59 protein-coding genes and 1 pseudogene are annotated in these 55,109 nt (G+C 65.8%); 25 read left to right on the top strand and 35 right to left on the bottom strand.

Annotation, left to right across the window (positions count from 1 at the left end; all coding sequences use genetic code 11):
- Positions 1-36 precede the first annotated feature (36 nt).
- Both sigB and AC5Y21_RS21815 read right to left on the bottom strand, forming a co-directional pair.
- Positions 37-1,038: a sigma-70 family RNA polymerase sigma factor SigB gene (gene sigB / locus AC5Y21_RS21820; RefSeq protein ID WP_499915357.1), complete on the bottom strand. Its 1,002-nt coding sequence runs from the start codon at positions 1,036-1,038 to the stop codon at positions 37-39.
- Between the two features lie 172 nt (positions 1,039-1,210).
- Positions 1,211-1,621 (bottom strand): DUF3099 domain-containing protein, encoded by a 411-nt coding sequence (locus AC5Y21_RS21815; RefSeq protein WP_499915356.1) that lies wholly within the window; start codon positions 1,619-1,621, stop codon positions 1,211-1,213.
- Between the two features lie 56 nt (positions 1,622-1,677).
- Between AC5Y21_RS21815 and AC5Y21_RS21810 the strand changes: the two genes are divergently transcribed.
- Positions 1,678-1,917 (top strand): DUF3039 domain-containing protein, encoded by a 240-nt coding sequence (locus tag AC5Y21_RS21810; protein WP_499915354.1) that lies wholly within the window; start codon positions 1,678-1,680, stop codon positions 1,915-1,917.
- Here AC5Y21_RS21810 and AC5Y21_RS21805 read toward each other — a convergent pair whose 3' ends face one another.
- Positions 1,918-2,901, bottom strand: coding sequence for a YihY/virulence factor BrkB family protein (locus tag AC5Y21_RS21805; RefSeq protein ID WP_499915352.1), 984 nt, complete (start codon positions 2,899-2,901; stop codon positions 1,918-1,920).
- A gap of 66 nt (positions 2,902-2,967) precedes the next feature.
- Positions 2,968-3,153, bottom strand: a complete 186-nt coding sequence (locus AC5Y21_RS21800; RefSeq protein ID WP_499915349.1) for a DUF7455 domain-containing protein — start codon at positions 3,151-3,153, stop codon at positions 2,968-2,970.
- 129 nt (positions 3,154-3,282) lie between these two features.
- On the opposite strand from AC5Y21_RS21800, the gene AC5Y21_RS21795 reads away from it, so the two are divergent.
- Positions 3,283-3,654 (top strand): DUF952 domain-containing protein, encoded by a 372-nt coding sequence (locus AC5Y21_RS21795; protein ID WP_499915347.1) that lies wholly within the window; start codon positions 3,283-3,285, stop codon positions 3,652-3,654.
- Here AC5Y21_RS21795 and AC5Y21_RS21790 read toward each other — a convergent pair.
- A complete protein-coding gene (locus AC5Y21_RS21790) occupies positions 3,627-4,010 on the bottom strand; it encodes a RidA family protein (protein ID WP_499915345.1) in 384 nt (127 codons plus the stop codon). The two genes, AC5Y21_RS21795 and AC5Y21_RS21790, sit on opposite strands and share 28 nt — an antisense overlap.
- 181 nt (positions 4,011-4,191) lie before the next feature.
- Here AC5Y21_RS21790 and AC5Y21_RS21785 point away from each other — a divergent pair, with 181 nt between their 5' ends.
- Positions 4,192-4,572, top strand: coding sequence for a hypothetical protein (locus AC5Y21_RS21785; protein ID WP_499915343.1), 381 nt, complete (start codon positions 4,192-4,194; stop codon positions 4,570-4,572).
- 50 nt (positions 4,573-4,622) lie between these two features.
- Here the strand turns inward: AC5Y21_RS21785 and AC5Y21_RS21780 are convergent, their stop codons facing one another.
- Positions 4,623-5,912 carry a hypothetical protein gene (locus AC5Y21_RS21780; protein WP_499915341.1) on the bottom strand — a complete coding sequence of 430 codons (1,290 nt, stop codon included), beginning with the start codon at positions 5,910-5,912 and terminating at the stop codon, positions 4,623-4,625.
- 434 nt (positions 5,913-6,346) lie between these two features.
- Here AC5Y21_RS21780 and AC5Y21_RS21775 point away from each other — a divergent pair, with 434 nt between their 5' ends.
- Positions 6,347-6,718, top strand: a complete 372-nt coding sequence (locus AC5Y21_RS21775; RefSeq protein WP_499915339.1) for a hypothetical protein — start codon at positions 6,347-6,349, stop codon at positions 6,716-6,718.
- A 110-nt stretch (positions 6,719-6,828) separates the two neighbouring features.
- Here the strand turns inward: AC5Y21_RS21775 and AC5Y21_RS21770 are convergent, their stop codons facing one another.
- The gene (locus AC5Y21_RS21770; RefSeq protein ID WP_499915367.1) at positions 6,829-8,430 is read right to left on the bottom strand and encodes an RNA polymerase sigma factor; all 1,602 of its coding nucleotides are present in this window, start codon (positions 8,428-8,430) and stop codon (positions 6,829-6,831) included.
- A gap of 199 nt (positions 8,431-8,629) precedes the next feature.
- Positions 8,630-9,424, bottom strand: coding sequence for a polyphosphate--glucose phosphotransferase (gene ppgK, locus AC5Y21_RS21765; protein ID WP_499915337.1), 795 nt, complete (start codon positions 9,422-9,424; stop codon positions 8,630-8,632).
- A 156-nt stretch (positions 9,425-9,580) separates the two neighbouring features.
- Between ppgK and AC5Y21_RS21760 the strand changes: the two genes are divergently transcribed.
- A complete protein-coding gene (locus AC5Y21_RS21760; protein ID WP_499915335.1) occupies positions 9,581-10,444 on the top strand; it encodes an inositol monophosphatase family protein in 864 nt (287 codons plus the stop codon).
- A gap of 4 nt (positions 10,445-10,448) precedes the next feature.
- Here AC5Y21_RS21760 and cei read toward each other — a convergent pair whose 3' ends face one another.
- Positions 10,449-11,099, bottom strand: a complete 651-nt coding sequence (cei, locus tag AC5Y21_RS21755) for an envelope integrity protein Cei (RefSeq protein ID WP_499915333.1) — start codon at positions 11,097-11,099, stop codon at positions 10,449-10,451.
- A gap of 194 nt (positions 11,100-11,293) precedes the next feature.
- On the opposite strand from cei, the gene AC5Y21_RS21750 reads away from it, so the two are divergent.
- Positions 11,294-11,596, top strand: coding sequence for a DUF4193 domain-containing protein (locus AC5Y21_RS21750; protein WP_007774871.1), 303 nt, complete (start codon positions 11,294-11,296; stop codon positions 11,594-11,596).
- Between the two features lie 11 nt (positions 11,597-11,607).
- Here AC5Y21_RS21750 and AC5Y21_RS21745 read toward each other — a convergent pair whose 3' ends face one another.
- Entirely contained in the window at positions 11,608-12,090 is a 483-nt protein-coding gene (locus tag AC5Y21_RS21745; RefSeq protein WP_499915331.1) for a DUF3093 domain-containing protein, read from the bottom strand.
- A gap of 25 nt (positions 12,091-12,115) precedes the next feature.
- Between AC5Y21_RS21745 and dut the strand changes: the two genes are divergently transcribed.
- Complete coding sequence (gene dut / locus AC5Y21_RS21740; protein WP_499915329.1) at positions 12,116-12,580, top strand: dUTP diphosphatase; 465 nt, start codon at positions 12,116-12,118, stop codon at positions 12,578-12,580.
- Positions 12,580-13,359, top strand: coding sequence for a DUF3710 domain-containing protein (locus tag AC5Y21_RS21735; RefSeq protein WP_499915327.1), 780 nt, complete (start codon positions 12,580-12,582; stop codon positions 13,357-13,359). Before dut ends, AC5Y21_RS21735 begins: the two co-directional genes overlap by 1 nt.
- Before the next feature lie 98 nt (positions 13,360-13,457).
- On the opposite strand, the gene AC5Y21_RS21730 is transcribed toward AC5Y21_RS21735, so the two are convergent.
- Entirely contained in the window at positions 13,458-14,156 is a 699-nt protein-coding gene (locus AC5Y21_RS21730) for an alpha/beta hydrolase (protein ID WP_499915325.1), read from the bottom strand.
- Between the two features lie 146 nt (positions 14,157-14,302).
- Here AC5Y21_RS21730 and AC5Y21_RS21725 point away from each other — a divergent pair, with 146 nt between their 5' ends.
- Positions 14,303-14,671 carry an OB-fold nucleic acid binding domain-containing protein gene (locus tag AC5Y21_RS21725; RefSeq protein WP_499915322.1) on the top strand — a complete coding sequence of 123 codons (369 nt, stop codon included), beginning with the start codon at positions 14,303-14,305 and terminating at the stop codon, positions 14,669-14,671.
- Between the two features lie 68 nt (positions 14,672-14,739).
- A complete protein-coding gene (locus AC5Y21_RS21720) occupies positions 14,740-15,393 on the top strand; it encodes a DUF3159 domain-containing protein (RefSeq protein ID WP_499915365.1) in 654 nt (217 codons plus the stop codon).
- Between the two features lie 16 nt (positions 15,394-15,409).
- Here the strand turns inward: AC5Y21_RS21720 and AC5Y21_RS21715 are convergent, their stop codons facing one another.
- The 4 genes from AC5Y21_RS21715 to AC5Y21_RS21700 all read right to left on the bottom strand — a co-directional run bounded on the left by AC5Y21_RS21715 (position 15,410) and on the right by AC5Y21_RS21700 (position 19,656).
- Entirely contained in the window at positions 15,410-16,882 is a 1,473-nt protein-coding gene (locus tag AC5Y21_RS21715) for a PPE family protein (RefSeq protein ID WP_499915320.1), read from the bottom strand.
- Between the two features lie 159 nt (positions 16,883-17,041).
- Positions 17,042-18,205 carry a cupin domain-containing protein gene (locus tag AC5Y21_RS21710; protein ID WP_499915318.1) on the bottom strand — a complete coding sequence of 388 codons (1,164 nt, stop codon included), beginning with the start codon at positions 18,203-18,205 and terminating at the stop codon, positions 17,042-17,044.
- Between the two features lie 64 nt (positions 18,206-18,269).
- A complete protein-coding gene (locus AC5Y21_RS21705) occupies positions 18,270-18,947 on the bottom strand; it encodes a potassium channel family protein (protein ID WP_499915316.1) in 678 nt (225 codons plus the stop codon).
- 25 nt (positions 18,948-18,972) lie between these two features.
- A complete protein-coding gene (locus tag AC5Y21_RS21700) occupies positions 18,973-19,656 on the bottom strand; it encodes a potassium channel family protein (RefSeq protein WP_499915314.1) in 684 nt (227 codons plus the stop codon).
- Positions 19,657-19,791: 135 nt separating this feature from the next.
- Here AC5Y21_RS21700 and AC5Y21_RS21695 point away from each other — a divergent pair, with 135 nt between their 5' ends.
- Together AC5Y21_RS21695 and AC5Y21_RS21690 are read left to right on the top strand one after the other, a co-directional pair.
- Positions 19,792-21,789, top strand: a complete 1,998-nt coding sequence (locus tag AC5Y21_RS21695; RefSeq protein ID WP_499915312.1) for an APC family permease — start codon at positions 19,792-19,794, stop codon at positions 21,787-21,789.
- A gap of 30 nt (positions 21,790-21,819) precedes the next feature.
- Entirely contained in the window at positions 21,820-23,058 is a 1,239-nt protein-coding gene (locus AC5Y21_RS21690) for a class I SAM-dependent RNA methyltransferase (protein WP_499915310.1), read from the top strand.
- A 6-nt stretch (positions 23,059-23,064) separates the two neighbouring features.
- Here AC5Y21_RS21690 and AC5Y21_RS21685 read toward each other — a convergent pair whose 3' ends face one another.
- The 3 genes from AC5Y21_RS21685 to AC5Y21_RS21675 are packed head-to-tail and all read right to left on the bottom strand — an operon-like array spanning position 23,065 to position 25,518.
- Positions 23,065-24,414 (bottom strand): sensor histidine kinase, encoded by a 1,350-nt coding sequence (locus tag AC5Y21_RS21685; protein ID WP_499915308.1) that lies wholly within the window; start codon positions 24,412-24,414, stop codon positions 23,065-23,067.
- Positions 24,396-24,806 carry a response regulator gene (locus AC5Y21_RS21680; protein WP_499915363.1) on the bottom strand — a complete coding sequence of 137 codons (411 nt, stop codon included), beginning with the start codon at positions 24,804-24,806 and terminating at the stop codon, positions 24,396-24,398. Before AC5Y21_RS21680 ends, AC5Y21_RS21685 begins: the two co-directional genes overlap by 19 nt.
- Before the next feature lie 43 nt (positions 24,807-24,849).
- Positions 24,850-25,518: a response regulator gene (locus AC5Y21_RS21675; protein WP_499915306.1), complete on the bottom strand. Its 669-nt coding sequence runs from the start codon at positions 25,516-25,518 to the stop codon at positions 24,850-24,852.
- Positions 25,519-26,155: 637 nt separating this feature from the next.
- Between AC5Y21_RS21675 and AC5Y21_RS21670 the strand changes: the two genes are divergently transcribed.
- Positions 26,156-26,449: a hypothetical protein gene (locus tag AC5Y21_RS21670; RefSeq protein ID WP_499915304.1), complete on the top strand. Its 294-nt coding sequence runs from the start codon at positions 26,156-26,158 to the stop codon at positions 26,447-26,449.
- A gap of 61 nt (positions 26,450-26,510) precedes the next feature.
- Here AC5Y21_RS21670 and AC5Y21_RS21665 read toward each other — a convergent pair whose 3' ends face one another.
- Entirely contained in the window at positions 26,511-27,800 is a 1,290-nt protein-coding gene (locus AC5Y21_RS21665; protein WP_499915302.1) for an ArsB/NhaD family transporter, read from the bottom strand.
- A gap of 21 nt (positions 27,801-27,821) precedes the next feature.
- On the bottom strand, positions 27,822-28,265 hold the full coding sequence (locus tag AC5Y21_RS21660; RefSeq protein ID WP_499915300.1) for a CBS domain-containing protein: 444 nt from the start codon (positions 28,263-28,265) through the stop codon (positions 27,822-27,824).
- A gap of 68 nt (positions 28,266-28,333) precedes the next feature.
- Here AC5Y21_RS21660 and dxs point away from each other — a divergent pair, with 68 nt between their 5' ends.
- A complete protein-coding gene (gene dxs / locus AC5Y21_RS21655; protein WP_499915297.1) occupies positions 28,334-30,250 on the top strand; it encodes a 1-deoxy-D-xylulose-5-phosphate synthase in 1,917 nt (638 codons plus the stop codon).
- Between the two features lie 202 nt (positions 30,251-30,452).
- Here dxs and AC5Y21_RS21650 read toward each other — a convergent pair whose 3' ends face one another.
- The 6 genes and pseudogenes from AC5Y21_RS21650 to AC5Y21_RS21625 form a co-directional block, all read right to left on the bottom strand.
- On the bottom strand, positions 30,453-31,820 hold the full coding sequence (locus AC5Y21_RS21650; RefSeq protein WP_499915361.1) for an HRDC domain-containing protein: 1,368 nt from the start codon (positions 31,818-31,820) through the stop codon (positions 30,453-30,455).
- 1 nt (position 31,821) lies between these two features.
- Positions 31,822-32,453: pseudogene (locus AC5Y21_RS21645) on the bottom strand (DUF3000 domain-containing protein).
- Between the two features lie 56 nt (positions 32,454-32,509).
- Positions 32,510-33,331: an enoyl-CoA hydratase/isomerase family protein gene (locus AC5Y21_RS21640; RefSeq protein ID WP_499915295.1), complete on the bottom strand. Its 822-nt coding sequence runs from the start codon at positions 33,329-33,331 to the stop codon at positions 32,510-32,512.
- Between the two features lie 9 nt (positions 33,332-33,340).
- Positions 33,341-35,029: a GMC family oxidoreductase gene (locus tag AC5Y21_RS21635; protein WP_499915293.1), complete on the bottom strand. Its 1,689-nt coding sequence runs from the start codon at positions 35,027-35,029 to the stop codon at positions 33,341-33,343.
- Positions 35,022-35,759: a gluconate 2-dehydrogenase subunit 3 family protein gene (locus tag AC5Y21_RS21630; protein ID WP_499915291.1), complete on the bottom strand. Its 738-nt coding sequence runs from the start codon at positions 35,757-35,759 to the stop codon at positions 35,022-35,024. Before AC5Y21_RS21630 ends, AC5Y21_RS21635 begins: the two co-directional genes overlap by 8 nt.
- A gap of 9 nt (positions 35,760-35,768) precedes the next feature.
- Positions 35,769-36,248 carry a hypothetical protein gene (locus AC5Y21_RS21625; RefSeq protein WP_499915289.1) on the bottom strand — a complete coding sequence of 160 codons (480 nt, stop codon included), beginning with the start codon at positions 36,246-36,248 and terminating at the stop codon, positions 35,769-35,771.
- A gap of 132 nt (positions 36,249-36,380) precedes the next feature.
- On the opposite strand from AC5Y21_RS21625, the gene hemE reads away from it, so the two are divergent.
- The 4 genes from hemE to AC5Y21_RS21605 are packed head-to-tail and all read left to right on the top strand — an operon-like array spanning position 36,381 to position 40,253.
- Positions 36,381-37,454: a uroporphyrinogen decarboxylase gene (gene hemE / locus AC5Y21_RS21620; RefSeq protein ID WP_499915287.1), complete on the top strand. Its 1,074-nt coding sequence runs from the start codon at positions 36,381-36,383 to the stop codon at positions 37,452-37,454.
- A complete protein-coding gene (locus tag AC5Y21_RS21615) occupies positions 37,451-38,797 on the top strand; it encodes a protoporphyrinogen oxidase (RefSeq protein ID WP_499915285.1) in 1,347 nt (448 codons plus the stop codon). Before hemE ends, AC5Y21_RS21615 begins: the two co-directional genes overlap by 4 nt.
- A gap of 5 nt (positions 38,798-38,802) precedes the next feature.
- Positions 38,803-39,507: a hydrogen peroxide-dependent heme synthase gene (gene hemQ / locus AC5Y21_RS21610; RefSeq protein ID WP_499915283.1), complete on the top strand. Its 705-nt coding sequence runs from the start codon at positions 38,803-38,805 to the stop codon at positions 39,505-39,507.
- Positions 39,504-40,253, top strand: coding sequence for a class I SAM-dependent methyltransferase (locus AC5Y21_RS21605; protein ID WP_499915281.1), 750 nt, complete (start codon positions 39,504-39,506; stop codon positions 40,251-40,253). Before hemQ ends, AC5Y21_RS21605 begins: the two co-directional genes overlap by 4 nt.
- A gap of 204 nt (positions 40,254-40,457) precedes the next feature.
- On the opposite strand, the gene msrB is transcribed toward AC5Y21_RS21605, so the two are convergent.
- Genes msrB through AC5Y21_RS21585 form a run of 4 tightly spaced genes read right to left on the bottom strand, consistent with a single transcriptional unit; the run spans position 40,458 to position 44,564 of the window.
- Complete coding sequence (gene msrB, locus AC5Y21_RS21600) at positions 40,458-40,868, bottom strand: peptide-methionine (R)-S-oxide reductase MsrB (RefSeq protein ID WP_499915279.1); 411 nt, start codon at positions 40,866-40,868, stop codon at positions 40,458-40,460.
- Complete coding sequence (gene aftC, locus AC5Y21_RS21595; RefSeq protein ID WP_499915277.1) at positions 40,865-42,169, bottom strand: arabinofuranan 3-O-arabinosyltransferase; 1,305 nt, start codon at positions 42,167-42,169, stop codon at positions 40,865-40,867. Before aftC ends, msrB begins: the two co-directional genes overlap by 4 nt.
- A gap of 22 nt (positions 42,170-42,191) precedes the next feature.
- On the bottom strand, positions 42,192-43,769 hold the full coding sequence (locus AC5Y21_RS21590) for an alpha/beta fold hydrolase (protein WP_499915275.1): 1,578 nt from the start codon (positions 43,767-43,769) through the stop codon (positions 42,192-42,194).
- Positions 43,770-43,811: 42 nt separating this feature from the next.
- A complete protein-coding gene (locus AC5Y21_RS21585) occupies positions 43,812-44,564 on the bottom strand; it encodes a pyrimidine reductase family protein (protein ID WP_499915273.1) in 753 nt (250 codons plus the stop codon).
- On the opposite strand from AC5Y21_RS21585, the gene zapE reads away from it, so the two are divergent.
- Positions 44,563-45,663 (top strand): cell division protein ZapE, encoded by a 1,101-nt coding sequence (zapE, locus tag AC5Y21_RS21580; protein ID WP_499915271.1) that lies wholly within the window; start codon positions 44,563-44,565, stop codon positions 45,661-45,663. The two genes, AC5Y21_RS21585 and zapE, sit on opposite strands and share 2 nt — an antisense overlap.
- 1 nt (position 45,664) lies before the next feature.
- Here the strand turns inward: zapE and AC5Y21_RS21575 are convergent, their stop codons facing one another.
- Both AC5Y21_RS21575 and AC5Y21_RS21570 read right to left on the bottom strand, forming a co-directional pair.
- Positions 45,665-46,204, bottom strand: a complete 540-nt coding sequence (locus AC5Y21_RS21575; protein WP_499915269.1) for a hypothetical protein — start codon at positions 46,202-46,204, stop codon at positions 45,665-45,667.
- An 82-nt stretch (positions 46,205-46,286) separates the two neighbouring features.
- Positions 46,287-47,045, bottom strand: coding sequence for a Clp protease N-terminal domain-containing protein (locus AC5Y21_RS21570; protein ID WP_499915267.1), 759 nt, complete (start codon positions 47,043-47,045; stop codon positions 46,287-46,289).
- Between the two features lie 266 nt (positions 47,046-47,311).
- Here AC5Y21_RS21570 and AC5Y21_RS21565 point away from each other — a divergent pair, with 266 nt between their 5' ends.
- From AC5Y21_RS21565 to AC5Y21_RS21540, 6 genes are all read left to right on the top strand, one after another.
- Positions 47,312-47,635 carry a DUF732 domain-containing protein gene (locus tag AC5Y21_RS21565; RefSeq protein WP_499915265.1) on the top strand — a complete coding sequence of 108 codons (324 nt, stop codon included), beginning with the start codon at positions 47,312-47,314 and terminating at the stop codon, positions 47,633-47,635.
- A gap of 119 nt (positions 47,636-47,754) precedes the next feature.
- Positions 47,755-49,266, top strand: coding sequence for an alanine/glycine:cation symporter family protein (locus tag AC5Y21_RS21560; protein WP_499915263.1), 1,512 nt, complete (start codon positions 47,755-47,757; stop codon positions 49,264-49,266).
- Between the two features lie 73 nt (positions 49,267-49,339).
- Positions 49,340-49,672, top strand: coding sequence for a DUF732 domain-containing protein (locus tag AC5Y21_RS21555; RefSeq protein ID WP_499915261.1), 333 nt, complete (start codon positions 49,340-49,342; stop codon positions 49,670-49,672).
- Between the two features lie 46 nt (positions 49,673-49,718).
- Positions 49,719-50,174 carry a DUF2834 domain-containing protein gene (locus AC5Y21_RS21550; protein ID WP_499915259.1) on the top strand — a complete coding sequence of 152 codons (456 nt, stop codon included), beginning with the start codon at positions 49,719-49,721 and terminating at the stop codon, positions 50,172-50,174.
- Positions 50,171-51,130 carry an alpha/beta fold hydrolase gene (locus tag AC5Y21_RS21545; RefSeq protein WP_499915257.1) on the top strand — a complete coding sequence of 320 codons (960 nt, stop codon included), beginning with the start codon at positions 50,171-50,173 and terminating at the stop codon, positions 51,128-51,130. Before AC5Y21_RS21550 ends, AC5Y21_RS21545 begins: the two co-directional genes overlap by 4 nt.
- 40 nt (positions 51,131-51,170) lie before the next feature.
- The gene (locus AC5Y21_RS21540) at positions 51,171-51,446 is read left to right on the top strand and encodes a three-helix bundle dimerization domain-containing protein (protein ID WP_499915254.1); all 276 of its coding nucleotides are present in this window, start codon (positions 51,171-51,173) and stop codon (positions 51,444-51,446) included.
- 231 nt (positions 51,447-51,677) lie between these two features.
- On the opposite strand, the gene AC5Y21_RS21535 is transcribed toward AC5Y21_RS21540, so the two are convergent.
- The 3 genes from AC5Y21_RS21535 to AC5Y21_RS21525 form a co-directional block, all read right to left on the bottom strand.
- The gene (locus AC5Y21_RS21535; protein ID WP_499915252.1) at positions 51,678-52,136 is read right to left on the bottom strand and encodes a universal stress protein; all 459 of its coding nucleotides are present in this window, start codon (positions 52,134-52,136) and stop codon (positions 51,678-51,680) included.
- Positions 52,137-52,441: 305 nt separating this feature from the next.
- A complete protein-coding gene (locus AC5Y21_RS21530) occupies positions 52,442-52,768 on the bottom strand; it encodes a DUF732 domain-containing protein (RefSeq protein ID WP_499915249.1) in 327 nt (108 codons plus the stop codon).
- 731 nt (positions 52,769-53,499) lie between these two features.
- A partial coding sequence (locus AC5Y21_RS21525; RefSeq protein ID WP_499915247.1) for a sensor domain-containing protein occupies positions 53,500-55,109 on the bottom strand: 1,610 nt, incomplete at its 5' end.

The following is a 55,109-nucleotide window of genomic DNA, read 5'->3' as shown; positions in this document are numbered from 1 at the left end:
GCGACGGGCATACTGTCTGCTACTTAGTCGGTGGCGTCAACTGGCATACGAGCGCAGCCGGTCGGCGCGTTCGCCGTGGCGCAGCTTGCACATCACATCGCGCTCGATCTGACGAACCCGCTCGCGGGACAAGCCGAACAGCTTGCCGATCTGATCCAGGGTGCGCGGTTGCCCGTCGTCCAAGCCGAAGCGCAACCGGATCACCTGGTGCTCACGCTCGTCGAGCGTGGACAGCACGCTGCGGATGTCGACGTGTAGCAACTCGGCGATCACCGCGTTCTCTGCGGACATCGCTTCGGCGTCCTCGATGAAATCGCCGAGCGGGGCTTCTTCCTCGGAACCGACCGGCATATCCAGGCTCACCGGGTCACGGCTGTGTTCCAGCAAGTCGTTGATCTTTTCGATCGGAATGCCAGATTCGGCCGCGAGTTCCTCGTCGCTGGCTTCGCGTCCCAGGTTCTGGTGCATCTCGCGCTTGATTCGCGCCAGCTTGTTGACCTGCTCGACCAGGTGGACCGGCAGCCGGATGGTGCGGCTCTGGTCGGCCATACCGCGGGTGATCGCCTGACGGATCCACCACGTGGCGTACGTCGAGAACTTGAATCCCTTTGAGTAGTCGAACTTTTCCATCGCGCGGATGAGGCCCAGATTGCCCTCCTGGATGAGGTCCAGCAACGGCATGCCCCGACCCGTGTAGCGCTTGGCCAGCGACACGACCAGGCGCAGGTTCGCTTCCAGCAGGTGGCGGCGCGCCGCCTCCCCGTCGCGCACCACGGCGGCCAGTTCGCGTTTGCGGTTCTCGCCGAGGCGCTTCCGGGTCTCGAGCAGGTGTTCGGCGTACAGGCCGGCCTCGATGCGCTTGGCCAGTTCGACTTCGTCGGCGGCGTTGAGCAACGCCGTCTTGCCGATGCCGTTCAGGTACACGCGTACCAAGTCTGCTGCGGGGCTTTGCGCATCCAGATCGCCGTCGATCCGGCCTGCGGTAGCCCTTCTGGTGGGTTCGGCCCCCCTTGGGGATGTTGTGGCTGCATTGGCCATGTGAGCCCTCCCGATTGGCTTGAGGTGTCATGTGGTCTAACGACAAACCTGTACTCAGAGTTCCCAGCCCGTTGTCATCTCACACGCCTTGACGTGCAGAAATGTGCCGTCGACCTGAGAATGTCCTGAGAAGTGTGACGAGCGGACGCTATTCGGAACTCTGACCGAATGACTAACCCAGGCCGTCCGGGTCCAGCGGATCGCGTTGCGGCTGCGGCCGGGCCTCGAGCGCCGGCCGCTCGGCCGTCGGGAACAGCGGGGTACGTCGGTGGGCCGGCTCGAACCGCCGAGGCTCGTCGGCGCGGCGGGGAGGACGGTCGTTGGCGATCAGCACGGCCATCCACGGCAACGGTACCGACACCGCCACGATCGCCAGCGAGATCAGTCCGTTGTGCCAGGCACCGTATGCGACGGCGGCCAGGATGAGGGCGGGAATGCGGAACGCCATGAGGGTCAGGTACTTACGCACCCGCGCGCGATGCTCTTCTTCGTACGAGGGCGCGGCGGCGGTGATGAGCACTGGCCTGCCGTCGTCGTCGAACCCCTGGTCGGAGCCGCGCTTCATCTCTCTACTCTCCCACACCAGATCGATTCGGGCTTATTCGGTTTCAGGGCCGGTTGCAAGGCACAATGTCAGGTATGCAGACCCAGACGATCGAACGCACCGAGACCGACGAACGCGTCGACGACGGGACCGGCAGCGACACGCCTAAGTACTTCCACTACGTCCGCAAGGACAAGATCGCTGAGAGCGCCGTCATGGGCAGCCATGTTGTCGCGTTGTGCGGTGAGGTATTTCCCGTCACCCGCGCGGCCAAACCGGGCTCACCGGTTTGCCCGGACTGCAAGCAGATCTACGAGCAGCTCAAGAAGGGCTGATCAGCCGGGCCGGTCAGCGGTATCGGCAGCGACGACGTTGTCCTGCGACGGCGGCGGCTCGTAATCCGTGCCGCGTCGCAGCCGCTCCATCAGCCAGGTGCGCAGCCGGTGGGTGTGGGTGGCCTGGGCGGGAAACTCCTCTTGGACCGCGGCGTTGAGTTCGGCGCCGATCATGATCGCGAAACCGCCGAAGAACGTGAACAACAGGAACGCGATCGGCGTCGACAGCGCGCCGTAGGTGTACCCGGTGCCGGTGATCCACCTCAGATAGAAGCGCAGACCCAGCGTCGTGACCACGAACACCGCCGTCGCCAGCATCGCCCCGAGGATCAGCCGATGCGACGGCAGGGGTACCGGCAGCGAAACGCGGTACAGGGCCATCACCCCGAGCATGAGGCCCAGAACCAGCGCCGGGTAGTAGCCGTAGTGCAGCAAATTGGCCCAGGTCGGTGGAATGTGCTCGCCGAGCTTGCGCGGACCGACAACGGCCAACGGCGCGACCGCCACCACGAACACCAGCCCCACCACGTAAAGGAACAGCGCGAAGAATCGCTGCCGCACCGGATGGCGCAGCGGAGTCTGGTCATGCGCCTCGACCACCGAGTCGACGAACGACGACATCGCCGACGATCCCGCCCACAGCGAGATCACAAAGCCCAGCGAGACCACGTCGCCGCGGGCGTTGAAAGCGACGTCGCGGATGGTGGGCTCGATGATCTCGTTGACCACGCTGGGGGAGAAGAAGCTGTGGGACGTGGTGACCAGACGCCGCTGAATGGTGGGTAACGTGTCCGGGCCGAACAGTGGCGCTACGTAGGCCAGCGTGCCAAGCAGTCCCAACAACAGCGGCGGCAGCGACAAGCAGGACCAAAAGCCGGCCTGCGCCGACTCCGAGAAGATCGAGTCATCCCAACTTTTGGATAGCGTCCTGATGCCTATTCGCCACACATGGTGGCGGGACGGCTTGGCGACTTGGTCACTCATACCAATCCAGCATTACCCGATGACTGCTGACGCAGCCATCATTCGTGGAAGGTGAGTCGGATGAACTTAGCTTCCGCTGACCTCGAGCACGGCGGCTTGCTCGGCGAGCTTGGTTTGGTGCTGGTTCGCGTGATGCATGCAGAAGAGCAACTCGGATCCAGAAGCGAGCTTCGCACGGACGCGGGCGGCTGCGCCGCAGCGGTCGCAGCGGTCGGCTCTAGTCAGTTCGGGACTGGTCAGAGTTGCGTTCATGGCGTCTCCGTTTCTGGACGTGTCTTCAACTGTGTCAGACGTTCGGGCTTTTCGCCTTGTTCCCCGGCCGGTATGAGGTGTGTCGTTTCTCACGGATTTAAACGCGCCCAATCGGGCAAGCTGGCGACCATGCCCGCCGCGCCCGCCGTACTGGTGCATCTGTGCGCGATCGAGGAGTGGACGCGCGCCCAGAACGACGGCAAGATTCGCCCCGATTCGGCCGGTGGCACGCCGTTTGTTCACCTCTCGACGCCTGAGCAGGTGCATCTGCCGGCCAACCGGATCTACCACGGCCGCACCGATCTGCTGTTGCTCTACATCGACCCGGCGGCACTCGACTCGCCGGTGCGTTGGGAGCCGGGAGTGGCGACGGACCCGGAGTCCATGCTGTTCCCGCATTTGTATGGTCCGCTGCCGGCTCGCGCTGTGATCAACGTCACCGCCTACCCGCCGGCGCCCGACGGCAGCTTTCCTCAGCTGGTTTCCGGCGACTCCACGTAGGCGTCGGCTTCGATTTCCACCAGCAGGTCGGGTGCGATCAGCGCCGAAACTTCGACCATGGTGGCCACCGGGCGTATCTCACCGAATACTTGCGCGTGTACTTCTCCGACCTCGCGCCATAGCGAAATGTCGGTTACGTACATGCGGGTACGGACCACGTCGGCAAGTGACGTACCCGCCTGCTGCAAGGCAATCTCGATGCGGCGCAATGCATCTCGGGTCTGCGCTGCGATATCGTCGCCGCTGCCGGTCGTTCCGGCGACGACCACGTGCGGACCGATGCGCACCGCACGCGAATAACCCACGGCCGCTTCGAAGTCGGATCCGGACGAGACGTTGTGGCGACTGGGTGGCATGCGGTCACGGTAGGGCAGCGGGGCGGTAAGCGCATCCGAATATCTGTAGCAATGTGTGTTCAGCTGTGGCACAACGGTATTCAGTCGACCAATGCACTGGCGACGCGCAGCCGGCGCAGGAAAGGGCCGTTTACTTCTCGATAATGCTCGCGACCCGAGATCCCCGAGTAGCGTCTGAGGAGTGATGGTCACGGGCGCGTTCTTGGCCGAGTCGGCGTCAGCCGTCGATCACAAGCTGGACGTGACAGGCGGCGTAATCGAGCACTGGACCGTCGATCGCTCGCGGCCAGATACCCGACTGACAGTGGTGGCTCTGACGCAGATTCAGCGGGGCGAGACCAAGCGGGAAATCGAGATCAAGATACGGCCGCCACAGGACGGCGCCGACCCGGTGGTTTACACGGGTCCGATACCGGACGGGGCAGCCCGCGGCGAACTGGGGTTTGCCTTTTTCGTGTTCCAGACCGACATTTTCGGGCGTTTCGAGGGCCGCTGGGTATTCGAGGTGGCTGCCGGCGGCAATACGGTGTCATTTCCGCTCAATGTCCGCCACGCCGGATGAACCCTCTTTCGTCGGATAGCCCGCACCCATCGCGGCACTTCCTGCAGCAGTTACCCGGCGGGGTACAGGATGGCGCGCTTCACGTCGGCAAGTAGCACGGTGGAGGTGTTGGCCGCCGGGTCGTAGATCATTAGCGACCGGGTGCGCGAGCCGCAGCCCTTGCTGGCTTCGAGCAGCAATTTGTTTGCGGTCTCGCCGATGGGAATTACGGGGTTTTCGCTATCCACGCCGGGAACCGTCACCTTCTGGGGCTGCATGTCCGTCGTCAACCGAAACAGTAATCCGTCGCCGCCGCAGCCTGGCACGTTCCGCAGAAACGTGCCGCTGGGCAGCTGCCAGGCATCCATGTAGCCCAGGCTCTGCCCGTCGACCGGTGTGAGCGCTGTTGGGGTCCCGCCGGCCAGGGGTACTTGCCAGAGCTGGGTTTCGTTGGCGGAGATCGGCGTTCCTGGCGGCGACGGCGGGTTGTCGCAGGCGGCGAGGACGACCGTTGAGGTCCACCACCGGACGGGTTTGCAGTAGCTGCGCGGGGCAGGCATCGGCAGCTGTCGAACGACCGCTCCGTCTTTGCCCATCACCACCATGCCCCGCTCGGCGCCCAGGATCAGTTGGCTGCCGTCGGGTGTCTGCAGGTAGGCGTTGTTGAACTTGCCCGCTGCCCCAAGTTGATCGGTGGGAAAGGTAAATTGCTCGGTACCGCTCAGATCGAGCCGTTCCAATTTGGATGTGTAGTTGCCGTCTGAGTTCGTGTCCAACAGGAGGAGGGCCTGACCGGTCGGCCGGCTGTAGGCGACGCTGCTGCTCTGGGAGCCCACTGTGAAGGTGCGCTTGGCGCCGGTCGCCAGGTCGACCTCCGTGACCGCGGTGTGCCCCCCGGCGGCGAACATATCCTCGAACAGGGCGCGTCTGCCGTCGCCCGACCAGTTGACCAGCGTGGGTGGATGTCCGGGATCATCAGACCCCTGCGGCGGTGAGAGCGGAAGGGTGGTGATCGGGTAGCGCCCGCCCGCGGGGTCGAGCAGGTACAGCGTCACCGGTGCCGAAGGGGGTTTGGCGTCGGGAGTGGTCGGCCCGGGACTCGGGGCGCTGCGGGTGGCCAGGATCCATCCCGGACCGACCTGTTTCCAGGGAATCTGGCTGGCCGGCACTTCCTGGCCCAACGTCGGCAGAGCCACGGGCGCGTTTTTGGGCGAACACGTCACTAGCGCGGCCGCCGAGGCGATCAGGAGGGCGTTGACGACCGCCCGCCGAGGGACGCGTCGGGGCTTTGTGGGCGGCTGGTCGGTCATGTCGGTGTCCTTCCCGACGAACGTCTCCGGGGTCTGGGATAGCCCCGTCACGGATCAAGTTGGTCGGTCGCGGCCGAACGCAAGCTCATCCACGGGCGTCTTGCCCTGCCATGGTCAGGATGTTAGTGATTCACACCGACCCGCACGGTCGATTCGCTTAGCCGATCAAGAGCGCACGCGTTGACATCGAGACCGTTGACTTGGGCGATGCATTACCCGCGGTTTTACGCCTGCGTTCGCTTTGCTCAGAGACGCTGCGCGGCCTTGCAATCTCACAACCTCAAACCGTCCGTCGCGTTCCGTGTGGTGCGGCAGTAGTCGTTCAAAACCTTTGTGTTGCTTGGTAATTCACACGTCGAAAAAGGCTTGATAAAGTGCCAGCAACATTCTGCTGCTCGCGAGCGACGGCCAGTGCGGCAGGTATGCCGACAGCACCGAATAGCCAGGGACGTCATCAGCGGTACCTGGCCAATAGCCCAGGAATAATGGATGATGCACCCGTGTCGTCATGGCGCCCGATCACCTGGTTCATCGTCGCGGTGCAGGCTGTGTTTCTTATATGGCTGATCGCGAATGTCATCTCAGGATTCAATGCCTGTTCGAACGACCACGCCGATGCCTGCAGAGCTGGCGAAACAATTGGCACGGGAATCGGTATGGGAATCTTCGTCCTTATCTGTGTCGACGTCCTTCTCGGCGTCCTATGGGTGGTGACGAACACGAGCGAACGGACATGCACTGCCTGCGGACGAAATGTGAAGAACGAACTTTTGGTCTGTCCTGGGTGCGGTTTCGACTTTGCGGCGGCCGCTCGCGAGGAAAGCCCTCCTGCGCCGCCTCCTGCATCAGTGAGTTGACGGGCGCCGAATGGGGCCGAGCAGTCGCTAACATGAAGCCCGGCAATCAGGCTCCGCCATTCTTGCTTATCGTCCGCCGCGGCGGGATGGCCGCGACGAGCCGTCCTCGCTCAGTCCAGGTAGTCGCGCAACACCTGAGAACGACTGGGGTGGCGCAACTTTGACATCGTCTTCGACTCGATCTGACGGATGCGCTCGCGGGTCACGCCGTAGACCTGACCGATCTCGTCGAGCGTGCGCGGCTGGCCGTCGGTGAGCCCGAACCGCAGCCGTACTACGCCGGCCTCGCGCTCAGACAGCGTCTCGAGCACCGACTGCAGCTGATCCTGCAGCAATGTAAACGACACCGCGTCGACGGCCACGACCGCTTCACTGTCCTCGATGAAGTCACCGAGCTGGCTGTCGCCCTCGTCGCCGATGGTCTGGTCCAGCGAGATCGGCTCGCGGGCGTACTGCTGGATCTCAAGCACCTTCTCGGGCGTGATGTCCATCTCCTTGGCCAGCTCCTCAGGAGTGGGCTCGCGGCCCAGATCCTGCAGCAGCTCGCGCTGGATGCGGCCCAGCTTGTTGATCACCTCGACCATGTGCACGGGGATGCGGATGGTGCGCGCCTGGTCGGCCATGGCGCGCGTGATTGCCTGGCGGATCCACCACGTCGCATAGGTCGAGAACTTGTATCCCTTTGTGTAGTCGAACTTTTCGACCGCGCGGATCAAACCCAGGTTACCTTCCTGGATCAGGTCGAGGAACGCCATACCGCGGCCCGTGTAGCGCTTGGCCAGCGAAACCACCAGCCGCAGGTTGGCTTCCAGCAGATGGTTTTTCGCACGGTCGCCGTCGCGACAGATCCACATCATGTCGCGGCGCTGAGCGGCGGGCAGCTTGTCGCCGCGCTCAACCATCTCGGCCATCAGCTGCGTGGCGTACAGACCGGCCTCGATCCGCTTGGCCAGCTCGACCTCTTCCTCCGCGTTAAGCAGCGCCACCTTGCCGATCTGCTTGAGGTAAGCGCGCACCGAGTCCGCTGATGCGGTGAGTTCGGCGTCCTTGCGGGCCTGTCGCAACGCCTCGGATTCGTCCTCATCCCAGACGAAATCACCGGAGGCCTTGTCCTTTTCGCTGGGTTCAGCGATCCCTTCGTCCTCATCGGCGACGGGCTCGGCGGGCGCGGCGGCCACGACGGGCTGGGCATCCTCGGTTTCGTCAGCCTCGCCTTCGAGATCGCCGTCAGCCTCGGCGGCGACTTCCTCCAGGTCTTCGAGGTTGAGGTCGGCGGCGTCGATCTCGAGGTCCTCGCCCGGCTCGACGTCGAGGTCGGCGTCGTCGAGGTCCTCGGTTACATCAGCGTCGTCGACGGCGACCAGGGTGGCGTCGGGATCCTGCGCCGCGGCATCCCCGGCCGCCTTGGATCCTGCTTTTGCCTTACCGGCGGATGTCGCCTTCGCGTCGGCGCCTTTTGCCGAAGCACGGGTTTTCTTCGGCGCTTCTCCTGTTTGGGAGCTTGCTTGGGGAGCCGACGTCGAGGCCGCCTTGGCGGGCTTGGATGCGGTCTTGGTGGCCCGTTTTGCGGGGGCGGCGGTGCCGTTGGCCTTGGCTGCCGATCGCTTCGTGACCGTCTTGGCCGGAGACCCGTGGGAGCCCGAAGACCCGGACGACTTTGCGGTGCGCTTCACCGCATCGTCAGTTGCTGGGCTCGTCTTGGTCGCTGCCACAAAGACCCCTTCGGTCGGACTCACTTCCGGTGGATCTGGGCATGCTTAACCGAAAGTGTCTGCTATGTCGAATGTCGGCGTTGATACCAGCGTGAGTACTCGCGCTTTATCGGTCGGGCGGCCGCCGTTGACCATTGTAACGACAGTCCACGCCCAAACCGGCCCGAGCGGGCAAAGTTCAACGGGTTTCAGCGCCTTTTCAATGCGTCACGTCCCTGGTCGAGGCCATCGCCGCACCGACAATCCCGGCGGTGTTCAGCAGGGCTGCGGGCACCACGGGTGTGCGATTTTCCAGCAAATGCACCCATTTTTCGGCTTTGCGGCTGATGCCGCCGCCGGCGATGAACAGGTCCGGCCACAGCGCGTTCTCGATGGCGATCAGCACCGTGGTCACCTCTTTGGCCCACTTTTTGAAGCTCCAGTCGTGGTTCTCCTTGACCGACGACGCCGCCCGGTGCTCGGCCTCCTTTCCGCCGACCTCGAGATGCCCGAATTCGGTGTTCGGTATCAACGTCCCGTTGTGAATGACCGCGGAACCGATTCCGGTGCCGAAGGTGAGCAGCACAACCAGTCCGGCGTGGCCTTTTCCCGCCCCGTAGCGTTCCTCGGCAAGCCCGGCCGCGTCCGCATCGTTGAGGACCGTGACGTCCTGGCCGTCCAATTCGGCGCTGATGATGTCGCGCGCGCTGGTTCCGATCCACGACTTGTGCACGTTGGCGGCGGTTTGGACGATGCCGTGGGTGACGACGCCGGGGTAGGTCACGCCCAGGGGACCGGTCCACCCGAACCCGTTGACGACCTCGGCGATGGTCTTGGCGACGGCCGACGGCGTGGCCGGTTGCGGAGTCAGCAGTTTGATGCGGTCGCCGATCAGCTGTCCCGTGTCCAGGTCGACGATTGCGCCTTTGATGCCGCTGCCGCCGACGTCGATGCCGAAGCCACGACGTTGCGGCGTGTCGCCGGCCGTTTCGGACGCAGGGTCGGTGCTGGTCATCGAATCTCCTCGGCGAGACATGCGAGACGTTTAGTCGTCCGCCCACCTTAGCCCGACGACGGCGAGCGCCGAGGCGGCGCGAGTAAGGAGTCGGGCGATCAGATCAAGCCCGGCGACGGCGAGCGTCGGGGCTGGCAACTGTGATGCGATAGACGAGTGACACCAGCTGACAACGACCCGGCAGTGCTCCGCTCAGCGGCCCAAACGCTGGCCGCCGAAGCCGCTGCGTTCGTGCGCAATCGGCGCGCCCAGGTGTTCGGCGCCGATTTCCCCGCTGACAGTCATGTGGTGAGGGCGAAGAGCACCCCGACCGATCCGGTCACCGTGGTCGACACCGAGACGGAACGCCTGTTGCGCGATCGGCTGGCGAAACTACGGCCCGGCGACCCGATTGTGGGGGAGGAAGGCGGCGGGCCGGCCGGCCGGACCGCCGACACCGTCACTTGGGTGGTGGACCCCATCGACGGCACGGTCAACTTCGTTTACGGCATCCCGGTGTACGCGGTGTCGGTCGCGGCGCAGATCAATGGCGTGTCGGTGGCCGGCGCGGTCGCCGACGTCGTCGCCGGTCGCGTGTACTCGGCGGCGAGCGGCTTGGGCGCCAATGTCGCCGACGAGCACGGGACGCACCGGCTGAGGTGCACCGCCGTCGAGGATTTGTCGATGGCGTTGGTGGGCACCGGTTTCGCGTACTCGCTGCGGCGGCGCACCGCCCAGGCGGCGCTGGTGGCGCGGATGCTGCCGATGGTTCGCGACGTGCGACGGATGGGTTCGGCGGCGCTGGACCTGTGCATGGTCGCAGAGGGTCGGCTGGATGCCTACTACGAGCACGGGCTGCAGCGTTGGGATTGCGCGGCGGGCGCCCTGATCGCTACCGAGGCGGGCGCACGCGTGGTGCTGCCCGACTACAACGCGCCGGATGGCAACGCGGGATTGGCGGTGGCGGCTGCGCCCGGAATCGCCGACGAGCTGTTGGCGGCCCTCAAGCGCTGCAACGGCCTGGAGCCGATTCCGGATTGACCGCTCAGCAGCTGCTGGCGTGGATCTTCGACAACAGGGCCGGATCTGCCGGCTCGGTGGCGCCCGGCCGCAGGCTGGCCAGGACGGCGTCGATGTTGTCGTTGTGCGCCAGCGAGGTGAAGTCGGTGCCCAGGGCCAGATCGACCGAGTCGTCGGCGCGGCTGTCGTGGAACAGTTCGGTGCACGGCGCCACCAGCCACACCGCGGCCGCCGTCGCCTGCCCGGCCGTCCCGAAGCGGATCTGGCCCTGGCAATTCAGTCGGGTGCCGGCGTAAAGCGGGTCGTTGGCGGCGGTCGGCTGGGTAAAGCCCAGATCCCGCAGCGCGCCTGCGACATCGGCGGCTTGACCGCCGCGGCCGCTGGCATTGAGGACATGGACCTTGGTGTCGCTGAGTTTGGCGGGCGCGACATCCGTCATGTCCGACCGCGACACCGGCTCACCGACCTTGACCGGCGTCGACTCGGCCGTCTGCGGAGGCGGGTTGCATGCCTCGGCCTCGCGGACCTTCGCCGGCCGCGTTAGCGCAATGGTCCATATGACGCCGGTCAGGATCGTCAGGAGGATGACCACGATGATCGCGGGCCGGGAGTTGCGTCGCCGAAAGGGCCGACCGTGCTTGTCGAAAGCGGTACCTTCGGTGATTTGTGCGACCACACGTGCACTCTAAACGCACTGTTCAAGGGCGAACTCAAGGGTCGATCCGGTGATGTGACGTAAATCACACTCTAATGGGCGGCGATCTGGGCACGAATCATTTGGTGGATGCGTTCGACGCTGGTACAAAGCGTTGCTTGGGATATTGCGGGCTTTGACGTTTAGGGCAGAGGGGATAGGACGGGGATAGGACGATGCCTACCGACTACGACGCTCCACGGCGCACCGAGACTGACGACGTCTCTGAGGACTCGCTGGAGGAGCTCAAAGCGCGACGGAACGAAGCGGCGTCGGCCGTGGTCGACGTGGACGAATCCGAAACCGCCGAGAATTTCGAGCTGCCCGGCGCCGACCTGTCTGGCGAAGAGCTGTCTGTCCGCGTCATTCCGAAGCAGGCTGACGAGTTCACCTGCTCGAGTTGCTTCCTGGTGCAACACCGCAGCCGACTGGCCAGCGAGAAGAACGGCGTCATGATCTGCACGGACTGCGCTGCCTGATTGCTGGAACTTTAGCTTCTCAGGGCCGACAGCACCCGCTCGGGGTGACGGCAGCTCACCAGCCAATACGGCGTGGGGTCATCCGGGTCGTCGAGGACGACCAGAATCATCGGGCCCACCCATGCCCGGTGCAGCACAAACGCCGCCGGGTCGAGCTGACGGCCCAGGGCCGCGGACTTTGCGGACGGAACGATTTCGGCGGATCGGGCGATCGCGGTGACGGGCAGATGCGCTTCGCCGGCCCACAGCTCGACTTCGCCGAGTTGTGAATCGCCGGTGACCCGGATCTCGATCCTGCCCAGCCACAGCAGTGCCCCGGCCGCGACAGTGAAGAGTACTGCGTACGGCAGCCAGTCGGGTAGCGCCGCGACACCGAGGTTGACTTCGAAAGCGATGAGCGCAGCTAATCCGAAGCCCAGCGGCCACCACCCCCAGGGCACCCACAGTCGTTCGCGATATCGCACGCTGTGCGGCGCTATACGCGTACCGGACACGCGGTCAAGGGTAGTCTGTGGCCCCGTGTCGACCAGTCTGGCCGTAGTCCGCCTCGACCCGGATCTGCCCCTGCCCAACCGCCCGCACGACGGCGACGCCGGGGTGGACCTGTACAGCGCCGAAGATGTCCGGCTGGCACCGGGGCATCGCGCGCTGGTGCGCACCGGCGTCGCGGTCGCGATCCCGTACGGGATGGTGGGCTTGGTTCACCCTCGCTCGGGATTGGCTTCCCGACTGGGACTTTCGATCGTCAACAGTCCGGGCACCATCGACGCGGGCTACCGTGGTGAGATCAAGGTTTCGCTGATCAACCTCGACCCGGACACGGCGATCGACGTGCACCGTGGGGACCGGATTGCCCAGCTGCTGGTGCAACGGGTCGAGCTGCTCGAGCTGGTTGAGGTCTCGTCCTTCGACGAAGCCGGGCTGGCTGAAACCTCCCGTGGCGACGGCGGTCACGGTTCCTCCGGCGGACATGCGAGTTTGTGATGGCATTCGGTAAACGCTCAGGCAAAGACGACAGCGCGACGGCTCCCGTCGAGTCAACGGACGAGACGCAAGACCCCCCGAAGGCCGAGGCCTCCGAAGCTTCAGGCGAAGCCGACGAGGAGCTGGAGGGCCCATTCGACATCGACGACTTCGACGACCCGGCGGACGCGGAGCTGGCCCGGCTCGATCTCGGCTCGGTGCTGATCCCCATGCCGTCGGACGGCCAGCTGCAGGTCGAGCTGACCGAGGGCGGGGTGCCCAGCGCGGTGTGGGTCGTCACCGCCAACGGTCGTTTCACTATCGCCGCCTACGCGGCACCCAAGACCGGCAGCCTCTGGCGTGAGGTGGCCGGCGAACTCGCCGACTCGCTGCGCAACGACTCGGCACAGGTCAGCATCAAAGACGGCCCATGGGGTCGAGAAGTGGTCGGGACCGCCTCGGGCGTCGTGCGTTTCATCGGGGTAGACGGCTACCGCTGGATGATCCGCTGCGTCGTCAACGGCCCGCACGAGACCATCGACGAGCTGGTCGGGGAAGCCCGTGCGGCGCTCGCCGACACCGTCGTCCGTCGTGGCGACACCCCGCTGCCGGTGCGAACACCGTTGCCCGTGCAGCTGCCCGAGCCGATGGTCGAGCAGTTGCGGGAGGCGGCCGCACAGCAGGCCGCGCAGGCGGCCTCCCAACAAGCCGATGCGCAACAGCCGTCCAGCCAGCCCACCGCACGCCGCAGTGCCGAGGGATCGGCCATGCAGCAGTTGCGCACCACCACCGGCGGCTGACGCCGCGTGGGTTTGAGCCTGCGAGCAGACGCAGAATCGCATCACAGCGTGCTGTTTCGTGCGATTCTGCGTCTGCTCGAGCCCGTGCTCGAACGCTGTCAAGCGTCGGCGAGGGCGGCCAGGCAGGCGGCGCCCAGCGCGGCGCTGTCCGAACCGATCTGGTCCAGCGTCACCGTGCGCAGCGCCGCACGCGGCGCAGCGCTCACCCAGTCCACACCGACCTGCAGCGGGTGGATGGGATCGTCCACCGCGGCGGCCACCCCCAGTGGCGCGGTCAGCCGCTGTAGGTCGGTGCGGCTGGGGGCGATGTAGGCCGCCGCTTCCTCCATGGCGTCGGGCAGTTGCGGCCACTGATTCCGCCACGACCGGGCCAGCTCGTCGGCCAGCCAGCGCGGGCTTGATGCCCGCATCTGCGTGGTGGTCGCTTCCAGGCCGTCGCGACGCAGCTGGGACGCCGAATGGCGCGCCGCCAAAGCGGCCGGCGCCGATCCCGGTTCCCCGCTCCAGGCCGGCAGTGCGGCCAGTACGGCCACCGCGTGCCCGGGATGGGACAGCGCCCAGGCGGCGGCGACCGCGGCACCGATCGAGACGCCCCCGACGCCGATCGGCCCCGAGCGGGCGGCGTCGTCCAAGGCGGACAGGTAGCCGTCGATCAAACCGCCCGGCTGTGGCGGCGGGGTCACAACCACCGCGCCGATGCCTTGCAGCGGGCCGGAAAACGCCCGATCGATGTAGTCGTCGTCGGACCCGGTTCCGGGCAACAACACGGTCGTTACACCCCGCAAATCGACAGCCACCCCTTGATAGTGCCCGGGCGTCGGCGGGTGCTCCAAGCTGGCCGGTTTAGGCAAGTGGCGTTGGGGAACCAACAGGTCTACGGTTGCCGTTGGCATAGATATATTGCGGTATGTTGCGCCATAGCTGAGCGCTGTCAGGAGTGGTCATGGGGGCCCAAGGTTTTCTGCGCCGGCTCTCCCGTCGGTTGACGGAAGACCCGGAGGAACGTGACTGCGAGGAGTTGTCCGACGAGGTGATCAACACCGGCGCGCAGCGCGTGATCGATTGCCATCGCGGCCAGGAAGTGACGATGGTGGGCACCTTGCGCAGTGTGGAAACCACCGGCAAGGGCGGCTCCGGCGGGGTGCGCGCGGAATTGTTCGACGGTAGCGACACCGTCACGCTCGTCTGGTTGGGTCAGCGCCGGATCCCCGGCATCGACTCGGGCCGCACGCTGCGAGTGCGCGGCCGGCTGGGCAAGCTGGAGAACGGGTCGAAGGCCATCTACAACCCGCATTACGAGATTCAGCGGTGACCGTCCCGAGTGATTCGGGAGATTCACCGGGGTCTTCCGGGACGGAAAAGCCCGCCCATCCCGATCGCCTGCTCGCGCAGCTGGGCGGGGTGACCGGCCTGATCTACTCGACCGTGCCGGTGGTGACCTTCGTGGCGGCTTCCAGCGTCGCCGGCCTGCTGCCCGCGATCGGGTTCGCACTTGGCACGGCCGCCCTGATCTTGGTGTGGCGGCTGATTCGGCGGGAATCCACGCAACCGGCGCTTTCCGGGTTCTTCGGGGTCGCCATCTGCGCGCTGATCGCCTACGTCATGGGGGAGTCGAAAGGCTACTTCCTGCTGGGCATCTGGATGGCATTGTTCTGGGCGGTGCTTTTCGCGGTGTCGATCGCGATCCGCAAGCCGGTGGTCGGCTACCTGTGGAGCTGGGCCACCGGGCGTGACCGCAGTTGGCGCGACGTGTCCCGGGCGGTATATGCGTTCGACGTCGCCACCCTGTGCTGGACTCTGGTCTTCGCCGCCCGATTCGTCGTGCAGGGACTGCTGTACCACGCCGACAAGACCGGCTGGCTCGGCGTTGCGCGGATCGCGATGGGCTGGCCGCTGACCGCGGTGGCCGCGCTGGGCACCTACGTGGCGCTCAAGGCCGCTCGTCGTGCCATGGCCACTACTGAGGAGGCGGCTGAGCACGCTCCTGCCACCGCCGGCAGCGCGCACGTCGACAGCGACGCCAACCGCGACTAGGGGGCGGACCGGGTCCTCATCGGTCGGGTTCGGTGTCGACTCCGTCGGGGCGCAGTTCCCAGCTACTGGGGAGCATCGGCACCGTCGGTCCATCCGACGACTCAGCGCCCAGCGTGGTAAGCCCCGCCGCTTGTACTGCCCGGTGACCGGTTCCGGCGAATCCCTGGGTTCCCGCGCCCTGATCCGAGGCCGCGACCGCGGCGGGTGTGTCGCCGCCCGCTGAAGCGTCTGCGTCCGGCTCCAGCTCCAAGTACTCGTAGCGGCGTCCGAGGTCGATCAGCCCGGATCCTCGGCGCCGGTCCCAGCGCGTCGGTTCCCGCGCGGCTTGCGCCGCCGGCGCCACGGCAATATCGGGCTGCGGCGCCTTGTTCGTGGCGCCGGCGCCGATCGCCATCGCCGACCCGGCCCCGATGCCGGGAGGACCGACCACGTAGGGGTAGCCAAAGCCCTCCCCGCCGCTGGGCGGCGGCACCGACGGCGTTGCCGCGCTGGCTGCCGGGGCCGCACTGGGGGTCGGCGTGGGTGCTGGAACCGTGGCGGCGGTGGTGGGTGCTGTCATCGAGGGGGCTACCCCGACGACCGGGCCGATGTTGGCGGGGGCCGGCGCGGGAACCGGCTGGGGAAGCTCCGGCGCCGACATGGGCGCGGATTGAGACAGGACAGCCAGCCCGCCCACTCCAGCGAAGCCCGCGATCGGCCACGCGGGTGCGAGCAGGCCGTGTGAGATCCCGGTCAACTGCGGGATTTGCGGCGCGAAGGTGAGGTACACCTCACCCATCCAGTGCGGAAGTTCGGTGGTGAGCACCGGATCGGTCGCCAGGGCTTGCATCGGATCTGGTGAGGCCAAATCCTGCTTGACCGCCTGGTCAATCCAGTCCATTCGTTGTTTCCACCAAATCGGCTGTTTGGGGCCTGGACCCGAGTCTTGGTTTCCAGAGTTGGTGTTTTCGGATTTCTGGATTTGCGGCGCGGGGGTGGTGGGCGGTGCTGCCGCCACCGCAGTGGTGGACACCGCTTGATAGGTCGTCATCGTGCCGGCCGCCTGTACCCACATCCGCATGTAGTCGGCCTCGTTGAGCGCGATCGGAATCGTGTTGATGCCAAAGAAATTCGTCGCCACCAACACCGCGTGGGTGGCATGATTGGCGGCCAACTCGGCCAGGGTCGGCATGGTCGCCAGCGCGACGGTGTAGGCGGTAGTCGCGGTTTCAAGCAGGGTGGCCATCGCGGTGCTGTCGGCGCTGCTCTGCATCAGCCACGCCAGGTACGGCACGTGTGCGGCCACGTAAGACTCCGCGCTGGGACCTTGCCACGCGCCGGCCTGTACCGAGGCCAGTATCGAGCTGAGTTCCGCAGCCGCCGAAGCGTATTCGGTGCTCAACGAGTTCCACAGCCCGGCCGCCGCGAGCAGTGGTCCTGGCCCCGGTCCGCTGGAGAGCGCGGCCGAATGTACCTCTGGCGGTGCAGCCATCCAGATCGGCGCCGTCATTATCGGCCGCCCACCATAAGATGCACCCTGAGGGCCACATTGTTAGCATTCTCCTTTGCAGCAATTTCTGGCTGAAAGTTTCCGCAATGTCAACGTAAAGCTGCCTGGGAATCCGCATATGCGGAACAGGCGCCAAATAGCGAAAAGTACCGCGACGAATCAGAGACGGACCAGAAAGCCCGTCACGATCAACGTCCTGGCTAGCTCCGTCTGCTGGGCGGCGGTTAGCCCGGGTAGATCGCTAACCTGAAATGGCTCAGCGCTTTTCGAGACGAACCGCATCGCCGCTTCGTGGTCCGGGCCGAAGCGCAGCAACAATTGCGCGAATTGCAGGGCAACACCGTCAGCAACCGCCGACACCCGCGAATAGAGCGGTTGGTACCTCACCACTCGGGTATACCCGTCGATTCCGACGGCGTTCGAAATTTGTCCGACTGGTGGGCAGCGGCCGCGCCCGGCCAGAACTTCTTCCATGCCGCCGAGGCCGCCGTCAATCAGGCTCGCGTCCGCCATGACGTCACGCACCAGATCACCCAGGCTCGCGCGTACACCGGCGTCGTCCAGATGTCGCGGTGGCAGGCGGGCGTGGACGCGGTCGTCCCGCAAGCTCAACGAATGCAGCGCATGCATCATCAGCGTGAGCACGGTGGGTGCGTGAAGTCCGACGGTCAGGTGGATGGACGGCTCCGAGCATGTTTCGGCCGCATGAACATGGCCGCGCGGAAGGTACAACACATCGCCGGCTTCCAGGCTCAGGTCGATCGACAATGGGAAGCCCTCGGCGACGCCTCCCTCATTGCGTTGAATCTCGTGCGGCGCTACCGGGGTGGCGTCGGACAAATGCCAGATCTTGGATCCCTGGACCTGCAGAACCAACACGTCGTGCGGGTCGTAGTGGGGGATGAAGCCGGTTGATTCGGGCGGGGTGATGTAGCCGTTGACCCGGGTCGGAAAGTTCAGCTCGACCTCGATGGAGTGGGACAGCGTGGCAAGCGTGCGCACGTAGCTCTCGAGCCCGTTCAGGACGATCGTATAGCCGTCGGACAGGGCGTTGCGGACGACGGCAAGGTCCAAACTTCCATCGGCAAGCCGGTAGGTGTCCGCCGCCATGCTCTCGCCGTCCTTCACCAATCGCACCCCCGATGGCTCCGGCCGAACATGTTGCAGGAGTTCATCAACCGGCGACGGCCCGGGCAGGAGGCGGTCGAAGTAGCCCGCACGGCACCGCTTCACGTGGTAGTGAGTCTTCCCCCATATTTCGGCGAGAAAGGTCTCCACCGTTAGGGGCTCGAGCAACCAGGCCAGCGAAGAGTCGACGGTCATCCCTCCCGAAGGTCGCAAAGTGGTTGGCAGGTCGGCGGATCGGCCAGACCGGCCGACCAGATGATTATTCGACGGGCGGCGGGGCGGCCGGCAGGAACAGCTTGCCCAGCTCCTCTTCGACCTCGGTGACCGCGACGAAGATCAACTCGTCCCCGCCTTCCAGCGGCTCGTCAGCCTCCGGCACGATGACCCGCGGGCCGCGCAGGATCGTCACCAGCGCAGCGTCTCGCGGCAGCTGCAGTTTGCGCACCGGCTTGCCGCCCCAGGGGGTGTCGTCGGGCAGGGTGATCTCGACCAGGTTGGCCTGGCCCTTGCGGAACTCGATCAGCCGCACCAGGTCGCCGACGGCGACGGCCTCCTCGATCAACGACGCCAGCATCCGCGGGGTCGACACCGCCACGTCCACCCCCCACGCGTCGGTGAACAGCCATTCGTTGCGGGGGTCGTTGACCCGGGCCACCACCCGAGGTACCGCGAATTCGGTCTTGGCCAGCAGGCTGAGCACCACATTGACCTTGTCGTCGCCGGTGGCGGCTACCACCACGTCGAACTCCTCGAGGTGCACCGACTCCAGCAGGCTCAGCTCGCAGGCGTCGCCCAGTCGCCAGTGCGCGGCCGGGATGGCGTCGACGTCGACGTGGTCGGGATTGCGCTCGATCAGGGTGATGTCGTGGCCGTTCTCCACGAGTTCGCGGGTGACCGAGCGGCCGACCGCACCCGCACCCGCGACAGCTACCTTCATTTGCGGCGCTCCTCAGTCGTGCGCGTCATCGGCCCGGCCCCGAGTCCAGGTCTTCGCTCGGCGGCAAGGCCGCGATGGCCACCGCCTCGGCGGCGCGGCCGGAGATCGCGGCGACATAGACCTGATCGCCGGCTTGGAGGACCGTCTTCGGCTCCGGCAAGATACCGGTTCCGAACCGAATCATAAACGCCACCCGCGCGCCGGTGGCCTGTTCCAGCTCGGTGGCGCGGTGTCCCACCCAGTCCTCGTGCAAGACGACCTCGGTGACGGTGACGGTCCCGGTCGGATCGCGCCACTTGGCGGTCTCGGTCTCCCGGGTCAGCGCGTTGAGCAGCCGATCGGTGGTCCAGGGCACCGTGGCGATGGTGGGGATGCCCAGACGCTCGTAGACCTCGGCGCGCTTGGCGTCGTAGATCCGCGCGACGACGCGCTGCACACCGAAGGTCTCCCGGGCCAGCCGTGCCGAGATGATGTTGGAGTTGTCGCCGGACGAGACCGCGGCGAAGGCGTCGGTTTCCTCGATGCCCGCCCTGATCAGTACATCCCGGTCGAACCCCTGGCCCAGCACCCGCTCGCCGGCGAACTCCGGGCTGAGCCGGTTGAAAGATGCGCTGTCGCGGTCGATCACGGCGACATCGTGACCGATTCGGGACAGCCCGTCGGCGACCGAAGACCCCACCCGGCCGCACCCCATCACAATCACCCGCACCTTGCGGCCCTCCCGGCTGAGTCCTGCACGTCCTCGTCCAATCGGTACGCCACGTTGGCCAGCCGATTTCGGTAGGGACGATTCTCGCCTAGGGAACGCTACCGCCAAACCCGGGTGGGCTTACCCTTGGCTCTCGTGTCCAAACTTTCCACCGCCGCGCGCCGGCTGCTGATCGGCCGGCCGTTTCGCAGCGACCGGCTGAGTCACACGCTGCTGCCCAAGCGGATCGCCTTGCCGGTCTTCGCCTCGGACGCGCTGTCGTCGGTGGCATACGCACCCGAAGAGGTCTTCCTGATGCTCTCGGTGGGCGGATTGGCGGCCTACTCGCTGTCGCCCTGGATCGGCCTGGCGGTGGCCGCGGTCATGCTGGTCGTGGTGGCCAGCTACCGGCAGAACGTGCATGCCTACCCGTCCGGCGGCGGCGACTACGAGGTGGTCACCACCAACCTCGGCGATACCGCGGGCCTCGTCGTGGCCAGCGCCTTGATGGTGGATTACGTTCTCACCGTTGCTGTTTCGACGGCTTCGGCCATGTCGAACATCGGCTCCGCGGTGCCGGTCGTGGCGCAGAACAAGGTGTGGTTCTGCGTGACGGCGATCCTGCTGGTGACCGCGATGAACCTGCGCGGGGTGCGCGAGTCCGGGGTGGCGTTCGCCATCCCGACCTACGCCTTCATCGTCGGCGTAGCCGGCATGATCGGCTGGGGCTTGATCCGCATCTTCGTGTTGGGAAATCCGTTGCGGGCCGAATCCGCCGGCTTCCAGATGCATTCCGAGCACGGAAAGCTCATGGGTTTCGCGCTGGCTTTCCTGATGGCCCGGGCGTTCTCGTCGGGCTGTGCGGCGCTGACCGGTGTCGAGGCGATCAGCAACGGGGTGCCGGCGTTTGAGAAGCCCAAGTCACGCAACGCCGCGACGACATTGCTGATGCTGGGCGCGATCGCGGTGAGCCTGCTGATGGGCATCATCGTGTTGGCCAAGAAGATCGGGGTTCAGCTCGTCGACGACCCCGCGACCCAGCTCTCCGGCACTCCGCCGAACTACTACCAGAAGACCCTGGTCACCCAGCTCGCGGAGACGGTTTTCGGCAGCTTTCACATTGGGTTCCTGCTGATCGCCGCGGTGACCGCGCTCATCTTGGTGCTGGCGGCCAACACGGCTTTCAACGGCTTTCCGGTACTGGGCTCGGTGCTGGCGCAGCACAGCTACCTGCCCCGCCAACTGCACACCCGCGGCGACCGATTGGCCTTCTCCAACGGGATCGTGTTCCTGTCCGGGGCGGCCCTGTTGGCGATCGTCGCGTTCCGGGCGGAGCTCAGCGCGCTGATCCAGCTGTACATCGTCGGCGTCTTCATCTCGTTCACGCTGAGCCAGATCGGCATGGTCCGGCACTGGACCCGGTTGCTGCGCACCGAGACCGAACCGGCGGCGCGGCGCAAGATGATGCGCTCCCGGGTGGTCAACACCATTGGTCTGGTGTCCACCGGCACGGTTCTGTTGGTCGTGCTGGCCACCAAGTTCGAGAAGGGCGCGTGGATCGCCATCGTCGCGATGAGTTTGCTCTTCCTGATGATGAAGATGATCCGCCGGCACTACGACGGCGTCAGCCGGGAACTGGAGCAGCAAGCCGACGGACACGACGACGAGGTCGTGCTGCCCAGCCGCAATCACGCCCTGGTGCTGGTGTCGAAGCTGCATCTGCCCACCCTGCGTGCCCTGGCCTACGCGCGAGCGACCCGTCCCGATGTGCTGGAGGCGGTCACCGTCAGCGTCGACGACGCGGAAACCCGTGAGCTGGTACACAAATGGCAGGACAGCGATATCAGCGTGCCGCTCAAGGTCATCGCCTCGCCCTATCGCGAAATCACCCGTCCGATACTCGATTACGTCAAACGCGTCAGCAAGGAGTCACCGCGCACGGTGGTGACGGTGTTCATCCCGGAGTACGTGGTGGGCCGCTGGTGGGAACAGCTGCTGCACAACCAAAGTGCGTTGCGGCTCAAAGGCCGCCTGCTGTTCATGCCCGGGGTGATGGTGACTTCGGTGCCGTGGCAGTTGACGTCGTCGGAGCGGATCAAAACCTTGCAGCCGCACGTTGCTCCGGGAGACGCCCGCCGGGGAATTTTCGATTGACCTGCGCCGGCGACGATGCAGAGCGAAGCGATGAGGAGGAGCGGCGCCATCGACCCCGAATCCGCTTGCGGAGAACTGACTTTGGTCGTAGGCGCACCGGCCAACGGCGGCAGCTGTGTGGCGCACCACGAAGGCCGGGTCGTGTTCGTCCGCTATGCGCTGCCCGGCGAACGGGTGCGGGTACGGGTCACTTCGGACCGCGGATCGTATTGGCACGCAGAGGTTATCGAGGTGATCGATCCGTCGGCCGACCGGACGGAGTCGCTGTGCCCGATCGCCGGAGTCGACGGCGCCGGCTGTTGCGACCTGGCATTCGCGAGCCCGGCTGCGGTGCGGCAGCTCAAGGCGCAAGTGGTGGCCAATCAGTTGCAACGGCTGGGCGGATTCGAATGGCATGGTCTCGATGCGGGGGCCCAACCGCTGTCTGATTTCGGCCCGACCGGCTGGCGAACCCGGGTCAGGCTCGATGTGGGGCCGGACGGTCGCCCCGGCTTTCACCGCTACCACAGCGACGAATTGGTGACCGACCTACGCTGCGCCCAGTTACCGGACGGAATGCTCGACGGGCTGGACGTGCCCGACTGGCCGCCCGGCGCCCAGTTGCACGTGGCCCTCGACGACGACGGTGAGCGCCACGTGGTGCGCACCCTGCGCAACGGCAAGAAGACCGCTACCAAGGTGATCGAAGGCGGCTATGAGGCCGCGCAGCGGGTGGGTCGGCGCAGCTGGCAGGTGCCGGTGACAGCCTTCTGGCAGGCGCATCGGGCCGCCGCGGACGTCTATAGCGGGCTCATCGTCGACTGGGCGCAGCCCGCCGCCGGCATGACCGCGTGGGACCTCTACGGCGGCGCGGGTGTTTTCGCCGCGGCGCTGGGCGAAGCGGTGGGGGAGTCGGGGCGGGTGCTGAGCGTGGACACCTCACGCGCGGCGACGCGGGCCGCCCGCGCCGCACTGGCTGACCTGCCGCAGGTGCAGGTCGTCACCGGTTCGGTGCGCCGTGCCCTGGCAGGCCAACCGGCGAGCGCTGACGTGGCGGTGCTGGATCCGCCGCGATCTGGCGCGGGGCGCGAGGTCGTCGACCTGCTGGCCTCGGCCGGGGTGCCGCGGGTGGTGCACATCGGCTGTGAGGCGGCGTCTTTCGCGCGCGATATCGGCCTGTATCGCGGTCACGGCTACGTCGTCGAGAAGCTGAAGGTGTTCGACGCGTTCCCGCTGACGCATCACGTGGAATGCGTAGCGCTGTTGACCTCCGCGCCGGGACCGCACTAGGCCGGGTCAGGTTAGGGCGAGGTCCGCCGCTTCCGAGTCGCCGGATTGCGCAGTGGTGGGTATGACGGCCGTGATGCGGGTGCCCCTTCCGGGCGCGGTGTCGATAGTGAGCTCTCCGCCGATGGCGGACACGCGGTCGGTCATATTTGTCAGCCCGGCGCCGATGGTAGCGGGGTCGAACCCTTGCCCGGTGTCGCTGATCGCGAGGGTCAGTGTGCGGTCGTCGGCGTGGGCCGTGATCGTGACCGCGGTGTCGGCGCCGCCGTGTTTGGTGGCATTCTGCAGTGCTTCGCTGCAGCAGAAATAGAGGGCGGCCTCGGTCGAAGCGTCATAGCGTCCGATGCCCTGCAGATTCAGTTCCACCGGGATCGGGGCATGGGCCGCGACCGCCGGCAAGGCCGCGGCCAGACCGCCGCTGACCAGTAGCGGGGGATAAATCCCGTGGGCGAGTCGGCGGATCTCGGCGATCGCTGTCTCAACCATTCCGGACGCCTCGGTGAGCATCGGTTGATATTTGTCGGGTCTGGCCGTGCGGGCGAGTTGGATCAGCACCGCCAGGGCAACGAGGTGTTGTTGGGCGCCGTCGTGCAAGTCTCGTTCCAGCCGGCGTCGTTCTTCGTCGGCGGCGGTGATCAGCCGGCCGCGGGAGGCCTCGAGTTGGGCGGCGCGCTCGGCGAGCAAGTTCTCCGAGACCCGTAGCGCCGCCGCGTTGTTCCACACGATCACCAGGATGTGAAAGGCATTGACCGGTAGTGCTGCGACGACGAATGCAGTCTCGATCCAGTGCGGCGCCAGCTCGGAGGCGTGGGAAACATTCTGAAAGCGTGCTGCCGTACCCAGCGCCAGGACACAGCCGGCGGTGATCAGGCCGAAAACCAGCCCTCGCCGCAATTGGATGTAGGGCTCCGCGAAAATGACGGGCACCAGAGCCGCGAGCACCATCACCGGCAATAGGGCCGGCGAGACGAAGGTAATGAACAACACGGCCGCCCAGTTACCGATGCACGCCAGCGTGATCGATTGCTGGTGTTTGCCGCGTCGCGCCAGGTGTAGCGCGACCCCCAGCACGACCGACTGCGTTGTGCAGATCGCCACGAGCGCCAGCAGCCAGGGGAATCGCCGCACGTACTGGTACTCCCACAGCGGCAGTAACACGCCCGCACCGAAGTACATGGCCAGATAACCACCGAGGAACAGCTGAAAGCGTTCCGCCATGAAGCGATGTATGAGGTCGTGGCCCAACAACGACGACGAAGACCGGATCGCGGCCAGCAAGAGAACCTTCGGCACCTGCCAATAGGGCACCGACGCGGCCGGGGTAGCCGGGACCGTGGGCCTCAGTGGGGTGCTTGCCATAGCCGGGTCAGCAGATCGGGACTCAGGTGTTCTTTGTGCAGGTAGGCCGTCGCGCCACAGTCGGTGGCGCCGGGGGGAAGGTCTTCGAGGTCGTAGGTCGACATCAGCAAAACCATCAACTCCGGGTGTGCGGCGCGGATGCGGCGCGCGGCTTCGATGCCACCCATTCCCGGCATGTGAATATCCATCAACACGATTCCAGCATCGCGGTCCCGAAGCAGTTCGATCGCGGATTCACCGGTCTCGCATTCCCCGGCCATGACGAAATCGTCGGTGGCAGCCACGGCGGCGGCAGTGGCGAGCCGGAAACTGGCCTGGTCATCGACGACCCAGACTGGCACCCGCTCGTCCCCCACCAGCGCATTATGCGAAGCGTGTTCGGCCCAGACCATGGTGTACACACCACACTTCGTGACGCAGTCGACGACCATCGTGCTACGTCGAGACGTCGTCGAGGAACATCAGGACAGCCTTGACCCGCCGATCAACCGAGTCGTCGACGGTCAGGCCCAGCTTGGCAAAGATGGAATTGATGTGCTTTTCCACCGCACGCTGAGACAACACCAGCCGTTGCGCCACCGTGCGATTGCTGAGTCCGGTTGCCAATTCGGCGAGCACTTCGCGTTCCCTGGGGGTTAATCGGCTGAGGGTCGCCGCGGAGCGCGGCTGGGCCAGCAGTGCCTCCACCACCAGCGGATCGAGCACCGTGCCACCGGCCGCGACTTGGTGCAACGCCTCGCTGAGCTGGTCGAAATGTGAAATGCGTTCCTTCAACAGATACCCGCGGGCCGCCGTACCGCCGTCCAGCAGCCCCGCTGCGTAGCTTGGATCCGCGTATTGCGATAACACGATCACCCCGGTGTCTGGATGCGCCGTCCGCATCCACCGCGCCAGTCGAATGCCCTCATCGGTCGACGTCGGTGGCATCCGCACGTCGGTGACCAGCATCGTCGGGTGATGCTTTTCGATCAGTTCGACCGTGGAGTCGTAATCCTCGGCAACGCCAACGACGGTCACATCGGGGTCGGTCGACAACGCCCGGGAAACGCTGTCCCGTACCAACAGTGAATCCTCGGCAATGAGGACCGAAATTGGACCACTCACTTTTGCTGCTGTCCTTCTCCCTGTCGCTCATGATCATTCACTCACGATTTGCTGCGAAGCCGTCAGGGTTGACCTTTGAAATTATCAACATTTCCTCCGGCCCACCGCCAGTCGACCAACTGGGCGGTGACGCCAGCCGATTCGGAGGGCATTGGCCTCGGCGACGGTGACCAATCGCTCGTCGCAGGCCTGCCAGCCGATATCTACCCACCGCCTGCGACCCGATGGGTCGGTTCTCAGCACCATGGTGGATTTAACGATCGTTTCTCTTCTGCGCGATGGTCGTATCGCCACCGGCGACACCCTCACCATCAGGTCGCGGAAAGTGTGCATTGCAGGTCGTCCTCGCGATCTAGCACTCGGTTTTGTGGCTGCGGTAGCTGCACAACGATCGTCGGCGCGCGCCGAGGTCCAGGCCAGCCTGCCGACACCACGATCGCTGTGGTGTGCGCACGGTGGTGTCTGCACCAATTTCGGGACGCGGTCCGCCGGCCGCTGATGTGCACACCAGGGGGTGCACATCACTGCCGAATGTGGTGTGTGCTCTCTGGCCCAGCAACGCGCGATCCGACGAGACTTCATGCGTATCAGAGCATGTCAGCAAGTCTGGCAAGCCGACACGATAAGGAGGCGCGAAATGCCCCAATCACCAACGACATCCGAAGTAACAGCCGATGTCATCAAAGTCAGTGAACCAATCTCGGTGCCGGACAACTCGTCCAACGCGACCGTTCTCATCACCGAGCAAGAGGTCGTGTTCAGCACCGCGGTGGCGCTGTCGCCGCAGCCGGCATCGAAATGTCGCAGGTTGGTCGACGCGATCCGGGCTGCTGGCGCCGCATTGCGCCTGCCCCCGCCCAAACCGCACCTGCCGCCGACCAGCAGGTACCTCGAGGACGCCCGCACGGCCCGCGAAATGGACCGGCTGTGACTGGTTGTATGGACGAGTCCAGCAGCAGCACAACGGGTTCAGGTGATGAGCGTCTGCGTCGTCAGCCCCATACGAAATAGCGCAGCCACAGGTAAATCGCGGCCAGCGCAATGGAGATCGCCGTGACAATGGCGCCCTTGCGGGTGAATTCCCAAAAGGAGATGGGGCTTTCGGCGCGGCGGGCGATTCCCAGGATGACCACGTTGGCGCTGGCGCCGACGGCGGTGAGGTTGCCACCGAGGTCGGTCCCGAGAACCAGCGCCCACCACAGCACCTGTGGGTGCGCGGTGCCGACCATAGAGGGCACCAACTGGGCGACGATCGGCGCCATGGTCGCCGCATACGGAACGTTGTTGATGACGCCGCTGAGCACGAAGGACACCGTCAGGATCAACATCGTCGTCAACAGGGCATGGCCGCCGGTGGCTTCGGTGGCCAATCGCGCCAGCTGATTGACGACGCCGGTCTTCACCAGAGCGCCCACCATGATGAACAGCCCGCTGAAGAACAGCAGCGTGTCCCATTCGACCTCGGACAGGTAATCGGAGTGCTCCAGCCCGGAGATCACCACGAGGATGCCGGCGCCCAGCAATGCCACGACGGATGGCTCCATGCGCAGCGACGAGTGAGCGACGAATCCGATCAGAACCGCCACCAGGACAGCGCCGGATTTGAAGAGCAGCCGCGGATCGCTGATGGCTTCGCGTTCTTCCAGCGACATCACGTCGGCGACCCGCTCAGGCTCGACGTGGAAAGCGCCGGGAAAAAGACGCGGCAACAGCACGATGAAGACGCCGAGGATGATGATCACCACCGGCGTCACGTGGATCAGGAAGTCGTTGAAGCTCAGACCGGCCCGGCTGGCGATGATGATGCTGGGCGGGTCGCCGATCAACGTCGCCGTGCCGCCGATGTTCGACGCGAACACCTCGGCCAGCAGAAACGGCGCCGGACCGATCGCCAGCCGGTCGCAGACCAGCAGCGTGACCGGGGCCACCAGCAGCACCGTGGTGACGTTGTCCAGCAACGCCGACGCGACGGCGGTGACCAGGACCAGCAGGATCATGATGCGCAGCGGCGAGCCCCTGGCGCGTTTGGCCGCCCAGATCGCGATGTACTCGAACACACCGGTCTTGCGCAGCACGCTGACGATGATCATCATGCCCAGCAGCAAAAAGATGACGTCCCAGTCGATTCCGGTGTCGTGGGAGTAGAAGACGTCGTCGGATCTGATCACCGGCAGGGCGACCACGATGGCGGCGCCGGTGAGCGCCACCAGCGTCTTGTTGACACGGTCGCCGGCGATCAACGCATAGGCGATCACGAAGACCGCGATCGCTATGTAGTTCATTGAGTTCAGTGTTTTCGTTGTTCAGTGTTTCAGCGCCGCTGCCAACAATTGCGATGCCGTGATGACGCCGAGCAGCCTGTCGTCCTTGACCACCGCGATGAGCGGGCTGCGCAGCTGGGCCATGATCGCGGCCACCTCGATGATGGTGTCGTCGGCGTGCGCGGACGGCAGTTTGACCAGCTTTTCGGGTAGCACGTCGCGGACCTTTTTGGAGCCCAGCTTGTCCGCGGCGCGGTCGGCCATGGATTCGTTGAGCACCCCGGCCAGCGAGGGATCGTCTTGCACATATCGGGGCACCAGGAACCGGACCACCTGAGAAGCCGGCAGTACCGCGAACGGTTTGCCCGAGCTGTCGGTCACCACGATTCCGGGCAGGCGGTGCTCGGCCAGGAGCCGGGCGGCGTCCAGCGCATCGGAGTCGACGGTCACCACCGGGAAGTCTTCGGCGAGTTCCGCGGCGCGCATACCGAGACAATACGTCGCGGGCGCGCTTTGCATATTCGGCATCCGCCGACGCTGCGTAGACTAGCGGGATGCTGGAACAGATCCGCGGACCCGCTGATCTGCAGCCCCTTTCCCAGCGGCAGTTGCGTGATCTGGCATCGGAGATTCGTGAATTCCTGATCCACAAGGTCGCCGCAACCGGTGGGCACCTGGGGCCGAACCTCGGTGTCGTCGAGCTGACGCTGGCGCTGCACCGGGTGTTCGACTCACCGCACGACCCGATCGTCTTCGACACGGGCCATCAGGCTTACGTGCACAAGATGCTGACCGGCCGCTGCCAGGACTTCGAGAGCCTGCGCAAAAAGGGCGGGCTGTCGGGGTATCCGTCCCGCGCCGAGAGCGACCACGACTGGGTGGAGTCCAGCCACGCCAGTGCGGCGTTGTCGTATGCCGACGGCCTGGCCAAGGCGTTCGAGCTGACCGGACACCGCAACCGGCACGTGGTCGCGGTGGTCGGCGACGGCGCGCTCACCGGCGGTATGTGCTGGGAGGCGCTCAACAACATCGCCGCGTCGCGCCGCCCGGTCATCATCGTCGTCAACGACAACGGCCGCAGCTACGCGCCCACGATCGGCGGCGTCGCCGACCACCTGGCCACGCTGCGGCTGCAGCCGGCCTACGAGCAGGCGCTGGAGAAGGGCCGCGACGCGGTCCGGGCGGTGCCACTCGTCGGCGAGGCCGTCTACCACTTGCTGCACAGCGTCAAAGCGGGGATCAAGGACTCGCTGTCGCCGCAATTGCTGTTCACCGATCTGGGGCTGAAGTACGTCGGCCCGGTGGACGGCCACGACGAACACGCGGTGGAGGTGGCTCTGCGCAGGGCCCGCGGCTTCGGCCGTCCGGTGATTGTGCACGTCGTCACCCGCAAGGGGATGGGGTACCCGCCGGCCGAGGACGACGAGGCCGAACAAATGCACTCCTGCGGCGTGATCGACCCGGCCACCGGCCTGGCCACCAAGGTCCCCGGCCCGAGCTGGACGGCGACGTTCTCCGAGGCGCTGATCGCCTACGGCAAGAAGCGCCGCGACGTCGTGGCCATCACCGCGGCCATGCCGGGCCCCACCGGGCTAACCGCGTTCGGGAGAAGGTTTCCGGACCGGTTGTTCGACGTCGGTATCGCCGAGCAGCATGCGATGACGTCGGCGGCCGGGCTGGCGATGGGCGGGCTCCACCCCGTGGTCGCGATCTACTCGACGTTCCTCAACCGGGCCTTCGACCAGATCATGATGGACGTGGCGTTGCACAAACTGCCCGTCACCATCGTGCTGGACCGGGCCGGCGTCACCGGTAACGACGGCCCCAGCCACAACGGCATGTGGGACCTGTCGATGCTGGGCATCGTGCCCGGTATGCGGGTAGCCGCACCACGCGACGCCACCCGGCTGCGCGAGGAACTCGGGGAAGCGCTGGACGTCAACGACGGTCCGACGACATTGCGGTTCCCCAAAGGCGACGTGGGCGAAGACATTCCGGCTATCGAACGGCGCTCGGGCGCGGATGTGCTGGCGGTGCCGGCCGGTGGCTTGAACCACGACGTGCTGCTGGTCGCGGTGGGTGCCTTCGCGCCGATGGCGCTGGCGGTGGCCAAACGGCTGCACAACCAGGGAATCGGCGTGACGGTGATCGACCCGCGCTGGGTCTTGCCGGTGTCCGACGCTGTTGCCGAACTGGCGGCGGAGCACAAACTGCTGGTCACCCTGGAGGACAACGGGGTCAATGGCGGCGTGGGTGCGGCGGTGTCTGCGGCCCTGCGACGCGTTGACATCGATGTGCCCTGTCGCGACGTCGGGCTGCCGCAGGAGTTCTTCGACCACGCGTCGCGACCGGAGGTGCTGTCCGATCTCGGGCTGACCGACCAGGACGTGGCCCGCCGGATCACCGGTTGGGTCGCCGCACTCGGCGCTCCGCTCGCGTCTGAAACCGAGGTCCGCGAACCTTTCGACTAGGGTCGGCCTTCGGGAAGGCTGGCTCCGGCGTGACGCGAGGGCTTTCGGCGTGAAGCCAAGGTTTTGGCAGTGAACCCAGGGATTTCAGGGTGAAGACAGGGTGGAATCTGGGCGATTTTTCCGGCCTGGTTTAACTCCCAGCGCCAACGTTTCACACCCAACGCCAACGCTTCACCCTCAACGAGGGCACACCAGCAACGTCCTAGCCGTCCTCGGCGCCGGCCGGCGGCGACAGCGCGGCGGCCAGCACCGGGACCACGAGTTCGCGTTGCCACGACCGCGCCTGACCCAGACGCAATTGCTCCTCTACGGCCTTGGCGGGGTTTTCGGCGTTCGCCGCGATGGCGTCCCAGTCCCAACACAACCGTCGTAGCAGGTCAGGCAATATCAGGTTCTCCGCAGGTACGTCGACCCGCTGCGACACTTTGGCCAGGGCCGCCCGGGCGGCTTCCAGCCGCGCCGCGGCCTCGGGCTTCCGTTTGCCCCACCGCGCCGGCGGCGGCGGGCCATTACTAGGTTCCACCTCGTCCGGCGAATTCGCGCTTTCGCGGGCCGCCTGCAGCGCCCCCAGCCACATCGCAGCGCTACGGCGCTGGTTGCGCCCGCCGAACACCGGCAGCGCGACCAGGTCCTGGACCGTCTTGGGGTCGGCGATGGCGGCGTCGATGATGGCCGAATCCGGCAGGATCCGGCGCGGCGCGATGTCGCGCCGCTGGGCGATACGGTCCCGCGCCGCCCACATCTCGCGAACCGCGGCCAAGCCTCGCGGGTCACGTATCTTGTGGATCCCGGACGTCCTACGCCAGCGCTCCCGCCGGGCGGCCGGCGCCGACTCCCTCTCGGCCTCCCTAACCTCAAAGTCGCGCAGGTAGTCGAATTCCTCTGCGGCCCAATCGGTTTTGCCTTGCTCGGCCAACACTTCCGCGATCGCCGCCCGCAGCTCGATGAGGAGTTCGACGTCCAGGGCCGCGTAGTTGAGCCACTCCATGGGCAGCGGGCGCTTGGACCAGTCGGCGGCGCCATGGCCCTTGGCCAGCCCTAAACCCAGCAACCTCTGGACCATGGTCGCCAGGTTCACCCGGTCGAATCCGGCCAGCCGCCCGGCGAGCTCGGTGTCGTACAGCGCCGGCGGCCGCAGTCCGACCTCGGCCAGACAGGGCAGGTCCTGATCGGCGGAGTGCAGAATCCACTCGTCGTGGCGCAGCACCTCGGCCACCGGCCGCAGCACGGTCTGCGGGTCTCCACCGTGGCTGACCGGGTCGATGAGCACGGTGCCGGCATTGGCCCGCCGGATCTGAATCAGGTAGGCCCGATTGGAGTAGCGGAAGCCCGAAGCGCGCTCGGCGTCCACCGCAAAGGGTCCGCTGCCGCGGTCCAGGAGCGCCGCGGCCGCCTCGATATCGCCGACGGTCACCGAAAGTGTCGGTATCCCCTCGGCGGGGTGCACTAGCGGGGTGGGTTCCGGCTCGTTGCTGCCCGGCGGGTCGGGGTCCGATGGTGGCGACCCGCTTCGCCCGGCTGCGCCGCGCTCGCGATCGCCACGCGCCAGCGGAGACTGCTCGGGGCACATGTCAGGCGCGTGACCGCGAGCCCAGGTCAGTGACCCCGGCCGGCGGTAGGCCCGCGGCGTGCTCCAGTACGTCGCAGAAAGCCTCGACATGGGCGCCGACCTCGGGGGTGGTCGCCGTCCATGACGCCCGCAGTTCCAGCTGATGGGCGCGCGGTGTCCCGGAGATGTCGCCGTAACGCACCGACGTGGTGGCGGTGACGGTGCCGCCCAGCGCGGTGAACTGTTCGGTGTGCGCCTCCAGCGCCTCGGCGAGCCAGCTCCACGCCACTTCCGGCAGCAGTGGGTCGATGGCCTCGTGCGAGTCCAGGTCAGCCTGAATGTAGGCGACCAGGCGGATGGTCCCGTCCCACGCATCGGAGCCGTCCGGGTCGTAGAGCAGGATCAGCCGGCCGAACGCGTCGCCTTCGGATCGCTCGGGGACGATCTCGACGTCGGGATGTTTGACTTCGGCACCCAGCGCGTAGCTGTACGGCGCCAGCCGCTGTGGCGGCCGGATGGGGCCGAGCTCGATTTCGGGCCGCACGGTCACAGCGTTCATGGCCGCCACCGCATCGCGGAAGGGCGCCGGTTCAGCTGATGTCATGCGCGCCGCTCCTCATCGCTGCGCTCTGCATCGTCGCGTGCGCGGGTCACCGTTCCGACGGTAGACCTATCGTCCGACACGCGAAATCAGGCGCGCCGAATAGTGCTCAGCTGTTGGAGCGGTCGCCAAAACGTGCGGGGCGTTTTTCGCGGTGGGCGGCGAGCCCTTCCCGGACATCGGGCCCGCCGAACCCGACGAATTCCAGCCCGAGAGACGTTTCGAAGGCAGGCCCGAACATGCGGTACCAGTGGTTGAGGCTGTGTTTGGTCCAGCGGATCGCGTGCTGGGCCCCGTTCGCGAGGTTCTCGGCCAGCCGAGTTGCGGTGGGAAGCACATCGTCGTCGTCGACGCAGGTCGAGACCAATCCGATGCGTTCGGCTTCTTCGCCGGACAGCGTCTCGCAGGTCAGCAGGTAGTACTTGGCCTTCGCCATGCCGACCAGCAGCGGCCAGCAGATCGCGGCATGATCACCGGCGGCCACCCCGAGCTTGGTGTGACCGTCGATGATCTTGGCGGTGCGGCCCGCCACCGAGATGTCGGCGAGCAGGGCTACCACCAGACCGGCGCCGACCGCGGGGCCCTTGATGGCCGACACCACCGGTTTGTCGAGGTTAACCAGGTTGAGCACCAGGTCGCGGGCTTCGCGCATGATGCGGATCCGGCCTTCGTAGTCACCGATGGTTTCTTCAATCAAGTCGAAGCTGCCGCCGGAGGAGAACGCTTTGCCTTCGCCGCGGACCAGGACAACCCTGACGTCGGGATCGCGACCGATCACCGGCCAGATGTCGGCGAGGTCGCGATGCATCTGCGGCCCGACCGAGTTCAACCCGGGCGCGTCGAGAACCAGCGTCAGCACCCCGTTGTCGCCGGGTTCGATTCGCAGACTGGGGAATTCGTCATAGCTGACCGGGAATTCGCGCACTGGCATACGTGGATGTTACGCATGCACCGATCGACCGGCCGCGCCCGCCTTGATATCGCCGCGAACAATGCGTTCGGCCAGGCGCGATGCCAGCGCCATGATGGTCAGCGCCGGATTGGCGCTGCCCTGCGTGGGACACACCGAGCCGTCGGCGAGGAACAGGTTGGGAACAGCCCAGGTCCGGTGGTCGGAGTTGACCACACTGGTCTGCGGGTCAGAACCCATCCGCGCGCCGCCGATGAGATGTGCGAATCGCTGAATGGTCAGCACGTCTTGCGCGTCGGCGGCGTGCAGGATGTTGGTGATCACCTTCTTCGAGTACTCCATGTTGGCCTTGTCGTTGTCCGACAGGGAGTAGTCGAAACGGGCAACCGGAATTCCGTACGGGTCGGTCTCGTCGGCCAGAGTGACCCGGTTCTCCGGATGCGGAAGCAGCTCGTTGAGCACCCCGATGGTGGCCCAGTGGTTGTAGTCACGCATGTATTCGCGCAGCGCCGCCCCCCAATGCCCGTCGGCCAGAACGTGTTCGGCCCAGCCGATGGGCAGCGGTGAGACGGTTTGGATAGAAAACCCACGGGCGAAGCCACGGTCGGGATCGGTTTCGTAGAACTGCTCCGACGAGACCTCCGGCGGCGGCGCTTTGTACATCCGCAATTCCTCCGGCCAGCGGCCCGCGGTCTGCGACGCGCCTTGCACTATCACGTATCGGCCGACCTGGTCGTCGTTGTTGCACAATCCGTTCGGGAATTTAGCGCTCGCCGAGTTGAGCAAAAGCCGTGGCGTCTCAATTGAATAGCCCGCTATCGCAACTACTTTGGCACGCTGGCGGTGCTCCTCGTCGCCGTTCTCTTTGAAATAGGTTACCCCGCAGGCATTTCCGGACTCGTCAAGTTCGACGCGGCTGGCCATGCAGTTTGCCCGGATCTCGACGCCGTGGGCCAACGCGTCGGGCAGGTGTGTGACGAACGGGCTGGCCTTGGCGTTGACCTTGCAGCCCTGTAGGCAGTAACCGCGGTAGATGCAGTGTGGCCGGTTGCCGAAGGTGCCGTTGACGATGCCGACCGGGCCGACCCGCATCTCGATGCCGAGTTTGATGGCGCCTTCCCAGAGCTTCAGGGCAGCTCCCGACACCGGATGCGGCGCGAAGGGGTAGCGGTGTGGATCGCCCCACGGCCAGTCCTGACCTGCCACCGGCAGCTCTTGCTCCATGCGCTGGTAGTGCGGACGCAGGTCGGCGTAGCTGATCGGCCAGTCGGCGCCCACCCGGTCCCGGGTGAAGGTTTCGAAGTCGCTGGGGTGAAACCGCGGGGTGTAGCCGGCGTAGTGCACCATCGATCCGCCCACGCCGCGGCCGGAGTTGTTCTTGCCCAGCTCGACCGGGTCGGAGCCGCCGATGATCCGCTTCTGCGTCCAGTACAGCTCGTGCGATCCGGCTTCGTCGGAAACCCAGTCCTCGTCGGGGTGCCAAAACGGCCCGGCTTCCAGGATCACGATCCGCCAGCCGGCCCGGGCCAGTCGTTGGGCCAGCACCGAACCGCCCGCTCCGGCGCCCACGATGACGAGGTCGACTTCCTCGTCGTCGGAGTAGCGCCGCATGGTGGCCTCGCCGGGCAGGTCGCGGGAGTGCACGTCGAGCAGGAAGCGGGAGTCGTTGTCCCGCGGGCCAACCGCGCCCTTAAGTAGGCCGCGCCAGAAGTCACCCATCGATGCGGTCCTCTTCGACGGTCTTGACGGGGTCCTCGTCGGTTGCGCCCGGCTTTTCAAACGGCTCACGGCTTCCGACGCCGCCGAGCCGCATGAAACCGCGGGGATAGGCGGGGCCGCCGAACCCGATCTCGTTCCATGCCCACGGATGGCTGTAGAAAGCGCTGAGCGCCATCCGCATCACCACCGACCAGGCCCGCGAGACGTTCAATCGCGCCCAGCTGCCGCCCGACAGCTTCGCGTCGGCGAACTGCCCGATGATCGATTCCCGGGTGTCCAGGTCGGCGGCCGCGAACGACTCCGCGCCGCAGCCTGCGGCCGCTTCATCCAACCCGGTCAGCACCAGCCGCCAGGTGTCACGGTCATCAGGCATGTCGGCGTACTGGAAGCCGTCCAGCTTGCCGTCGGCGAGCTTGGCGTCGACGAACTCGGCTACCGGAATGCGCGGGTCGGAATCCTGGGCGAGCACGGTGTCGCAGAACGCCCGCAGGGTCGGCTCCTCAGACGCGTCGAAAAACCGCAGCGGCCCGGGTTCGTCGAGCCGGGACAGCACCACCGACTTGGTGGCTTCGTCCCAGGTGTCGACGGGGGCCAGCACGTCGTATTCGGGGTAGCGGCCGATCATCTGCGGTGTGGTGCCGCGTCGCTGGCGGGGCAGCCACGACGGATGCAACGGCCGGCCCTCAGGCCGCAGGTTAGGCAAGTGCTCGCCACCTGGGATATCCGGCATCGCGGACGCTCACTTCTCGCGCCGCAGCACCGCGGCCAGCAAGCCCATCCCCCCGACAATGCTCATCAGCCCGGGTGCCGCGATGGGCGGGCCCATCGGCACGTTGTAGCTGGCCAGTCCCCAGCCGCCGGGGCGGCGCGACACCCCGCGCGCATGGAAGTACTGGCCCATCAGCCCGTTCGCCGCGTACACGGCTGCGGTGACCGGCAGCCAGCGCTTGGCCCACCGCTTGGAGAAGACGCCGCCCACCCCGGCCACCACCACCGGCGGAGTGACCACGATCGGGCTCCACATCCATTTGTTGCCGAAACTGGCCTTGTAATGCTCCAAGTACACCTCCGCCGTCGTGACCAGCGCCGCGAACGCGGTCAGCCCGGACAGTGACCGCTCGAAGCGACCATGGGCCACGTTGCGCAACACCCGATCGACGAGGTACTCCGTCTCTTCGACCAGTCCGGCCCCACTTCCCGGCTTGTCCATAAGCAACATCGGCCGTCTCCTTCCGCGCAGTCGAGGGGGCGGCGAGTAGATGTATCACCGCCGTATCGCGCATTACCCAAAACTGCCGTCCGCTAACGGTTCGGGGTCCGGTACTTCGGCGGCGTGGCAGCATTGAGGCCAATGAGTACCCGTCGCGAGCTCGTCCAATCGCCCTATCTGGCCGCGGTCGCCGGCCGCAAACCCAGCCGGGTGCCGGTCTGGTTCATGCGGCAGGCGGGCCGCTCGCTGCCCGAATACCGGGCGCTGCGAGAACGGCACAGCATGCTGGCGGCCTGCTTTGAGCCAGAACTGGCCTGCGAGATCACCCTGCAGCCGATACGCCGCTACGACGTCGACGCGGCGATCCTGTTCTCCGACATCGTGGTGCCGCTGCGAGCGGCCGGCATCGACTTGGACATTGTCGCCGACGTCGGACCGGTGATCGCCAGCCCGGTGCGCACCGCCGCCGATATCGATGCGATGAAACCTCTTGAACCACAAGCGATTCAGCCGGTGTTGGACACGGTCTCGTTGCTGGTTGACGCGCTGGGTCAGGTTCCGCTGATCGGCTTCGCGGGCGCGCCGTTCACGCTGGCGTCCTACCTGGTCGAGGGCGGACCAAGCCGTAATCACGCCCTCACCAAGGCGATGATGCTGGCCGAGCCGGCGAATTGGCATGCCCTGATGACGAAGCTGGCCGACCTCACCATCGCGGTTTTGCGCGGCCAGATCTCCGCGGGGGTCGACGCGATTCAGGTGTTCGACTCGTGGGCGGGGACGCTGTCGCTGGCCGACTACCGGCAGTACGTGCTGCCGCACAGCGCGCGGGTGTTCGCCACGCTGGCCGAATACGGGGTGCCGATGACGCACTTCGGCGTCGGGACCGCCGAGCTGCTGGGCGCGATGTCCGAGGCGGTGGCGTCCCGAGCGCGCGCCGGAAAAGGCACTGTTGTCGGCGTGGACTGGCGAACCGCGCTGACCGATGCCGCGGCCCGCGTGCAACCCGGGACGGCGCTGCAGGGCAACCTCGACCCGGTGGTGCTATTGGCGGGCTGGCCGGTGGTGGAACACGCCGCGCGTGCCGTCGTCGACGACGGACGTCGGGCCGTGGACGCAGGCGCGGCCGGCCATGTCTTCAACCTCGGCCACGGAGTGTTGCCCGAGACCGATCCCGGCGTGCTGACCGAGTTGGTGTCGCTGGTCCACTCGCTATGAGTGCACGCTCGTATTGCGTTGTGGGGGGCGGTATCTCGGGGTTGACGGCGGCCTACCGGCTGCGGGCGGCGGCGGGTGACGATGCGACCATCACGCTGTTCGATCCCGCCGACCGGCTCGGCGGGGTGTTGCGCACCGAGTCGGTCGGCGGCCAGCCCATGGACCTGGGCGCTGAGGCGTTCGTGCTGCGGCGGCCCGAGATGCCGGCGCTGCTGGGCGAGCTGGGCCTGTCCGGGAGCCAACGGACCACCACCGGCGCCCGGCCGTTGATCTACAGCCAGGGGAATCTGCACCCGTTGCCGTCGGGCACGGTGGCCGGCATTCCGTCGTCGGCGGCATCGGTGGCCGGACTGGTCGACGAGGCCACTCTCGCGCGCATCGAGGCCGAGCCGGGCCGTCCCTTCGAGTGGCAGCCGGGCAGCGATCCCTCGGTGGCCTCGCTGGTGGCCGACCGGTTCGGTGAGCAGGCCGTGGCGAGGTCGGTGGATCCGCTACTGGGCGGGGTATATGCGGGCTCGGCGGCGACGATCGGGCTGCGCGCCGGCGCGCCCAGCGTGGCGGCCGCGCTCGACCGCGGCGCGGGGAGTTTGACCGAGGCGGTGCATCAGGGGTTGCCGCCGGCCAACGACGGGCCGGTGTTCGGTTCGTTGCAAGGCGGCTACCAAGTACTGCTCGACGAGCTCGTCCGGCGCAGTGGGGTGCAGTGGGTGCACGCCGCCATCGAGCAACTTGAGCCTGGCTGGACGCTGCGCGATGACGCCGGTGGCAGCTGGCACGCCGACGCGGTGATCCTGGCCGTCCCGGCCCCGCGGCTGGCGCGCGTCGTCGAGGACCTGGCCCCGCGCAGTTCCGCCGCCGCCCGCCGGATAACGAGCGCGTCGTCGGCGGTGGTGGCGCTGGCGGTGCCGGCCGATACACCGTTTCCGGAATCGTCCGGTGTGCTGGTGGCCAGCGGTGAGCCGTTGCGCGCCAAGGCGATTACCTTGTCGTCACGCAAGTGGGGCTTCGACGGTGAGGTTCAGCTGCTGCGGTTGTCATTCGGGCGCTTCGGCGAAGATCTGGCTGCTCAGGCTTCCGACGGGGACCTGCTGGCCTGGGCTTTGAGCGACTTGGCCGCCGTGTTCGGCGTGGACGTCGAGCCGGTCGATGTTCGCGTGCGGCGCTGGATCGACGCGATGCCGCAGTACGGTCCGGGCCACGCGGATCTGGTCGCCGAGGTGCGCGCGGGTCTGCCGCCGACGCTCGCCGTGGCCGGCAGCTTTCTGGATGGCATTGGCGTACCAGCCTGTATCGGGGCGGCCGGACGTGCGGTCGAGACGCTCCAAGCGGAAATGGCACGATAGATCTCATGGCCAAACTCGCCCGTCTTGATTTTGACGCCCTGAACTCGCAGCTTCGCTACCTGATGTTCTCGGTGTTCTCGGTGCGTCCCGGTGAGCTCGGTGATGGGCGCGACGCTGTGGTGGACGACGCCGCGACGTTCTTCAAGCAGCAGGAGGAACGCGGGGTCGTGGTGCGCGGCCTTTACGACGTGGCGGGGCTGCGCGCCGACGCCGACTTCATGATCTGGACCCACGCGGAGCGCGTCGAGTTATTGCAGGCGACCTACGCCGATTTTCGTCGCACCACCATGCTGGGCCGGGCCAGTACGCCGGTGTGGAGCAGCGTCGCGCTGCACCGGCCGGCGGAGTTCAACAAGAGCCATATCCCGGCGTTTCTGGCCGGCGAGGAGCCCGGCAATTACATCTGCGTGTATCCGTTCGTGCGGTCCTACGAGTGGTACCTGTTGCCCGACGAGGAGCGCCGCCGCATGCTCGCCGAGCACGGCATGGCAGCCCGCGAGTACAAGGATGTTCGGGCCAACACCGTGCCCGCGTTCGCGCTCGGCGACTACGAGTGGATCCTCGCGTTCGAGGCCCCCGAACTGGACCGCATCGTCGACCTGATGCGGGAACTGCGGGCCACCGACGCCCGACGGCATACCCGGGCTGAGACGCCGTTCTTCACCGGGCCGCGGGTACCGGTCGAGCAGCTGGTGAATGCGCTGCCATGAGCTTCCCGGACCCGACCGATCCCGCTCGTTTCGAAGAGACGTATCGCGACGCACGGCTGTCGCACGGCTTGCCCACCGCCACGCCGTGGGACATCGGCGGTCCCCAGCCGGTGGTCCAGCGGCTGGTCGCGCTGGGCGCAATCAAGGGTGAGGTGCTCGACCCGGGCACCGGCCCGGGGCATCACGCGATTTACTACGCCTCGAAGGGCTATTCGGCCACCGGTATCGACGGATCGGCCGCGGCCATCGAGCGTGCTCAGGCGAACGCTCGCAGGGCCGGGGTGTCGGTGAACTTCCAGGTGGCTGATGCGACGAGGCTGGACGGACTGGACAACCGGTTCGACACCGTCGTCGACTGCGCGTTCTACCACACTTTCAGTACTGCTCCGGAGCTGCGGCAGTCCTATGTTCAGGCGTTGCGGCGGGCAACCAAGCCGGGAGCGCGGTTGTACATGTTCGAGTTCGGGGACCGTGACGTCAACGGCTTCAGGATGTTTCGGAGTTTGTCCGAGGACGACTTCCGCCAGGTGCTTCCCTACGGCGGTTGGGAGATCACCTACCTGGGCACGACCACCTATCTGGTCAACCTCAGCGCCGAGTCGATCGAGATGATGGCCGCGCGCAATCCCGATGCGGCCCACCAGGTTCGGCCTTTCATGGAGCAGTTCCGGGCCATGGAGCCGTGGTTGGTCAACGGCAGGGTGCACGCGCCGTTCTGGGAAGTGCACGCGACCCGGCTGGACTGACGCCGCTCAAACCGCCGTTTTCCCTCGAATCACAGCGGCACTTCAGCAACAGTGGTCACTCCAGTCACCGGCGGAGAGACGTTTCTCCTAGTCCAGCTATCAGCGACAAAATTTTGTCGCTGGTAGCTGGACTACAAGACATGTCCGGATCTTTTTGTGACAGCCGGGAACCCTGAGACGGATGGGGCAGCCCAGCCTCCGGCGTTATCCCTCGTCAGGGACCAGCCGCAGCGAGATCGAGTTGATGCAGTAGCGCTGGTCCGTCGGTGTCGAATAGCCCTCACCGGTGAACACGTGTCCCAGGTGGCTGTGGCAGGTGGCGCACAGCACCTCCGTGCGCGCCATCCCGAGCGAATTGTCGGAACGCAGGATCACCGCGTCCGAACTCGACGGGTCGAAAAACGAGGGCCAGCCACAGTGTGACTCAAATTTCTCTGTGCTGCGGAACAACTCGGCTCCGCAGGCCCGACATTGGTAGACGCCCTGGGTTTTGGTGTCGGTGTACTCGCCGGTGAATGGCCGCTCGGTGCCGGCGCGACGCAACACGTCGAACTCCTGCGGGGTGAGCTTTTGACGCCACTCGTCATCGGTGAGTTCTAGCTTTGGATGGCTCATGTGTCCACGCTAGCCCGGTCTTCCGTCAGCCACGCCGGATCGATGCCGCTGTCCAACCGGTCCTCCGCCTTGGCGTCCAGATAGCGGAAGTACAGCACCGTGAACACCACGATCAGCAGCAGCGACCACCCGTAGGTGATCTTGAGGTACTCCAACGCGCGCCCCCATCTCATCCAGTTGAGCAGCAGCCAGCGGTCCAGCGTCATAAAGCCGTAGATCGCCAGCCACGCCGGCCAGCTGCGGATCAGCGAATTGGGCAGCACGACCGTCATCAGGAACGGGAACAGCATCATCGAGTAGTAGCCCTGGGCCAACGGCAGCGCCAGCCACGACCACAGCAGCAGCACACCGGCCGAGTTTGCGAACCAGAACAGCGGGTCGCGGGTGCGGTAGTAGCGGTACAACAGCCACATCGCGCCGATCGCGAGCAGCGTGAAAAGAATCCGCAGGAACACGATCATCCAGGTGGGCAGCCCGAAGTACACGCCATTGCCCTCGATCGAGCTGTTGAAGTAGTCCCGGACGCCCCCGATGTAGGGCAACGTGCGGGTGAAGAAGTCCATCGGGTCGCTGACCAGCGGGATCGCCGCCACGTTGATGACCGCGGGCACCAGGACGGCGGGCACCAGGGCCCGCCACTGGCGGTTCAGCAGCGGCAGCAACAGCAACGGGGCCAGCACAGGCTTGAGCGTCAGCGTCAGCCCGACGGCGACGCCCGCCCACCACTGATAGCCCACTTTGCCGTCCAGCAGCCACCGCACGAACAACACCTCCGCCAGCAGGACGCAGCCGTTGATGTTGGTGAACACCAGCGTGTTGGTCACCGTCTCGGTGCAGAACATTGCCAGCAGCAACGCGGGGGCGGCCACCGAGGACAGCGTGAACTTGAACAGCCGCAGCAGCAGATACCAGGCGATCAGGATGGCCACGGTGTTGATCAAAATAAACAGATACCGCGACGGCGCGAAGGGCAGGTAGCCGAACGGAGCCATCAGCAGCGTCCCGCCGGGCGGATACAGGTAGTGCGGGTCGACGTAGTCGAAGTGCTCGTTGTAGATGTCCCAGCCGCGCCGGAAGTTGAGCACCGCCCGGTAGACCGGCTTGAAATCGTCGGTGATGTTGCCGTTGGTGGTGAGCACGATGCTGCGGTGGAGCACCGAAAGGATGGCCAGCGGCCACAACACCGACCGCAGCACCGTCACCGTGTTCGGTGCACTGGTGCGGGGACGGAATGCGGCCTGGATCCAATCGCGCGAGCCGGTTCGAGTCGAGTCAGCTGCCGTCACGAGCGAACCGTACACCGGCCACGCGCGCCGCCAAGTATTAGGCAGGGCAATAGGTGTCGGTTCCGGGCAGCTTGCCGGAGTCCAGATAGGCGACCAGCGGCGGGACCGCGCAGGACGAATAAATGCTGGCGCCGTGACCGATGCCCTGCCACATCACCCGCTTGCTGGCCGCATTGGCGTTGATGATGGTGGCTGCCGTCGCGGCCACACCTTCCGAGCCCACGATCGGGTCGTTTTGGACACCCATCAACAGGACGTCGATCTTGAGGTCTTTCGGCGGCGGCGAGGGCGAGGTAGTGGGCCAGTGCACGCATTTGACCAAGTTGAGCGCCGCGACGGTGCCGAACTGCGGATAGAGCTTTCCCCACGCGACCACCAGCTCGCGAACGCGGTCCGGGGTCGGGCGGTTGAGCGCGTCGCTGCAGCCGTTGACGAACTGGCCGTCCGAATCCTGGGTGGCGTCGGCGCGGTTGATCAAGTTGGTCAGCAGGTTGGTGTCGCCGGCGCGGGCGGCGGCCAGCGCGTCGGACAGGCTCGTGGTGGTGCTGGCCCGGCCGCCGGTCGGATAGCCCAGCGCAACGATGATCGCGTTGGCCACCGACGCCACCGAGGCACCGCGCGGCCCCTTACCGGTGCGGGCATCGGCGAGCAGCGCAGTAACGGCGCCCTTCGGGTCCGGACCGAGTGAGCAGTTCACCGCCACGCACTGCGCGGCGAACGCGTCGAGGGCGGCTTGCTGACCCTTGACCTGCTGCTCAGCGGCGCCTTCGGCGTTGATACCCAGCGCGACGGGGGAGTCGAGGATCAACCGGCCAACCTTGTCCGGACGCGATCCGGCGTAGGCCAACGCCACCTGCCCGCCGTCGCCCAGTCCGATCAGGGCGAGCGCGGGCACGTCCCAAAGGTTGCGCAAACGTTCGATATCCGAAGCGGCGTGGGAATTGTCGAAGGCCGCGTCGCCCGGTGCGATGGCGTCGGTGCAGTTCGTCGTCGCGCTATTCGAGACGTTCGAAAGGTTGGCAACCGGGTCGTCGCCGGACTTGTATTGGGCCTGGTCGCGCATGGTTCGACGATCGAAGTGGTCGCGGCAGTCGATGGGGCTCGACTTGCCCATCCCGCGGCGGTCGACGGCGACGATGGGATGGGAGCGCAGCACGTCGGCGCCCGCCCCGGACAGCCACACCGCCAATTGCGTCGACGACGGGAGATCGGAGCCGGTGGTCAAGACCAGGGGGCCCGCGTCGCGCGGGGTTTGACTCGAGCGGGCACGCACTGCACCGATGCTCAGCGTCCCCGCCCCGCCGTTGACGGGGTCGAGGTCGGCGTCATAGGTCGCGCAATCGAGTTTGATGCTGGGCGCCGCGGACACTCCCGCGTCGGCGAGCACCTGCTTGGTGCAGTCGTGCCAGGACAAGTCATTCTTGGGCGCGGCGATGGGCGGCGGACCGGCCGGCGGCGGCTTGGTGGTGCCCGCGCCTTGCGGTCGGGCGCCGGAGTTGGTGGCGAAGCGCGGGTCTGCGGGCAGCAGCGGAACGCAGCCGGCCAGCACGGTGGTCGCCGCGATCAGAATCGCGGTCGACGTGATGCGCCGACTCATGCCGACCACAGTAGCCATATCCGAAACGGGAGCCATATTCCAAGGCCCCAACAGACCCGTTCAGGTCTTGACGTAACGCGTGTACAGGTAGCCCGCGTCGTCGGTGAGAACGTGGGCACAACGCATCTGGGTCAGCAACTGACCGGGGCCGGTCGCGATCCGCCGGGCCAGGCCGCCGACCAGATACGGCGCGATCGTCAGGCACAGTTCGTCGAGCATGCCGCGCTGGACGAACGCGCCGAGCAGCATCGGTCCGCCTTCAGTGAGGATCCGGCGGAAACCACGCGCCTTTAGCACCGCCAGCATCGCGGCCTCGTCGACCCCGGCGGGGTCGTTGGCTGAGCAGTCCACCACCTCGGCGAGGCCGGCCAGCCCGCGGCGCGTCGAAGCGGCAGCCTCCGTGCAGGTCAGCACCAAAGGTGGGACTTCGGTGCGGGTGAACACTCCCAGATCGCGGTCCAGGCGACCCGACTTGGTGACAATCACCATTTGCGGGACTTCGCTTTGCCCCCGGGCTTGCCGGCGCTGGCGCTGAGCGACGCTCAGATGCGCCCCGGAGTAGCTTTCGATCCGCACCGTGCCCGCGCCGACCAGCACCACATCGGCGAGTTCGCGTAGCAGGTTGAAGATGAACTTGTCGCCGGGCGATGCCATTGCGGCGGTGGTGCCGGCGGAGGTGGCGCCTCCGTCCGCGCTGGTGATGAAATTCGCTCGCAGCCAGAGGCCGTCGTGTTCGGCCGGATAGTCGTAGAGCTGGGGGAGTTCACCGTCGTCGACTTCGCGCCCGGATTCGAGCAGCGTCAGTGCGGGCATGAGTTTGATTGCAGCACGCCGCTACAGTGCCTGCATGCAGGGGGCCACTTCGCCGGACGTGTCCGGGCAGGTCGCTCACCTCGTGGACCGGAACCCGAGCGTGTCGCCGGAGCGGCTGATCTCTCAATTGCGGCCACCGCCGACGTTCGCCGAAGTGAGCTTTGCGACGTATCGCCCCGATCCGGCGGAACCGACTCAGGCTGCCGCCGTCGCGGCGTGTCGGGACTTCTGCCGGCAGGCCGTGGAGCGCCGGGCGGGCCGCAAGAAACTGTTGGGCAGACGTGAGGTGCTGCCCGGCGGCGGGCTCTACCTGGACGGCGGGTTCGGGGTGGGTAAGACTCACCTGCTGGCGTCGGCGTACTACCAGCTGCCGGGTGACGGGCCGGATGCGGGAGCAGATGGGGTTGCGCCCAAGGCGTTCGCCACATTTGGGGAGCTGACCCAATTGGCGGGGGTGTTCGGCTTCGTCGAATGCATTGAGCTGCTGGCCAATTACACCGCGGTGTGTATCGACGAGTTCGAACTGGACGACCCGGGCAACACCACGCTGATCTCGCGGCTGCTTTCGTCGTTGGTGGAGCGGGGCGTGTCGGTGGCGGCCACCTCCAACACGCTGCCCGAGCAGCTCGGCGAGGGCCGCTTCGCCGCGCAGGACTTCCTGCGTGAGATCAATACGCTGGCAAGCATTTTCACCACCGTGCGGATCGAGGGGCCGGACTATCGTCATCGCGACCTGCCGCCGGCGCCCAAGCCGCTGTCCGACGAGCAGGTCGCCGAGCGCGCGGCGGGTGTGCCCGGGGCGACGGTCGACGACTTCGACGCGCTGTGCGCGCATCTGGCCACCATGCATCCGTCGCGGTATCTGACGCTGATCGAGGGTGTCAGCGCGGTGTTCTTGACCGGCGTGCATGCCGTCGACGACCAGAACGTCGCCCTGAGGCTGGTGTCGCTGACCGACCGGCTCTACGACGCCGGCATCCCGGTGGTGGCGTCCGGGGCGAAGCTGGACACCATCTTCAGCGAGGAGATGCTGGCCGGCGGTTACCGAAAGAAGTACCTGCGGGCCACTTCTCGGCTGTTAGCGCTGACGGCCTCTTAAGTCAGAGGTTCCACTGCGCGAGGTGCTGGCCGGTCTTCTTGTCCAGCAGCACCACGTTGGACACCGGATCGCGGTAGGCGTCCCAATACACTTCACCGCGCACAACCGATCCTTGTGGGGCGTTGACGATCACGTTGTCCAGCGCATCGGGCGCGTCGGATGCCCGCGGCTTGTAGGCGTCGGCGAAGGGTGTCACGCCGTTGAAACTGAAATTGGTCGCCATGATGAAGGAGTTCGGCACCCGCACGGCGTGGATCGCCACGTCGGCACGCTCGACGCTGCTGCCCGGGAAGCTTTTGATCGGCACGCCCTCGCGCGTATAGCCGAATCCCGGCGGCGGGTCGCACGGCGTCACGCTGCTGACGGTGACGTCCGCGACGTAGGTGCCAGTGTCCACCCGCAAGGTGTCGCCGATGCGACCGATCGGCGCGTCGCCGGCCCAGGCGCGGGGAACGGCAACGACCGCGGCGGTGAGGCCCACGACAGTGACACCCGCAACGGCGACGATGAGAGAGGTCATCACGCTCAGCCAGCGGTGCATCGTTGCCTCCTCGGCTCCTTCGGCGGACCTTCGCATGATTGCACACGCGCCATAGCAAAGGGGAGTGGTTGGTCGTAGCTGGTCAGCCGTCTCGGGCGGCGTCGGGATCGGGCTCGGTGATCTGGTTGCCGCTGGTCAGCGATTCCAGCGCGGCGACCAGGTCCACCTCGACACGTTCCTTGTCCACTCCGAATCGGTGTAGCGGTCCCGCGCCGTCCTCGAGCTCCAGCAGCGCCAGCAGCACATGTTCGGTGCCAATGTAGTTGTGGCCGAGCCGAAGTGCCTCGCGGAAGGTCAGCTCCAGCGCCTTGCGCGCGGGGCCGCTGAACGGGATGAGCTCGGGGACCTCGGCAGCCGGCGAGGGCAGCGTTACGGCCGCGCGCAGCGCGTCGGTGTCGACGTGCTGCAGATGAAGCAGGACGGTTGCCAGCGCGGCCGGATCACTGAGCAGTCCCAGCAGCAGATGGTCTGGGGTGATTTCGTCGTTGGAGCCTTCATGAGCGATGTTCTGGGCGGCGACGACGGCCCCGCGGGCCCGCGGGGTGAAGCGCCCGAAACCCTGATCTGGGTCCAGCGTGGTGGCTTCGGACCGCGGCACGAAACGCTTCTGCGCAGCCTGCTTGGTGACACCCATGCTTTTGCCGATGTCAGTCCAAGAGGCTCCGGAGCGGCGCGCCTGATCGACGAAATGCCCGATCAGGTGATCGGCGACCTCGCCGAGGTGCTCGGCGGCCAGAACCGCGTCGCTGAGCTGCTCCAACGCGTCGCTGTGCACCCGCTTGATGGCGCTGATCAGCTCGTCGAGGCGGACGGGATACGCGATAGGTGTCGGCTCGGCCATAGCGTCAACAGTAGGTTGACGACGGGTGCTGCGTCAACTGGGGGTTGACGATGGTCTGTGGCGCGAAGGCCCGCGCTTCGTGCGGCTTCAAGTGTGAACGGAGGCTTTCGCTGTGAATCCTGGGCTTTCCGCGGGAGTGTGGGGCGGGCATCGGCGCAATTTGCGCCCAGGCTGCACGCGCGAAGCCCAGGATTCACGCCGAAAGCCCAGGCTTCACACCGAAAGCCGGAGACAACGAACCGCCAATCTGGCACGATTTGGACACCGTGAAGCCGCTAATTCCGACGTTGACAGGTCTCGCCGTTTTGGCGGGCGTGGCCGCGCCCGCCTACGCCGACAGCACCGACGACCAATTCCTCGCGACAATCCGGGCAGCCGGCATCAGCTTTCCGGACCCGGGCCGGGTGATCGCGGCCGGCAAATGGGTGTGCGAGAGGGCGGGTCACGGCGTTCAGATGGTGGATCTGGTGAAGGACGTCCAAATCCAAAACCCTGGGCTCGATCAGGAAAAGGCCGCCAAGTTCACCGCGATCGCGGCCAACGTCTACTGCCCGAACGCGCTTCCGCCAACCGCCAACGGCGGTTCATAGCAAGTCACATGTGACCCGTTGTTAACACCGACATCCCGGTGAACGAAACGTGTCGTCAACATTTCGCCTCTACCATCCTGAGACGAACAGCGGACCCTGCGACGCGGAGAGGAAGCAAATTGGACTTCCTTCAGGCGCAGTTGATCGACCCGCTGAGCAATCTCCTGAACACCCACATCCTCGTCTACCTGCTCATCGGCGTCGGCGTCTATTTCACGTTGCGCACCAGGTGTATTCAGATCCGCTACTTCGGGCGCATGTTTCGTCAGCTCCGTAAATCCCACCGCCAAGACGGTGGGATTTCTTCCTTTCAGGCATTCTGCGTGGGGCTGGCGTCGCGAGTGGGCACCGGAAACATCGCCGGTGTCGCTATCGCACTTACCGTCGGTGGGCCCGGCGCGATCTTCTGGATGTGGGTGGTGGCCGCGGTCGGCATGGCCACCGCGGTCATTGAGGCAACGCTCGCACAGCTTTTCAAGGTCCGCTCCGACGACGGCGCCTTCCGGGGCGGCCCCGCGTTCTACATCCAGCGGGGCCTGCGGTCACGGGCCGGCGGCGTCTTGTTCGCGGTGTTGCTGATGGTCACGTTCTCGACCGCGTTCAACATGGTGGAGACCAATGCGATCAGCGGAGTCCTGAAGTCGTCGCATGGCATCCCGATCGGCTGGACAACGGTGGCTCTGGCCGTGCTCGCGGCGCCGGTCCTGTTCGGCGGGGTGCGCAGGGTCGCCAAGTTTGCCGGAATGGTCCTTCCCGGGGTGGCGCTGGTTTACGCGTTGCTGGCGCTCGCGATTGTCGCAGCCAACATCAGCGAGCTGCCGACGGTGATCGAGCAGATCATCGGCGGCGCGTTCGGAATCAAGCAAATGGCAGGCGGTTTCGCCGGCGGGATCGCGGCGGCGATGTCCACCGGGGTCAAGCGAGGCCTATTCGCCTGCGAGGCGGGAATGGGCAGTTCACCCAACATCGCCGGTGCCGCGACCGTGTCACATCCGGTGGAGCAGGGGCTGATCCAGTCGCTCGCCGTTTTCGTCGACACCATGGTGATATGCACGGCGACAGCGTTCATCGTGCTGATGTCCGGGCCCGGGGTCTACAATCCGGCTCACACCGGTTCGATTGCCGGAGCCAGCCTGACCGAGTCCGCCGTCGCCGCCGGATTGGGATCGTGGACCACCGTGTTGATGACCACCGTGGTGTTCGTCTTCGCGTTTGCCTCGGTACTGAGCAATTACGTATGCGCCGAGGCCAACCTGTTTTTCCTGGGTGGGCGCCGCTGGGCGACGAGCGTGCTGAAACTTGTCACGCTGATGGCGATCGTGGTCGGGGCCATGTCCAAGCTGGCGCTGGTCTGGGCGCTCGCCGATCTCGCGATGGCACTGATGGCCATCGCCAACCTGGTCGCGATTTGCCTGCTGAGCAGGTGGGCCTTTGCCGCGTTGAAGGATTATCACCGTCAATCAGCGCTGGGGATAGATCCGATCTTCGTGGCCAGCGAGGTTGACCTACCCGGCGTGCTCGACGGCGACGTCTGGGAAACCTCGGGGCGTCGGCCGGTCGGCGTGCTATCCGGATCGACGCCGATTCGTCGGGCCGCACACCCGTTGTCAGAGGTCTCGTCGGCTGCATAGGCGCCCCCCGCTTTGTTGCCCGTTTGCGGCATGAGATGCGCGGGCACCTGCGCTCTGCGAAAATCGGACAGTCATGAAACTCCTGCTGGTGCTGACAAGCGTCGCTGCCACGATCGGCATTGCCGCGCCGGCGTACGCAGACGACAACGATCAAGAATTCCTCGCCGAACTTCGACAGGCCGGTATCACCTACCAGGACCCGGCGGACGCGATAACCGCCGCCAAGTCGGTGTGTCAGTTAGTCGATCAAGGAAAGTCGGCCGCGGAGATTGTCACCGAACTGCGCAACCGCAATCCGGCATTCCAGGGGGCCGGCGCCGCCAAGTTCACGACACTATCGGCCGCGCATTATTGCCCCAAATATTTGACTGGAGGTGGCCAGCCCTCGAAACCTGGTGGCGGCTAGTCGGATATGTCGGTCCCGGCGGACGGGCTCCCTTACTGTTGAGCCCGTGACAACAGCCGAGCAAGCACCTTCGACCATGCCACTGTCCCGCAAGATGCTGTGCGTCATGTATGGGGCGATCGCACTGGCCGCGCTGATCGCGACCTGGAGCCAAAACCTCGCATACACCCACAACGGCGCTGCTTTCCTCGTCAATTTCTGGCGCGACACCAAGGTCACGGCGGCTTCGCGAAGCATCACCGCCGACATCGTGTTGTTCGCACTCGCCGCGACTGTACTGATGGTGATCGAAGCCAGAAAACACAAAGTGCGGTTCGTCTGGCTCTACGTTGTGGGAAGTTTCTTGATCGCCGTGAGCGTGACGTTTCCGCTTTTCCTGATCGCCCGCGAGTTGCGCATGGGCGCTTCCGAACCGCCGCGCCTCGGTGCGGTGGACACGATTTTGCTCGCCCTGCTCACGATTCTGTCTGGGGTCTTCACCATTTGGGTCGACGCGGGATGAGGGCAGGACGGGCCGCCGGCGCCGCGCTGGCGGCAACTGGTCTTGTCTGGGGCGGTGCGCGTGCTTTAACCGCTCGAATCGAGCGGAACCCGGATCCCTTTACCCGCGAACAACTTCTGGCCGAACCGCAGGGTGACGAGACCCTGATCACCCGCGACGACGGGACGGTGCTGCGGGCGCTGGCTGCGGGGCAAGGTCCACCGGTGGTATTGGTGCACGGCTACACCGGCAACTTTCTCGAGTGGAACTTCGTGTGGGATGAACTGCAGGCCAAGGGCTTTCGCGTGATCGCCTACGATCAGCGCGGCCACGGCCTTTCCACGCTGGGTTCCGACGGGATCGGATCCGAGCCCATGGCCGCCGATCTCGCTGCGGTGCTGCGGCATTTCGACGTTCGTGATGGCGTGCTCGTCGGACACTCGATGGGCGGGTTCGTCACGATCCGCGCCATGCTCGATCATCCCGAGCTCGCGCAGCGGCTGCGTGGAATGGTGCTGTTCGCTACCTGGGCGGGCCGGGTCTTGGACGGAGCGCCACAGAACCGACTGCAGATACCCCTGATGCAATACGGCATCCTGCAACGGATGATGCGCAACAAGACCATAGCGATGCTGTTTGGTGCCGCCCAGTGCGGAAAGAAGCCCTCGCCGACGATGGTCTCGGTGTTCGTCGACTTGTTCAACCGACACATCGATACCCACGGGCCGCTGCTGCCGATCGTGCGGGCCTTCTCGCGCGAAGACCGATACCCACGGCTGGGTGAGATCGGCGTGCCCACCGTGGTCATGGTCGGCTCCGCCGATCGCACCACCCCGCCCAGCCACTCGCGGCGGTTGGCCGCCGGCATAACCGGGGCGCGTCTGGTCACCATCCCCGACGCGGGACATCTGCTGAATTGGGAAGCCGCCGACGACCTGATCCAGGTCGTCGAGTCCTTCCCAGCACACGGCGGGTGACGCTCAGCTATGGGGATCTTTACGCCGAAGTGAATCTTTGATGACTTCAAAAATCATGGCGATTCGTTTAGTGCCGGAGCGTGAATCAGGACGCTACGCTCCGGCAATGCGCCTGGCTATTCCACTTAACGAGGAACCACTGCTGGTACATATCGAATGGCGTCTGATGGACGAATTCCCTAGCGTTTCGCCGGAGGATGTCGATGCGCTCGTGCGCCTGGAGCACGCCCGTTTCGACACCCGTCCGATCCGGCGGTTCGTCCCGTTGTTCGTCGAGAAACACGCGCGTCAGCAACTCACTCACGTCCACGCATAGATCGGGACGGAGGGCTGCGGCTTGTCGGCGGCGGTCGTTGCGGACGGCTTATTGCGTCGGAAGCGGCCGCTGAGTTGCGAAACCCATTGCGCAATAGCGGGATTGAGCCAGTCCTGGCAGATGAGCGCATGGTGCAGAGTGTGAAAGCTGGTGCGGCCGTGGGCTGGACCCGCATAGCTGCACTGAACTAGGTCATCCAATTCATGACGGGGGCGGGGCCGCGCTCATCATTCAGCCGGTGGTGTGAACGATCAGCACGTCGATCTTGGCCCTGCGGGAGACTTCGGATGGGACTGATCCCAGCAGCCGCCCGGCGACGCTGCTGAGTCCGACGTTGCCGACGACCAACAGGTCGGCATGGACCTCCTCGGCCAGGTGCACCAGCGCGTTGATTGGGGCACCGACGATGGGCTTCTCCACCACGTTCTTGGCGCCGGCTTTGTGCGCCCGCTCCCTGGCGTCCTGCAGGATCGCGTAGACGGGGGCGTCGCCCACCAGCCGGTAGTCCTTCCCGTGGTCGCTGCCCGGCGGGACGCTCCAGCCGCCGTGTTCCTCGTGAGCGGGGGGATGTGCCGTCGCAACGATCAATTTCGCGCCGTGATCCGCGGCGATCTCGGCAGCGCGGTCGACCGCACGCAGGGACGAGTCCGAGCCATCGGTGCCGACCACCAGGGTCTGATACGCGCCCATTTTTACCCTCCAGCCATCGTTTGCAACGCGCCTGAGTCATCTCCGCAGCGCTACTCGAGCATGCCCCAGAAGTGAGCAGCCGCACTAGCCTTACACCATGCCCGCAGTCGGCGGGTGGTCCGCTGGGCCAACGGCTCCCGGATGACGCGGCCACCCGCTCGCCGCCCAGTCGACCAGCACCGACCACGCCGAGGCATTCAGGCAAACACGAATCGCATTGCCGCATAAGGCAATTCATGCAGCTCTTCGGACCACGTTCATCGGCATCCTCCTAGGAGGGGTGTGACCGCAAGACGTGGTGAGGTCTAATGGCCCGGACAGTAGTGCGTAACTGATAGCGAAACGAAGGTCGCCGCCCCGGCTGGGGTGAACCCCGGCATGGTGGCGACATTATTCGCGGCGGCCTGCCGAGTACCGCCTTGATTGAGGAAATTGCAGACCGTGTGGGCGTTGGTGATTAGATTGCCGGGCGGCCCGACGATGCCTACGCCGTTCACCTCCCGAACAAAGTTGTCGTCGTTGGCATCGGCATGAGCTACACCTATCGATAACAACATCAGGGGCACGGCCATGGCCAAAGCCGATAGTTGCCTCCCACTGTTCCGCCCGAGCGCCGTAATAATGCTCTTCATGGGCTTCCCCTTCCTCGGGTAGCGGCGGGCTGCCGTTACCTGGCACAGTGTCGCATTTTGCGATGAAGATCATATGAGTTTCGGCAAGTTACCTTGACTTCCATTTCCCAATTCGGTATGCGTTTTGGCGGTCGTCGGCTCCGGCTCGGTCCTTTTTCGCCCATGGTGTTGAAAGTGGCACTGCCACAACCGATTTCGACACCCGAATGCGGTGATACGCAAGGACTTTGAATACAATGGCAGCTAAGCACGGAACAGCGAACCGCTACAACGAGGGGTACCGGTGCGAGGATTGCAGGAAATGGCACGCCTTCGGTCGCGGATTACCGCCAGAGGCGCGTCAGTGGCGAGGTTAAAGGTGTGGCAGACCTGCCACAAGATGTGGCACCGAGCGGTGCCGGTCCTGTCGACCGGCCCGACTCATGGACGGTCCCCGAGCGCTATCGAGTCAGCCGGCCGCAGCGAAGACGTTAGCTCCGCTGTTGGACAAGCTGCGTTCAGCGTCAGCGCGGTCGCCGTGGGCATCTCGCCTCAGTGCGACGACTGACTGAGAACACGGGGACGCCTAAGGTGTTGCCGTTCACCGGCCTCAGCATGCCCCGCGGTGTAGGTTAAATCCGCGTAGCCGGTGACGATGATGTGATCTATGTCATTCCTCGTCGGCGGACGGTCCTCGCGGCAATCTGTCGCTGGTCAAGTCGATGACCGAGAACGGCGGCGGTTAAATGGTCCTAAGTGAGTACTTTGGCGGCGATCTGTTGCGCGATATCGACCGCTGCGTTAGCCGCATCGTTAGCTGGTGGGTCAGCGCCTAATATTCCGCGATCCGTGGACACATCGATGACGACATTGTTGGACACAGTCAGTGCACGCTGTCCAACACTCCAAATGGAGCGAGAGCCATCGGAGGTCACGAGAAAGGTTGTGGGCGCGCTAAGCGTAGCGTTTGTGTTGGTGACCAGGCCGACAGAGTCCAGGCCACTGCCCTTGGCGAATCGTGTATTTGCACATTTGGCCCAGGTTCGAGCCGAGGCGGCAAAGAACGCAGAAGCGTCACGCGCGGAAGGAAACAACACCACATCCTGTTTGACGAACCCACCACCGGTAGTGCCTTGGAACATAAGCCGCTGTGCGCGCACAGCGATCCAGCCGGTGTTTGCATAAACTGCGGGTAGCGCCGCATCTTTGACGGGCAAGCATGGCTCGTCCGTTAGTGTTTCTGCGCCAGCGCCGCCCATCGTGGTATCAGTTCGTTCCACCACCGTGCTAGTTGCCGCCATCGCGGTCTTGATTTGGTCAGGGCTGAGCAGCAGCTCGTCCAGAGCGGCTTCCGTGACTGGCCGGGCGGCCGACTGAGAGGTGGCCGCGGTCTTTACCGCAAAGAAGTACGCAAGCTTGTCTCCGCCCACCGGTATCGCGAGGGCGACGAACGCCGTCGCGATACCGAACATTACTTTGTGTGCGCCAGACTGAGCCGACCGGACCGCGATCCCCACGCCAATGACCACGATCGCGATCACCAGCAGGTAACCCAGGAGTTTGAATCCGCTCACCGGAACTAGAAACCCAGCCCCCAGGTCGGCTAATGCTAGTAGGGCCAACCCAGCTGGAACGAACCACCGTTTGCGTTGACCAGACGGACCCTTTGTCGTGACCGGTGGCTGCGTGGACGTGGCGGGCGGCGGTGGCGGTGCCATGTAGTCGGCGTGGAACTTCGGTTGGGTCGGTTCCGCTAACTGTCGCGGCGCGGGTGCCGCTGCGGGTTGGGTCTGGTCGGCTTGCAGCGTGGAGTTGTTGGGCGGTGTCAGGGGTGTGGTGATCGCGTCGCGCGCGGCGTCGGCCAACTCGATTGTCGTCGCATACCGCTGATCCGGGTCTTTGGCCATGCCGGTCGCGATGACCTCGTCGACAGCCGCCGGCACATCCGGTTGGGCGGCCGATGGCCGAGGCGGCGGGTCAGTGAGGTGGGCGGCGACCAGTCGCCCCATGGTGTCACCGGCAAACGGTGGGTGGCCGGTCAGGGATTCGTACAGCACGCAGGCCAGTGAGTAAATGTCGGCGCGGGCATCCTCCGCGCGGCCGTCGAGACGTTCGGGTGCGATGTAGGCGAAGGTGCCAATGGTGTTGCCGGTCTTGGTCAGCCGCGTGTCACCGGCGGCGCGAGCGATGCCGAAATCAATTAAATAAGCGAAGTCGCGGTCGTCGAGCAAGATGTTGGACGGCTTGATGTCGCGGTGAATCAGCCCAATCCCGTGGGCGGCGTGCAAGGCTTCGGCAACCTGGCCGATGATTCGCGCCGCCCGGGCGGGTTCCAGCGGCCCATCAGCGAGCAATGCTGCCG

Source organism: Mycobacterium sp. NGS41 (genome assembly GCF_059812725.1).
This window is presented reverse-complemented; position numbering and strand designations above follow the sequence as displayed.

Excerpts from the sequence above, each read along its gene's own strand:
- sigB (WP_499915357.1), bottom strand. The coding sequence starts at position 1,038 with ATGGCCAATGCAGCCACAACATCCCCAAGGGGGGCCGAACCCACCAGA.
- AC5Y21_RS21810 (WP_499915354.1), top strand. The coding sequence starts at position 1,678 with ATGCAGACCCAGACGATCGAACGCACCGAGACCGACGAACGCGTCGAC.
- AC5Y21_RS21805 (WP_499915352.1), bottom strand. The coding sequence starts at position 2,901 with ATGAGTGACCAAGTCGCCAAGCCGTCCCGCCACCATGTGTGGCGAATA.
- AC5Y21_RS21800 (WP_499915349.1), bottom strand. The coding sequence starts at position 3,153 with ATGAACGCAACTCTGACCAGTCCCGAACTGACTAGAGCCGACCGCTGC.
- AC5Y21_RS21795 (WP_499915347.1), top strand. The coding sequence starts at position 3,283 with ATGCCCGCCGCGCCCGCCGTACTGGTGCATCTGTGCGCGATCGAGGAG.
- AC5Y21_RS21790 (WP_499915345.1), bottom strand. The coding sequence starts at position 4,010 with ATGCCACCCAGTCGCCACAACGTCTCGTCCGGATCCGACTTCGAAGCG.
- AC5Y21_RS21775 (WP_499915339.1), top strand. The coding sequence starts at position 6,347 with ATGGATGATGCACCCGTGTCGTCATGGCGCCCGATCACCTGGTTCATC.
- ppgK (WP_499915337.1), bottom strand. The coding sequence starts at position 9,424 with ATGACCAGCACCGACCCTGCGTCCGAAACGGCCGGCGACACGCCGCAA.
- AC5Y21_RS21750 (WP_007774871.1), top strand. The coding sequence starts at position 11,294 with ATGCCTACCGACTACGACGCTCCACGGCGCACCGAGACTGACGACGTC.
- AC5Y21_RS21735 (WP_499915327.1), top strand. The coding sequence starts at position 12,580 with ATGGCATTCGGTAAACGCTCAGGCAAAGACGACAGCGCGACGGCTCCC.
- AC5Y21_RS21725 (WP_499915322.1), top strand. The coding sequence starts at position 14,303 with ATGGGGGCCCAAGGTTTTCTGCGCCGGCTCTCCCGTCGGTTGACGGAA.
- AC5Y21_RS21715 (WP_499915320.1), bottom strand. The coding sequence starts at position 16,882 with ATGACGGCGCCGATCTGGATGGCTGCACCGCCAGAGGTACATTCGGCC.
- AC5Y21_RS21710 (WP_499915318.1), bottom strand. The coding sequence starts at position 18,205 with ATGACCGTCGACTCTTCGCTGGCCTGGTTGCTCGAGCCCCTAACGGTG.
- AC5Y21_RS21705 (WP_499915316.1), bottom strand. The coding sequence starts at position 18,947 with ATGAAGGTAGCTGTCGCGGGTGCGGGTGCGGTCGGCCGCTCGGTCACC.
- AC5Y21_RS21690 (WP_499915310.1), top strand. The coding sequence starts at position 21,820 with ATGAGGAGGAGCGGCGCCATCGACCCCGAATCCGCTTGCGGAGAACTG.
- AC5Y21_RS21685 (WP_499915308.1), bottom strand. The coding sequence starts at position 24,414 with ATGGCAAGCACCCCACTGAGGCCCACGGTCCCGGCTACCCCGGCCGCG.
- AC5Y21_RS21680 (WP_499915363.1), bottom strand. The coding sequence starts at position 24,806 with ATGGTCTGGGCCGAACACGCTTCGCATAATGCGCTGGTGGGGGACGAG.
- AC5Y21_RS21670 (WP_499915304.1), top strand. The coding sequence starts at position 26,156 with ATGCCCCAATCACCAACGACATCCGAAGTAACAGCCGATGTCATCAAA.
- AC5Y21_RS21665 (WP_499915302.1), bottom strand. The coding sequence starts at position 27,800 with ATGAACTACATAGCGATCGCGGTCTTCGTGATCGCCTATGCGTTGATC.
- AC5Y21_RS21660 (WP_499915300.1), bottom strand. The coding sequence starts at position 28,265 with ATGCGCGCCGCGGAACTCGCCGAAGACTTCCCGGTGGTGACCGTCGAC.
- dxs (WP_499915297.1), top strand. The coding sequence starts at position 28,334 with ATGCTGGAACAGATCCGCGGACCCGCTGATCTGCAGCCCCTTTCCCAG.
- AC5Y21_RS21650 (WP_499915361.1), bottom strand. The coding sequence starts at position 31,820 with ATGTGCCCCGAGCAGTCTCCGCTGGCGCGTGGCGATCGCGAGCGCGGC.
- AC5Y21_RS21640 (WP_499915295.1), bottom strand. The coding sequence starts at position 33,331 with ATGCCAGTGCGCGAATTCCCGGTCAGCTATGACGAATTCCCCAGTCTG.
- AC5Y21_RS21635 (WP_499915293.1), bottom strand. The coding sequence starts at position 35,029 with ATGGGTGACTTCTGGCGCGGCCTACTTAAGGGCGCGGTTGGCCCGCGG.
- AC5Y21_RS21630 (WP_499915291.1), bottom strand. The coding sequence starts at position 35,759 with ATGCCGGATATCCCAGGTGGCGAGCACTTGCCTAACCTGCGGCCTGAG.
- AC5Y21_RS21625 (WP_499915289.1), bottom strand. The coding sequence starts at position 36,248 with ATGTTGCTTATGGACAAGCCGGGAAGTGGGGCCGGACTGGTCGAAGAG.
- hemE (WP_499915287.1), top strand. The coding sequence starts at position 36,381 with ATGAGTACCCGTCGCGAGCTCGTCCAATCGCCCTATCTGGCCGCGGTC.
- AC5Y21_RS21615 (WP_499915285.1), top strand. The coding sequence starts at position 37,451 with ATGAGTGCACGCTCGTATTGCGTTGTGGGGGGCGGTATCTCGGGGTTG.
- hemQ (WP_499915283.1), top strand. The coding sequence starts at position 38,803 with ATGGCCAAACTCGCCCGTCTTGATTTTGACGCCCTGAACTCGCAGCTT.
- AC5Y21_RS21605 (WP_499915281.1), top strand. The coding sequence starts at position 39,504 with ATGAGCTTCCCGGACCCGACCGATCCCGCTCGTTTCGAAGAGACGTAT.
- msrB (WP_499915279.1), bottom strand. The coding sequence starts at position 40,868 with ATGAGCCATCCAAAGCTAGAACTCACCGATGACGAGTGGCGTCAAAAG.
- AC5Y21_RS21590 (WP_499915275.1), bottom strand. The coding sequence starts at position 43,769 with ATGGCTACTGTGGTCGGCATGAGTCGGCGCATCACGTCGACCGCGATT.
- zapE (WP_499915271.1), top strand. The coding sequence starts at position 44,563 with ATGAGTTTGATTGCAGCACGCCGCTACAGTGCCTGCATGCAGGGGGCC.
- AC5Y21_RS21585 (WP_499915273.1), bottom strand. The coding sequence starts at position 44,564 with ATGCCCGCACTGACGCTGCTCGAATCCGGGCGCGAAGTCGACGACGGT.
- AC5Y21_RS21575 (WP_499915269.1), bottom strand. The coding sequence starts at position 46,204 with ATGCACCGCTGGCTGAGCGTGATGACCTCTCTCATCGTCGCCGTTGCG.
- AC5Y21_RS21570 (WP_499915267.1), bottom strand. The coding sequence starts at position 47,045 with ATGGCCGAGCCGACACCTATCGCGTATCCCGTCCGCCTCGACGAGCTG.
- AC5Y21_RS21555 (WP_499915261.1), top strand. The coding sequence starts at position 49,340 with ATGAAACTCCTGCTGGTGCTGACAAGCGTCGCTGCCACGATCGGCATT.
- AC5Y21_RS21545 (WP_499915257.1), top strand. The coding sequence starts at position 50,171 with ATGAGGGCAGGACGGGCCGCCGGCGCCGCGCTGGCGGCAACTGGTCTT.
- AC5Y21_RS21540 (WP_499915254.1), top strand. The coding sequence starts at position 51,171 with ATGACTTCAAAAATCATGGCGATTCGTTTAGTGCCGGAGCGTGAATCA.
- AC5Y21_RS21535 (WP_499915252.1), bottom strand. The coding sequence starts at position 52,136 with ATGGGCGCGTATCAGACCCTGGTGGTCGGCACCGATGGCTCGGACTCG.
- AC5Y21_RS21530 (WP_499915249.1), bottom strand. The coding sequence starts at position 52,768 with ATGAAGAGCATTATTACGGCGCTCGGGCGGAACAGTGGGAGGCAACTA.